The sequence below is a fragment of the Agromyces bracchium genome (genome assembly GCF_009709675.1).
Classification (GTDB): Bacteria; Actinomycetota; Actinomycetes; order Actinomycetales; family Microbacteriaceae; genus Agromyces; species Agromyces bracchium.
Genome location: NZ_WMLB01000023.1, coordinates 168,482 through 226,152 on the forward strand (window position 1 = coordinate 168,482; position 57,671 = coordinate 226,152).

Genomic DNA, 57,671 nt, shown 5'->3' on the forward strand with positions numbered 1-57,671 from the left:
CGGCCCGTTCGCGGGCGACGTGTACCACGCCCCGAGCTCCTACCCCTACCGCGACGGCCTGTCCGGCGCGGAGGCGGCGGCGCGCACGATCGGCTACCTCGACAAGGTCGTCGGCGCAGCCGATCTCGCGTGCCTCGTCGTCGAGCCCATCCAGGGCGAGGGCGGCTTCATGGTGTACGCCGACGGCTTCCTCCCGGCGCTGCAGGACTGGTGCACCGCGAACGGCGTCGTCATGATCGCCGACGAGATCCAGTCCGGGATGGCGCGCACCGGCGCGTACTACGCGTCGGAGCACTTCGGGTGGACCCCCGACCTCGTCCTGACGGCCAAGGGCATCGCCGCGGGCTTCCCGCTCGCCGCCGTCACCGGCCGTGCCGAGATCATGGACGCCTCGCACCCCGGCGGCCTGGGCGGCACCTTCGGCGGGAACCCCGTCGCGTGCGCAGCCGCCATCGCGGTGTTCGAGACCATCGAGGAGGAGGGCCTCCTCGCCGAGGCGCGCCGCATCGAGGCGACCCTCACCGCCGGCCTCGAGCGCCTGCGCGAGAAGTACGACATCATCGGCGACATCCGCGGCCGCGGCGCGATGATCGCGATCGAGCTCGTCGGGTCCGGGACCGCGGAGACCTCGAAGACGCCGAACGCGGCGGCGGTGTCGGCGATCGTCGCGTACGCCGCGCAGCAGGGCGTGCTGTTCCTGAGCGCCGGCACCTGGGGCAACGTGCTGCGGTTCCTCCCGAGCCTGCGCATGACCGACGAGCTCATCGAGGATGCGCTCGGCGTGCTCGACGACGCCTTCGCGTCCGTCGCCTGACCCGTGGGCGAGACCTTCGCGGCCTCGGCCGCCGCACAGCTGGCCGTCGCCGAACGCGGCGGATTCGTGGAGTCGCGCCACGTCGGCTCCGCCGTCGTGCTCGGGCCCGACGGCGAGGTCGTGCGCGACCTCGGCGACACGAGCGCTCCGGTGCTCCCCCGCTCCAGCATGAAACCGTTCCAGGCGCTCGCCGTGATGACCTCCGGCGTGACGCTCCGCGGTGAGGACGCGGCGATCGCGACGGCGAGCCACAGCGGGACCCCCCAGCACGTCGCACTCGTACGCGGCCTGCTCGCGCGCGTCGCGTTGCCCGCGTCGGCGCTGCGCTGCCCGGCCGAGTTCCCGACCGACCGCGCGTCCCGCGACGAGCTCGTCCGGGGCGGCTTGCGCCCCGAGCCCGTCACGATGAACTGCTCGGGCAAGCACGCGGCGATGCTCCTCGCGTGCCACGCCAACGGCTGGCCGATCGAGGACTACCTCGACCTCGACCATCCGCTGCAGAAGCGCATCCTCGACGTGTTCGAGCGCCTCACCGGCGAGCGACCGGCGGCGAGCGTCATCGACGGCTGCGGCGCACCGGTCCACGCGGTCGGTCTCACCGCACTCGCACGAGGCGTCCAGAAGATCGCGTCCTCGTCGACGTCGTCGCCCTTCGCGCTCTTCCGCGAGGGGGCCGCGCTCACCGAGGGCGTTCGCGCGAACGGCTGGGCGATCGCCGGGCCCGGACGACCCGACACCGTCGCGATCGACCGGCTCGGGGTGTTCTCGAAGTTCGGCGCCGAGGGCGTCCAGGTGATGACCGCCGCCGACGGCACGACGGTTGCGCTCAAGATGCTCGACGGCTCGCCGCGGGCGTCCGCGATCGTCGCGGCACGTCTCCTCGTCGGAGCGGGTGCGCTCGAAACATCCGCGGTGGACTCGCTCGAACCCGAGCTCGGCCTCGACGTGCTCGGCGGCGGACGTGTCGTCGGCCGCATCCGCGCCACGGTCTAGGAGGCGACCGCTGCGGGAGCGACGCCGCGGGAGCGGCGCCGCCACGACGAACGGAGCGGCCGCGACCCGCCGGGGTCGCGGCCGCTCCGCGCGCCCGTCGGTCAGCCCATCTCGGCCGCGAGCCGCTTGGCGCGGGCGGCGCGCGACACCTGGGCGATGACCACGATCGCGAGCGCGACGATGAACACCGCCGACGCGATCACGTTCGCCTCGGCCGGGATGCCGCGCGAGGCCGAGATGTAGATGTACTTCGGGAACGTCGTCACCGAACCGGAGTTGAAGTTCGTGATGATGAAGTCGTCGAAGCTCAGGGCGAACGAGAGTAGCGCGGCGGCCATGATGCCCGGCGTCAGCAACGGGAACGTGACGCGCCAGAACACCTGTCGAGGCGAACCGTAGAGGTCGCGCCCGGCCTCCTCGAGCGCCGGGTCGAGACTCGCCACGCGGGCCTTGACCGTGACCACGACGAAGCTGATGCAGAACATCGTGTGCGCCAGGATGATCGTCAGCATGTCCTTCGGGACGCCGACGGCGAGGAACTGCGCCGCGAGCCCCGCGCCGAGGACCACCTCGGGCGTCGCCATCGGCAGGAACAGCAGGAGGCTGATCGACGAGCGGGCCCGGAAGCGGTAGCGGACGAGCGCGATCGCGATCATCGTGCCGAGCGTCGTCGCGACCACCGTCGACACCAGGCCGATGACGATGCTGTTGCCGAACGCCTCGCACACCGCACCGCCCTCGACGTTGCACACGTTCAACCACTTGTCGAACGTGAACCCGCGCCAGGCGATGTTCGACTTCAGCGAGTCGTTGAACGAGAACACGAAGGTGTAGGCGATCGGGATCAGCAGGAAGATGAACGCGAGCGTGACGTAGACGGGCAGGAGCCAGTCGCCGAGCCCGATCCGTCGCCGACGCGGCCGCTGGGGTCCCCGCCGGTCCTCGAGCTCCTCGCTCTCGGTGAGGCCGCCGAGGACGGCGGCCGCCTGGACTTCGCCGCTCACAGCAGGTCCTCCGTTCCGGATCGCTTCACGTACACGCCGACGAGCACGAGGATCGCCGCCATCAGGATGATCGAGAGCGCCGCGGCCGCCGGGTAGTTCAGCAGCACGAGGAAGTTCGCCTCGATCACGTTGCCCATCATCTGCGTGTCCGGACCTCCGAGGAAGTCCCGGCTCGCGTTCACGTAGTCACCGGCCGCCGGAATGAAGGTGAGCAGCGTGCCCGCGACGATGCCGGGCATCGACAGCGGGATGGTCACCTTGCGGAACACCGTGAACGAGTTCGCGTAGAGGTCGCTGCCGGCCTCGAGGTAGCGCGTGTCGAGCCGTTCGAGCGTCGTGTAGAGCGGCAGCGTCATGAACGGGATGAAGTTGTACGTCAGGCCGAAGACCACCGCGAACGGCGTGCCCGCGAAGTACGCGTCGGGGCCGAGCAGGCCGATCGCCTTGAGCGAGGTGATGATGAGCGACTCGTCCGACAGGATCTGCTTCCAGGCCAGGGTCCGGAGCAGGAAGCTGATGAAGAACGGGGCGATCACGAGCACCAGGAGCAGGCTCTGCAGCAGCGGCCGGCGACGCGCCTTGACGCCGATGAAGTACGCGATCGGGTAGCTGAACAGGAGCGCGAACACCGTCGCGAGCAGGGCGTAGCCGAACGATCGGAGGATGTGCGGCCAGTAGTCCTGGATGACGGTGACGTAGTTCTGCCAGTTGAACGCGTAGTCGTACACGCCGATGTCGCCGAACTCGCTCGGCGCCTGCAGGGAGGTCAGGATCAGCGAGATGAGCGGGGTCAGGAAGAACAGGACGAGGTAGAGGATGCCGGGCAACAGGAGGAAGAGCGCGATGGGGCTCTTCCTCCGCGTCACCTGGGGCTGCGCCTCCGTCGTCGCGAATGCTGCGAAGGCCATGGCTCAGCTGCCCTCGAGCTCCGTGATGAGCGCTTCCCGGCGCTGCACCGCGATGGACTGCGTGTCGGCGTCGGCCGGGAAGCGCGACGACTCGTCGGGCTCGTCGGAGAGCCCGAAGCCGTGCTCGACGTCCCAGCTCAGCCAGACCTCGGAGCCCTCGTGGGCGACCGGTCCGAACGTCATGTTCTGGGCGAACACCGAGATCGTGCCGACTCCCGGGACCGCGACGATGTACTCCGTGCTCACGCCGGCGAACGAGACGTCGATGACCCGGCCGGGGCCGAGCAGGTTGCGACCGGCGACCTCCTCGGGCTGCTCCGCGTGGAGCGTGACCTTCTCGGGGCGGACGCCGACCGTGACGAGCCCCTGATGACGCTGCGAACGCGCGGTCGGGACCGTGATGCGATGACCGCCGGCGTCGACCGTCATGGCCGTATCGGTCGTGCCGACCACGTCGCCGGTGAAGAGGTTCGACTTGCCGAGGAAGTTCGCGACGAACGCCGTGCGCGGCAGCTCGTAGAGCTCCTCGGGTGCGCCCATCTGCTCGATCGCGCCCTTGTTCATCACCGCGACGGTGTCGGCCATGGTCATGGCCTCCTCCTGGTCGTGCGTGACGTGGAGGAAGGTCAGGCCGACCTCCTCCTGGATCGTCTTCAGCTCGAGCTGCATCTGGCGACGCAGCTTCAGGTCGAGCGCACCGAGCGGCTCGTCGAGCAGGAGCAGTGCGGGTCGGTTCACGATCGCGCGGGCCAGTGCGACGCGCTGCTGCTGTCCGCCCGACAGTTGCGCGGGGCGCCGCTGCGCGAGGTGGTCGAGCTCGACGAGCTTCAGCGCCTCGTGGGCCTTCGCCTCGGCGTCGCCGATGCGGCGGCGCTTCAACCCGAACGAGACGTTGTCGATGATCGACATGTGCGGGAAGAGCGCATAGCTCTGGAACACCGTGTTCACGGGGCGCTGGTGCGCCTTCGTGTCCGTGACGTCCTTGCCGCCGATCAGGATGCGCCCCGCGGTCGGCTCCTCGAGGCCGGCGACGAGCCGCAGGGTCGTCGTCTTGCCGCAGCCCGACGGGCCGAGCAGCGCGAAGAACGACCCCGCCGGGATGGTGAGGTCGAGCTCCTCGATCGCCGTGAAGCCCGGAAACCGCTTCTGGATTCCGACCAGCTCGAGGTCGGCGCCGCTCTCTGCGAACTCTCGGATCGACATCACGAACCCAGGAGGATCTGCTGGAACTGCGTCTGGTACTTCTGCTCCTCGGCACCCGAGAGGGCACGGAAGATGAACGCGTTCGAGAGCGTCTCCTCGTTGGGGAAGATGAGCTGGTTCTCAGCCAGCTCCGGGTCGATCGCGACCGCGGCCTCCTGCGCTCCGACGACGGGGGTGATGTAGTTCACCCATGCGGCGACCTCGGCTGCGACCTCGGGCTCGTAGTAGTAGTTGATCAGCGTCTCGGCGTTCGTCTTGCGCGGCGAGCCGATCGGGATCAGGAAGTTGTCGTTCCACAGGGTGCCGCCCGCGGTGGGGATCGCGAACTGCCACTTGTCGCCGGCCTCCGCGTTCAGGACCGTGATGTCGCCCGACCAGCAGATCGCCGCGAGCGTGTCCTCGCTCTTGAGGTCCTCCAGGTAGGAGTTGCCCTTGATGTTGCGGATCTGGCCGTTGGCCACCTGCTCGTCGAGGATCTCGATGGCGGCGTCGAACTCCGCGTCGCCCCAGTCGGGGCTCGAGATGTCGACACCGTTCTGGAGCATGATGAGCCCCATCGTGTCGCGCATCTCCGAGAGCACGCCCACGCGGCCCTTCAGCTCGGCGTTCCACAGGTCCTCGACCGTCTCGAGCCCGCCGGGCACCTTCTCGGTGTTCCAGCAGATGCCGGCGAAGCCGCCCTGCCACGGAAGCGAGTGCTTCCGCCCTTCGTCGAAGCTCGGGTTCGCGAGCGCCGGTGCGAGGTTGGCGATGTTCGGGATGTTGCCGTGGTCGAGCTCCTGCGTGTACCCCAGGCGGATCCAGCGCGACACCATCCAGTCGGTGAGGCACACGGTGTCGGCCCCGATGTCCTGGCCGAGCGCGAGCTGGTCCTTGACCTTGCCGTAGTAGGTGTTGTTGTCGTCGACGGCGACCTCGTAGTTGACCGAGATGCCGGTCTCCTCCTCGAAGGCGACGAGCGTGGGGTAGTTGCCGTCGTCGTCCTCGTCGATGTAGGCGGCCCAGTTGGCCCAGTTGAGCGTCTTGTCCGTGTCGGACACGTCCGCCGCCGCGGTAGGCCTGGCCTGGCCCCCGCCGGTCGAGCAGGCGGCGAGCGCGAGCGCGGAGGCGCCGGCGCCCGCGCCCGCGAGGAGCCCGCGACGCGTCACCTGCGCCTGTCGGGCCTGCGCGACGAGGGCGCGGATGATGGGGTCCTGGGGAAGGGGACGGCTGCTCACGAGGTCTCCAATCGACATGCATGCGCGTGCAGGGGTGCGAAGATACTGACACACTGCGTGGCGGAAATCAGCAGATGATGTCCGAATCGTTAATTTCTGCGAACAACACGCACGGAATCAGTGCCCGATCCGGGTTGCGACGGACGGAATCCGTCGTATTCCGGCGGCCAAACCGCGCGTTCGATCGTCCGGTCCGGACGGACGCGCCAGCACTGGTCGCGATCGGCGTCGAGCAGCGGCGGGAGGCCCGCATCGCGAGCGAGCGCGCGCAGTTCGGATCCGCCCCCGTGGACGACGATCTCCGCCCGTGCGCGTGCCGCCGCCGCGAGGCTCCAGCCGGCCGCCCAGGCATCGGCGTCGCCGACGATGATCACGCGCGCGTCGCCGACGCCGACGCCGTCGACCTCGGCCTGCGCGCACCGCGCGGCATCCGGGCCGTCGGCAAGGCGGATGACCCGGGCGCCCGGGAGGATCCGTTCGAGGGTGTCCGCGTCCGGACCCGGACGCGCGGAGACGAGGGCGACGCGCCGGCCCGCATCGAGCCGGAGGGGCACTGCGTCGTGGCGCCGTGCGATGGCATCCGGGCGATCGGCGTGCAGGAACTGGGCCGTGCGTCCGCGCCACTGGCCGGCACCCGGGGGCGCGTCGGAGCGATGCAGTCGGCCGTCTCCGCCGGCGTGCACGAGGTCGGCGCGATTCGGGTGCCGGAGCAGCGCGTGGGCCGGCGCAGCGTCGCGGAACCCCTGGCCGAGTGCGCCCGTGCGTCCGGCCGAGAGGACGATCGCCGGCCCTCCGGCGCGGCTCGCTCGCATGAGCTCGCCGAGCGCATCGAGCGCGGCGAGGCGATGCTCCTCGGGCCATCCCGTCAACCGCAGGTCGACGTCGTCGACCACCACGAGTCGTGCGGGCGGTGCGCCGGCCTCCGGCCGAGACCGCCCCGACGCCTGCTCCCGGACCGCGGCGAGCGCATCCCACACCGCGCTTCGCGGGCCCTCCAACCGCTGCACCGCCGCGGCGCCGTGGCGACGCGAGACCTGGGTCGCGAGCGCGTCGAGGAGCGCGGTCCGCCCGGAGCCCGGCGCTCCGAGCACCACGAGCGCGCCGTCGACCTCCGGGTTCCACGACGCCGCGCTCCGGCGCTGCGCCTCCGGCTCGTCGACCACGCCGAGGAGCAGTCGATCCGACTCCGCTCGCTCCCCCGGCGACGGGTCGATCGCGCCGGCGCCGAGCACCGCCTCGATCTCGTCGAGCCCGATCCGCCTCGGCAACGGGTCGAGCCACGGTCGCCGCGGCGGCGGGACGTGCGCATGCCTGGCGGCGGCGACGGCGATCGCCTCCGGCTCGGCGAGCGCGGACTGGAACTCGACCACCCGTCCGCCTCCGGGGTCGACCAGCCCGCGACCCGGTCGAGCGGCATCGAGGTGCGCCGCGCGATCCACACCGAGCACCGCGACGCTGTCCGCCCGTTCGAGCACGCGCAGCGAGACCCGGATGCCGCAGTTCGCACTCACCTGCTCCCGCACGACGCCGTTCGGGCGCTGCGCGGCGAGTACGAGGTGCACTCCCAGGGAGCGGCCGCGCGCCGCGGCATCCGCCACCACCGCCCCGAGTTCGCCGAAGCGCTCGATCATGGCCTGGAACTCGTCGACGACGACGACCAGTCGCGGGAGCGTCACGTCAGCGGGCAGCTCGGCGATGCTCCGGACGCCCGCCGCCGCGAGCACGCGCTCGCGATGACGCAGCTCCGCGCGGATGCTCTCGACCGCACGGGCCGCCTCGGACTCGTCGAGGTCGGTGACCAGCCCGGCCACGTGCGGGAGCCCGTGCACCGGCTGGAACGCCGCACCGCCCTTGAAGTCGACCAGCAGGAACGACACCCGGTCCGGGCCGTACCGTGCCGCCATCGCCGTGATCCACGCGACGAGCAGTTCGCTCTTGCCGCTGCCCGACGTCCCCGCGACGAGTGCGTGCGGGCCGTCGACGAGATCGACCGTGACCGGTCCTTCGGCGGCGAGGCCGATCGTCGCCGCGAGGCTCGAGCGGTCCGTGGTCGCATCGGCGGGCGCCAGCAGTGCGACCAGGCCCACGGATGCCGGGAGCACCGCCGGGCCCGGGACGATGCCGGCCCGCGCGGCGATCCGCGCGAGTCGCTCCGCGGCACCACTCGCCTCGGCATCGGACACCAGCTCCGGCACCATCGCACGAGGAGCGGCACCGGTGACATGGACGAGCGCATGCCGCGGGGAGGTCACCTCGACCACCGTCCGCAGTCCGGGCGGGAGGGACGCGGCCAGTGGGGCCACGGCGATCACGTCGGGATCGCGGATCGGCGTCTCGGTCGGAACGGCACGCGGGGCACGGTCGACGTCGACCGCATCGGAAGCGGCGTCGTCGCCGGGATCGGCATCGGCCTCGGCGACCCGGATCACGGCGACACCCGGGGCGGACGCGCGGTGCGGAAGCATGGCGAGCCACTCCCAGGAGGTCGAGGGGCCGACGAGGCGGCACCGCCCCGGGTCCGTCGCCTCCGCGACCTGCAGGATCGCGGCGCGAGCCGCCGCGCGCGCGAGGGCCGGCCGCCCGACGAAGCCGATGCCTCCCGCGAGCCCGACGCGCACGGGCGCATCGGCGAGCACCGCGGCATCGGCGACCAGGCGGAGCGCCTCCGGGTCGTCGGTCGACGCCCCGTCGATCGACACCCGGCTCGCGACCCGACCTGAGCCGACCACCACCGTCTCGGGCGGACGCCGCGACCAGGCCGGAACGCCGCGATCCGGCAGCGAGCGAACGGCCGGCGTCTCGCGCCACGCGGCCACCCGCTCCAGTTCGTGGCGCCGGGCGACCTCGGATCGGAGCCCGTCGAGGGCCGCGCCGCGAGCGCTGACCTGGGCACGACGCGTCCGTCGCGCGGACCTCCGTGCGTCGAGCACGGTGGCGACGGCCACGAGGGGTCCGAGCGCGGCGAACGCGAGCGAGACCACCGATCCGGTGACGGCCCAGATCGCCACGGCGCCGGCGACCGGCGCCGCGGATGCGATCCAGGGGAACGGCGCACGGCTCGGCTCCGGAGGGACCGGCGGGAGGTGGAGCGTCGGCATCGCCTCGAGGCTCGTCGCAGCGGCATCCGTCATGCCTCGAGCAGAGCAGAGCCCGTCCCGACTCCGGGACGTCCGGTGGATGCTGCGGCCTCCGGGCACGACGGGTCGCCCGTGGAGGACGGGCCGCGAGGGGCTCAGGCGACGACGAAGGCCTGCTCGCCGATCTCCACTCGACTCCCCCTCGGCACCAGCACCCGCCGGCCGGGTTCGCACCGCACGCCGCCCTCGCCCGGCCGGCGCACCACGGTGCCGTTCGCGGAGAATCGATCGGCGACCCACAGGACGCCCTCGTGCTCGCCGAACTCGAGGTGGGTCTTCGAGACGGACAGTCCCCGGTCCACGATCTGGACGAGGTGCTCGAAGGCCTCGCCGGGCTGCGCGAGCGGCTTGCGCCCGACCAGCCCGCTCCCGCCGACGGTGACGACCTCACCGGTGGTGAAGGTGAGCACGAACCGGGCGGATGCCGCTGCGGCGGGCTCGGGCGGAGGCGGCGATTCCACCGTCGCGTCCGATCCCGCCGACCGTTCGGCCGCCTCGGCCCCGACGGTGTCGACGGCGTCCGCAGGGCCGGCGCCCCCGGTCTCGCCGAGCGAGACGCTCAGCACGCCGGATTCGGACCGGTGGATGACGAACGTGTCCCCGGGCCGTGGGTCCTGCGGCCGGCGCGACTCGGGAGTCGCGGAGGTGGAGCTCCCGCACTCGCCGCAGAACATCGCCCCCTCGGGCAACGCCGCACCGCAGATCCGACAGTTCACGTCCCGGCTCCCTTCCGCGAGCCAGCGTAGCCGCCGAGCGAGCCGAGCGAGACGCGCGCCCTCGCGCGTTCGAGCCAGGACCGCGGCTCGTCCATGCGGCGCTGCAACTCCTCGACGGCCGCCCAGACGCGTTCGTCGTCGCCGTCGCCCGGTCCGTCGGGGCCGAACACGGCCCGGTCGACGACCGAGGCGAGCACCGCCGGTCCCAGGCCCCCGACGACGGCGGCCTGCTCGGCGCGGGTCGCCGTCTGCGGCATCGGGTAGCCGTAGTCGGTGGCCTGGTCCGCGAACTCCTCCCAGCCGCCCTCGATCCGCTCCTCCGGGGTCGGTGCCCCTCGCCGCAGGCGACGACGGCGGGTCTTCGCCGCGATGACCGCGAGGAAGGGGCTGGCGAGGAGGGCGAGTGCAGCGAGGACGAGGCCCGCGACGCGGAGGACGGCGAGGACCGCGTCGATCCATGCGTTCCCCCGGTCCGGATCCTCCGAACCGGAATCGGGCTCGGCGGCGAGGTCGTCGACGGGCGTCGGATCCTCGGGGGGCGGGAGCGCGGATTGCGGGCGCGAGACGACCGTCGGCTCGTCGGGCTGCCGCTCGGGGATCGGCCGGACCTCCGGATTGGGATCGATCGCGATCCACGCGCCGTCCTCGACCTGGACCTCGATCCAGGCCTGGAGGTCCGCGCTCCGGAAGACGACGTCTCCGGACGGCACGCCCTCGCGATCGTCGGCGGCGGGCAGGTAGCCGACGACGACGCGGGTCGGGAAGCCGATCGAGCGCGCGAGCATCGCCGCCGCGACGGCGTACTGCTCGCCGTCGCCGACCATCGGCTTCGCGGTCGCGAGCTCCGAGATCCGGTCGAGCGCGTGGCCGGAACGACTGGGGACCTCGTCCTCGCCGATGCCGTGGCTGACATAGCCCTCGCGGTGGAATCCCTCGATGACGGCGGCGAGTCGGACCCCCGGCTCGTCCGAGGACCGTGTCCAGCGGTCGAGCAGGCGGACGAGCGCGTCCGGCGGATCCGGGGACTCCGGCAGGACGGCACCGCCGGGCCGGAGCCCGGCGTGGTCGACCGAGTCGGTCCAGGCGATCGAGTCGGCCGTGTAGCGGTCGTCGGTGCGCAGGCCCGAGCGCACGCCCGCGGTCCCGGTCACGTCGTTGTACGCGAATTCGTCTTCCAGGTCGCTCGCTCGCGGGCCGCCGAACGCGATGCGCTCGAGCTGGCCGACGCCGGGCACCCAGACGTCGTCGTAGGCGAGCACCGCGACCTCGAGGCGAACCGCCTCGCCCGGCGTCGCCGACTGGTCGAGTCGGTAGGGAAGCCGCGAGAACTGCCCCGACGCGCCGGAGCGGTCGGTGCCGCCCACCGAGTAGACGATGCCGTCGTAGGTGTCGAGCGTCGCGATCCGCAGGCCCGCGCCGGCCGGGAGCCCATCGACCCTGAGCATCTCGACGTCGGCGATCTCGGGCGCGAAGGCAGCCCGGAAGGCCGCGAGCGGGCTGTCGTAGTCGTTCGGCTCGAACGGCGGTCGAAGCTCCGCCCTGACGACGTCCCGCGGTCCCGGCGGGAGCGCGAACGTCGCCGCCGTCGCACCGACGAGGGCGACCGCTGCGACGACGGTCGCGCCGACGATCCGTCGCACGTCGGCCAGCGCAGACTCGGCCGACCGCTCGACCACGGCCGTGCGGCGCTCCGCGATGCCGACGCGCACGAGCCACGCGAGCGCGGCGACGAGGAACGCGACGCCCGACTCGAACGCGGCATCCTCGTGCACCACCCCCAGCACGATCCCGGCCACGAGCAGCACCGCAGGCGGGAGCAGCGCCGCAGAGGGTCTCGAGGTTCGCAGGGCGATCGTGACGGCCGTCGCCGTCGCGACGATCCCGAGGAGGAACGGCGGCACGAGCAGCGACTGGTAGGAGCCGACGGGAACGGAGATCGTCACCAGCTGCTTCCACGACAGCGCCACCGCGGCGACGAGCTCGACGAGGCCCTCGGCGGTCGGGAGGACCTCCGCATAGGCGCTCGACGGCACGGCGACGGGCACGCCGAGCACGAGGTACGCGCCCGCGATGGCGGATGCGACGGCCCACGATGGCCAGGACCACACGGCGCCGGCGAACCCGATCGCCGCGCCGGTCAGGATCGCGATGCCGGAGGCGTGCACGAACGCCGGGCTCTCGTAGATCGGCCACCACGGGAGCATGGCCGTGGCCACCAGGGCGACGACCATCGACGTGCTCACGATCGCGGAGCCGAGGCTCGCCCCGGCGATCCGGAGGCGCCCCGGACGCCGCGAGGAGCGCTCGCGACGTGCACCGGCGGTCGTGCTCATGCGACCGATGCCGTCCTCGCGAGCATCGCCGTGAGGTCCTCGAGGTACCCGACCCCGTAGACCGACAGCCCGCCGACGGATCGCGCGGTCGCCTCGCCCTCGGCCGAGCAGCGCACGGCCACGGTCTCGATGCCGAGCGGGAGGCGCGACGCCGCCTGCCTCAGGTCGCCGACGGCGCGCGCGCCCCCGGTGACGACGAACGCGAGCGACACGCCCGAGATCGACTCCGCCGCCGCGCGCGCCGTGTCGGCGAGGCTCGATGCGCGGTCGTCGGCCTCGACGAGGCACAGCGCGTCGAGCAGCCGGTCGCGCGACGCGGTGGGCAGCTCCCCGATCGCCGGTTGCCGTCGTCGAGGCGCACCGCCGCCGGAGACCGGCGTCGCGGCGGCGGGGGCGCGACGCGTGACGGCCTCGCGACGGGGCCGTTCCCTCCCCGAGACCACGAACGCGAGGCTCCTGGCATCGCGGATGGCTCGTGCGCCGATGGACGCCGCGACGCTCACCGCGAGCTCGAAGTCCTCCTCGTCCTCGTACGCGTCGGCTGCGAGGTCGAGCAGCACCATCAGTCGGCTGCGCCGCGTCTCCTCGAACTGCCGCACCATGAAGGTGCCGGTCTTCGCCGAACTCCGCCAGTGGATGTACCGACGGTCATCACCGGGCTGGTACTCGCGCAGCGCGTGGAACGCGATGTCGCTCGCGGTGAGGTCGCGTGTCGGCGACCCCTCGAGGTCGCGCAGGAAGCCCGTGCTCAGCGCCGACACCGCGATCGTGCGGGGGTGCACATGCAGCATCCGCACCTCGGACCACACGATCTCGCGCCGCATCAGCCCGACCGGATCCGCGCGCACCGTGCGGGCCGGACCGACCGGGACGACGCCGCGACGCTCGGTCGGGATCGCCACTCGTTCATCGAAGGTGCCGCCTCGGGGCAGTGCGGGCACGAATCGCGAGACCACCCGCCGACCGACCGGCACCTCGATCCGCGCCCCCGAGAAGCGCCGGCGGCCGGGGTTCCGTGCGACGAGGTGCGCCTCGGCGGACTCGCCGACCGCGACGCGCGGAACGGGGAGCGAGAGTTCGATGGCACCGGCGCCGCGACCGGCCAGCCACGCCGAGGCGAGCGCGATCACGACCACCGCACCCCATCCGAGGATCGCGAGCTCGAGCCATCCGAACCCGTAGCCGAGGACCAGGGCGACGACGGATGCCGCGAGCACACCCCAGCCGAGGGGCGTCACGACGCTGCGACCCGCGCGCGTCCACCGCTCGACGACGGATGCCGCCTGCCGGACCGCGACGACCGCACGCGCGATCGTCACCGCGAGCAGGCCCTGCTTCGCGGCCTCCTCCGGGATGGACGTGCGGGTCTGGAAGGTCACCCGGCCTGCCTCGCTGAGGGTGGCGGTGTCTCGATGAGCACCTGGGCGATCAGGTTCGATGCCGTCACGCCGTCGAACTCCGCCTCGGGGTCGAGGATCAACCGATGCGCGAGGACCGGCTCGGCGAGCGCCTTCACGTCGTCGGGCACGACGTAGTGACGACCGCGCCCGGCGGCGTGGGTCTTCGCGGCGCGCACGAGGGAGAGCGCCCCGCGGACGCTCACGCCGAGGCGGACCTCGGTCGCGGTGCGGGTCGCATCGACCAGTCGCGACACGTAGTCGTTGATGGTGGGGTCCACGTACACGGTGCGCGCCAGCGCGGCCATCTCCACGATCTGGTCGGCGCCCAGGCGCGGCTGCACGCGGTGATCGTGAGCGCGCTGGTCGGTGCCCTCGAGGATCCGGATGGTCGACGCGTGGTCGGGGTACCCGATCGAGGTTCGCATGAGGAACCGGTCGAGCTGCGCCTCGGGCAGCCGATAGGTGCCGGCCTGCTCGACGGGGTTCTGCGTGGCGATCACCATGAACGGCCGGTCGACGTGATGGGTCTGGCCGTCCACCGTGACCTGGCCCTCCTCCATCACCTCGAGCAGCGCCGACTGCGTCTTGGGGCTCGCGCGGTTGATCTCGTCGGCCAGCACGATGTTCGCGAAGACCGGGCCCGGGTGGAACTCGAAGGCTCCCGAGCGCTGGTCGTAGACGGAGACGCCGGTGATGTCGCCGGGCAGCAGGTCGGGCGTGAACTGGACCCGGTTGCTCGTTCCCGCCACCGACTGCGCCATGGCGCGTGCGAGCGAGGTCTTCCCCGTGCCGGGGACGTCCTCGAGCAGGAGGTGGCCCTCGCTCAGCAGTGCGGTGAACGCGAGGCGGATGACCCGGTTCTTGCCGAGCAGGATCTCCTCGACCGCTCCGACGAGCTCGTCGAGGTTCGACGCGAATCGGGTGGCGTCCTCGGGGGTCATGGTCATGCGGTGCTCCTCGTGGGGATTCATCGGGACTCGAACCTCGCGGTGACGCCCGCGACCTCAACATCCAACCAGACGCGGTCGCCGGGCTTCGCGCCGGCGACCTGGCAGGAGGTCGCGCTCTGGGCCGTGCGTCCGACGCGGTCCCCGTCGGCGCCGCACCGGAACGCGGCAGGAAGGCCGTTGTTCGCCGGAGCGGCCGTCCACGACCAGGTCGAGGTGGCCTCGTCGTACGACCGCCCCGGCAGCGCGAAGGTGAGCGTCGGCGACTCCCCGCCCGGGAACGTCCCCGACCACGGTCCGCACGTGCCCCAGACCGTGCAGCTTCGCACCTGGAAGCGCGCCGTCTGGCCGAACGGGCGATTGAGCAGCTGCCGCAGCCAACCGGTGCCCGAGAAGTCCTTCGGCGAGCCGACGCGAGCGCCGGCAGCGTCGATCGCGATGATCTGCAGTCGCTTCGTGCCGCCGTCGACGCTGTCGATGTAGCGGTCCCAGGTCTCCGCGTTGGACCAGTCCATCGCGCTGCCGACGTCCTGGACCGCGCCCGGCGCGGGCCGGACGACGGTCGTCGCGACCTCGGTCGAGACGCACCCGGCCCGGTTCCAGCCCCAGACGACGAAGCCGTACCGGGCCGATTCGACGTTGGTTCCGCTGAACTGGACGCTGGAGGCGCCGGGGCCGACGCGCACCATCTCGGCCACCGTGCCGCCGACGGTCGGAGCGACCACCGAGCCGGGCGCAGGGGTCGTCACCGAGCAGGCCTGGGCCCCTCCGGGGACCGCCGTCTCGCCTTCGACGAGGCGCTGCACGAAGTACCCGGCGATGGCGTCGCCGTTCCCGCCGAACGGCGGCCATGAGACGACGACGGTTCCGGCGGCGGAATCGGCGTCCACCGTGATCCCTCCGGCGACGGGTGCGCCGAAGGGCGTCCCGGTCGTGCTCGCCTCCGTCCACGCGGCGAGCGCGGGCAGGGCGCCGTTGCGCGCACTGACGGTGATGCTCACCGAGCTGCCGTTGGCGAGTCCCTGCGACTCGACCGAGCAGACGGACGCCGTGCAGGCGCGACCGGCGTCGACCTCGATCGGGGAACCGGCGATCCAGACGACGTAGGTGCTGACCGGACTTCCCGCGCCCGTCGACACGGGAACCCATTCGACCCGGAGCCGCCCGTCGAGCGGGACCGCTCGGAGCCCGGATGCGGCCGGCGGGATCACGTCCGACCAGACCGGGGTCGGGAGCTGCACCGGCTCGCCGAGCCCGATCGCGTTGCGCGCCTGGATGCGCACGACGACCGCTGCGCCGGGCCCGTTGCCGAGCGTGGGCACGGTGCAGGTCGTCGCCCCGCAGTCCGACGCGGCGAGCTCGTCCCCTCCGTCGGGGTCGAGCAGGCTGATCCGGTAGGCCTCGATCGGCGAGTTGTTCGATGCGCCCGCGCCGAACGAGAGGTCCAGCTCGCCGTCGCGGAACCCGGTCAGGCGCGCGTCCGTGACGGGGTCGGGGCGATCCTGCACGGAGATGGTCACGGTGCCCCACGCGTAGCGACTCGAGTCGTTCGTGGCGTCGGCGACCTGGTACTCGAGCGTGGTGTTGACCGGTTCCGCGCCGGCGGAGACCGAGACGGAGAGGCGCGAGCGGTCGGCGTCCGGAACGACGGTCAGTCCGGCCGGCAGGTTCTCGGCTCCGAGCCCGCGGACGCGGATGACGCGTAGCGGCGTGTCGGGGAACGGGTTGCCCGCCGCGTCGTTGTCCAGGACGTCGACGGCGGTCGTGAGGCCGCGGGGTGCCACGGCGACGTCCGGCGCGGGTCGCGCCAGGGGGCGAGTGGACGGGACGACGCGCAGCTCGATCCGGCCCGGCGTCCCCTCGACGCCATCGGCGGAGACGCCGACGGTGATCGACGTGCGGGTGCCCTGGGGCGTCGACTCCGACGCGCGGACGCGCAGTTCCGTGCCGTCGAGCGTGGCGCCGAACCCCTCGGGCACGTCGCCGATGACGCGGTACTCGAGATCGGCGTCGTCCGAGCCCGGCAGGCTCGTGAGGCGTTCGAGGTCGATCGCCTTCTCCTGGCCCGGCTCGAAGTCGATCACGCCTCCGTCGAACGCGGGCGGCTGCCCCGCTCTCGGCGTGACCTCGATGGGGATCACGACGGTTCCGGTGCGGCCCTCCGGGTCGTCGGCGGAGTCGCCGTCCGTGACGGTGAAGGAGATCGACGCCGGACCGAAGTACCCGGGCTCGCTGCGGAACCGGACCGTATCGGCGTCCACCGCGAGCTCGCTCCCGTCGGAGTGGGATGCGCGCACGGTCGCGGCGTCGGTGAGCCGGACCGGACGGCCGGATGCGGCGACCACGTAGTCCTCGAGGTCGAGGACGACCTCCTCGCCGGTCGTCACCTCGACCGGCGGCGCGTCCCTGCGCAGCTGCGGCAGCGCGTCGTCGCGCCCCGGCACCCAGATGAACGCGTAGGCGCGCAGGTCCGGATCGTCGGGGTGCGCGACGGAGTAGGGCACGATGCGACGCCGGTCCTCGACCTCGATGTGCACGGTGCCACCCGATACGCGCGCGCCGTCGGAATAGCCCGGGATCAGGGCGACGTCCGCGTCGGCGGCGTCCGCATCGGCGATGAAGACCTCGTCGAGCACGTCGACGTCGACCTCCTCCTCGTCGAGCACGTCGGTCAGGCTCAGCACGATGTCGGCCGCCTCCGGCCGGGTGAGCGGTGCGTCGGGATCGGCGGTGATGCGCACGTAGCTCGAGGCGGTCGCCTGCCGTTCGTTCTCGACGGTGTAGATGGCGCCGTAGAGGCCCGGCCCGTTCGGCACGTCGACGACGACCATGTCGTCGACCCGCTCGACGACTGCACCCGGGGTGTTCGCCTCGACATCGGTGAGGCTCAGCGCCGACCCGTCGGGGTCGGTGTCGTTCTCCAGCACCCGGACGGCGACCGTGCGGCCGGGCCGCACCGTGATCTCGTCCTCGATCGCCACCGGATGCCGCGCCCCCTCGAGGCCGGGCGCGACTCCGACGCGCACGGTGCCCGTCGCCCGCGCTCCCAGGGCGTCGACCACGGTGTACGCGAACGTGTCGGTGCCGGCCGAGTAGTCCCCGGCGCGGTACTCGAGCCAGTCCGCCCCCCGGTCGACGACGGTGCCGCGCTCGGGGTTGGACTCCTGTCCGATCAGCTGGACGGAGTCGCCGTCCGGATCGATCCCCCCGAGCGGGATCGGGATCCGCACGCTCCCGCCGGCGAGGACTCGCGCCGTCGCCGTGCGCGGGACCGGCGGCGAGTTGCTCTCGGCGTCCGCGTCGCGGACGGTGATCCGGACCGAGGCCGTGCCGAACTGGCCGTCGGGCCCCTCGACGCGGTAGACCGCCTCGAACTCGCCCGGTCGGTCCGGCGCGTGATAGCGCAGGCGCGATCCCGAGGTGAACAGCAGCCCGGCCTCCGGTTCCTCCACGAGGCCGGGCGAGAGCGTCAACCGGTCGCCGTCGGGATGCTCGTCGTTGTCGAGCACGGGGATGTCGATGACATCGCCGGTGCGCGCGGATGCGGTGTCGGCGACGGCGACGGGCGGCTGGAACCGGTCCGGCCTCGGCACCTCGACGACCGTGACCGAGCCCGTCGCGTCGGCGAGGCCGTTGCTCACGTGGTAGCCGAAGGTCGTGGAGCCGGTCGCGAGGGGCTGCATGAGGGTGACCCGGAGGACGCGGTGCTCCACGACCTCGACGCGCAGCGCGGGGTCGACCGTCGCCTCGAGGCCGGTGATGATGAGGAGTCCGCCCGTGGGGTCGATGTCGGAGGCGAGGATGTCGACCTCCATCGGCTGCTCGAGCCGGAGGAACGCCGTGTGGGGCACGGTGACGGGGATCGTGTCGCGCTCGGGGGGCGCCGAGACCTCCACGCGCACGAGTCCCGTCGCGGTGCGTCCCTCGTCGGTGACCGTGTACTCGAGGTAGTGCGTGCGGACGGCGTCGGTCCGGAACCGGAAGGTCCCCGCGTCGAAGTCGGGCGTGATCACGGCCTCCGGCTTCGACGGCACGGCGGTGAGGTGCGGCATCCCGGTGCCGCCGCGGACGTGACGGAGCGGCTCGAGCTCGATCTCCTCCCCCGCGGTGGCGAGCGCCACGAACGATTCCGCGATGAGCGGCGCCTCCCCGGGGGCCCGCACGGTCACGACCATCGCACCGACGCCCTCGTCCCGCCCGTCCGAGACGGCCAGGGAGACCGTGCGCGTCGCACCCTCGCCGGCCTCGTCGAAGACCACGACCCCGTCGGCCGTGGACGAGACGCGGTCCGGCGCCTCGGCGCTCGCGCGACGGAGGAAGATCGGATCGCCGTCGGGGTCGACCCATTCGCCGAGCACCGCCGTCGTGACCCGTCCGCCCTGCTCGACGATCGCGCGGCTCTCGCGCACCTGCCGCGGCGCCTCGTTCTCCTCGGGCGGCCGCACGGTGATGCTCACGATCGCGCGCGCGGTGCCGCCGCGACCGTCGTCGATCGTGTAGCCGAACTCGAAGGCGCCCTGGGCCGATTCGCCGAGCGTCACCTGCACCTGCTGCCGATCGGCGACGAGGTCGAGACGGGCACCGTCGGGCAGTTCGCCGTCCACCGCCGAGACGACGAGGACGTCGCCGTTGGCGTCGTAGTCGTTCAGGAGCACGGGCAGCAGGGTGGTCCGCCCGGGGCGGGCGCCGAACTCGTCGTCGAGCGCGACCGGTGCCACCTGCGCCTTCTCGATCGTCGGCGTCGCATCCGGATCGTTCTGCTCGACCGTCTCGTCGTCGCGCTCGATGGCGAGGAGATCGTCCCAGTTGTCGATGAGTCCGTAGTCGCCGGAGGCCGCCCAGGTCGCGCCCGACCGCCGGTCGTTCAGCACGACGGTCTCTCCGTTGGCCAGGAAGTCCGGCGACATGGCGCCGCCGGCCCCCTCGAGGGGTCCCACCGGCGCGCCGGCGCCGCCGTCGCAGTCGCGCCACGCGGTGCCGTCGCCCCATGCCGCGTGCCGGCAGTCCCCGTCGACGAAGGGCGCGGCGGGCTCCCCGTCGTGTCCGTCGTCGCGCTCGATGGGTTCGGAGCCGTCGAACGGGATCTCGAGCAGCCGTTCCCGCGTGGCGACGAGCACCCCGTCGCCCGTCGTCGCGGGTCGCTGCAGCACGGGGTCGTCGCCGGGATCCGCGAGTCCCTCGAGCGAGATGACGGCCCCGCCCTCGAACGTCAGGACGGCCGCCTCCTCGTCGAGGATCGCCCACCTGCCCGCCACCGAGGTGAGCTGCGTCACGACGTCGTCGTCGAGCGGCTCGAGCTGCCAGGTGGCCTGGGTCCGGTCGGGGTCCTCCGCCGACACGCGCGAGACGACGCCCGTCGTCGGCGTGTACGCGAGGATGCGTCCCGACTCGTCGACGGAGATCATCGAGCCGGGCCCGAACGACAGCGCGGGGTCGTCCTCGGCGTCGAAGGCGGCGAAGTCCTGCACCGGCCAGACCCAGAGGTCTCCGCCCGCGCTGACGACGACCCGGTCGCCCGCGAGCGCGAGCTCGGCGTCTCCGGGCACCGCGACCGTGGCCGTGACCGTCGACGTCGTCGGGTCGACGATCCCGACGCTGGCGCGGTCGCGGTCCATGACGAGCACCGTGGCACCGTCCTGCACGACCTCGGAGCGCGCACCGCCGGTGTCGACCACGGCGTTCAGCTCGAGCACCGCGGTGTTGGCGCGTCCGACCGTCTGCCGTCCGTCGTTGGCGACCCACACGGAGGCATCCCCGAGGTCGATGCGCTGCGCCGTGTAGCCGCCGGATGCCACGGCGACCCCGGCCACGAGCGCGACCACCGCAGCGACCGAGGCACCGGTCACGATCGCCGATCGACGCCGCGCCCACGCGGCCCGCAGGTTCATCGCGGCACCTCGTCGACCTCGGTGCAGCGCTCGGCGCTCGGCTCGCCGGTCCTGCCGTCGCGCCAGACGGTGACCGTGGCGCACACGGTTCCCGGTTCATCGAGGTTGACGGCGTACTCCGCCGCCCGCTGCGGCGCGGAGGAGCGCCCCTGCACCGTGACGATGTAGGCGTCGCCCTGGCGCAGGCCCGGGTCGTCCCACGCGAACTCCACCGTCGCGCCGTCGGTGCTGGCCCGCACGTCGGCGACGACCGGGATGTCGCCCGCGCTCCCCGCGACGGTCAGCAGTCCGGCGACGACGAGCCCGACGAAGACCGCAGCGGCGATCGCGACCCCCAGGATGAGCCGTCCGGTCGAGGGCGGCGAGCTTCGCGCGCGCCCGGACAGCGACCCTTGGGAGTGCGGGTCGAGGCTTCGCGGCACGGGGCGGCCGGATGCGCCGGAGCGGCGCCGTCGGGATCGACCCGAGGATGCGGCGACGCTCGTGCCCGCGCCGATGCGCGTGCGCTCGTCGAGATCGACGGCGGTCGCGAGCGCCCAGTCGTCCATCGCGACCTCGAGCTGCGTCTGCGGGAGTGCGAGCTCCTCCTCGACCGCCTGCAGGTCGCGGATGAACTCGAGGGCGCTCCCCTGGCGGTCGGCCGGTCGCTTGGACATCGCCCGGGCGAGCACGGTCTCGAGGCTCCGCGGGACGTCGGGTCGACCGGTGGGAGGGACCTTGGCCTTCTCGATGCGACCGACGAGGGCGACCGTGCCGTTGTCGCCACCGGGGACCTCGAACGGGCTGCGTCCGGCGAGGAGCGAGTAGACCGTCGCGCCGAGCGACCAGACCTCGCTCGCGACGCTGCCGGCGACCTCGTCGAGCAGGACCTCCGGGGCGGACCACGGCACGGACAGCCCGACCGCATCGCTCGCCTCCGCCTGGCCGAGCGTGGCGGCGATGCCGAAGTCGGAGAGCACGGGATGCCCGTAGGCGGTCGTCAGGATGTTCGACGGCTTGATGTCGCGGTGCAGCACGCCCTGGCGGTGGGCGGTCTCGACCGCGCTCGCGATGCGGACGCCGATCGAGAGCACCTCCGCGAGCGGGAGCTGCACCGCGCGGTAGCGCTGTCCGAGTGTCGCGGAGCAGTACTCCATGACGAGGTACGGACGACCGTCTGCGGCGACGCTCGCCTGGTACACCGTGAGGATCGACGGATGGCTCGACAACTGCGCCATCAGGTTCGCCTCGGCCTGGAACATCTGGCGCACCTCGTCGTTGACGACTTCGGCGAGCAGGACCTTCACCGCGACGAGCCGTCGCGGCATGTTCTGCTCGTAGAGGAACACGTCGGCGAACCCGCCCGACCCGAGGACCCGGATGAACGAGAACCCGGGCAGGTTGGGCGGCGTGGACGGCAGTCGCCTCGACACGATCCTCCCGCCAGCCTCAGGTGCGATGCGTCCCGGGGCGCACGGGGCCTCGGGCATGGCCCAATTCTAGGGTCGGGTGCGTCCGACTGGATCAGGCCGGTTCGTCTGCTGTGGACGGCCGCTGCACCCTGAGCACGTCGACCACGACGACCGTGACGTTGTCCCGGCCGCCGTTGCCCACGGCGGCCTCGACGAGCTGTCGCACCGCCTGCTCCGGCGAACGGCCCGAGATGAGGAAGTGACGGATGCCGTAGGGCGTCAGCTCCTTCGTCAACCCGTCGGAGCACACGAGGATGCGCATGCCCTCCTCGAGCGGGATCGCCCGGTAGTCGGGGATCGGCGCCTCGTGGAACCCGACCGCGCGCGTGATCACGTTCGAGTGCGGATGGGTGTCGGCCTCCTCGCGGGTGATCTGGCCCGCGTCCACGAGCTCCTGCACGATCGAGTGGTCGACGGTGAGCTGCTCGAGCGCGCCGCCGATGAGGCGGTACACGCGCGAGTCGCCGATGTTGAAGACGATCCACGCGGGCTCGTCGCCGATGACGCCGAGGGCCACCCCGGTCACCGTCGTTCCGCTGCCCTCGTCGGTGACGCCGGCACCCCGGCCCATGTCGCGCACGGCGAGCTTCAGAGCTCCGTCGATGTCGCCCGTGCCGACCGACGCCTTGCCGCCGTGCTCGGCGAGTCGGGTGACGACGGCGGCGCTCGCGAAGTCGCCCGCGGCGTGCCCGCCCATCCCGTCGGCGACGGCGAACAGCGGCGCCTGCGCCACGAAGCTGTCCTCGTTGACGGCGCGGCGGAGTCCGGTGTCGGTCGCGGCCGCCCACGCGAGCATCACCTCGGTGCCGTCGGGCAGCACGACCGTGTGACGGCTGTTGCCGTTGCCGATCTGCGTCACCCGGTCCCCCCGTGTCCGATCGAGCTCATGCAGTGTCCGATCGAGTTCATGCGTCGACGCTCCCGAGCGCCGGGAGGATCTCGACGATCGTATCCCCTCCGAGTTGCAGGCTCGTGCCCGGAGTGACCACGAGCGATTCACCGGAGCGCAGGCGGCGCTGGCCGGAGGCCGTGCGCACGACCGTGCCGTTCGTCGACCGCAGGTCGGCCGCGACCAGTCGGCCGCCCTCCATGCGGAGCTCGAGGTGCGTCGCGGAGACCACTCCGGCCGGCGAGTCGACGCGCACGAGCATGACCTCCCCGCTCGCCACCCGCGGCGCGCTGGGGCTCCGGCCGATGAGCACGGGAACCGACACCTCGCCCGCCTCGCCGCCCACGATCCGGTAGCGCAGCGTCGAGGGCCCGCGATCGACGCCCTCCGGTGCGACGGATGCCGCGGCATCCGCCCCGGCATCGCGTGCGCGCCCCTCGGCGAGCCGGGCCCGCGCCGCGCTCGTGAGGATGGTGTCGGCGTCGGCCGCGTTCCCGCGGACGAATCGGACGGTGTCGTCGTCGACGACCCGCATCGGCGCAGTGGGGACCCCGGACGTGGGCGGGCGGCGGTCTCGGGCTCCACGCCACGGCCGGGCCAGCCTCGTGTCGATCTCCGGGTCGCCGGCAAGCGAGTCCGGACGTACCGGGACCTCGCGCCAGGACCACTCGACGGCGGAGGCCCGGAATGCCGCCCGGTCGGCGGGCACCGGCGCGCCGCGAAGGCCGGCCTGGCGCACCTCGTCGAGGGGCGACTCCGCGCCGGCGATGCGCAGCCTCGTCACGGCCGTGAACTCGGCGAGGTGCCACGGCGTGATGCCCCGCGAGTCGAGCCGCCGCGCCCCGCCCGGCGAGGCGAGGTCGATCACGGCTCCGCCGCGCACGATCGCGGTGAGCGGGTCCCCCGACGCGGGCCACCACACCAGTGCGAAGTGCTCGACCCCGCCCTGGCCCAGGGGGATGCGCGCCACGAGTTCCTCGAGTTCGAGTGACGCCTCGCCGGCCGCCTCGGCCAGTCGGGCGACGACCCGGTCCGAGGCCGGCGCCGCGACGGCGGCGATGAAGCGCGATCCCACGACGACGTCCCACTCCGGGGAACCCGGCTCCTCCCGGCGGCGCACCGCACCATCGACCATGGGGTCCAGTCTGGCACCGCGCGGCGGGTTCAGCCGATGAAGCTCATCACGTGCTTCAGTCGCGTGTAGTCCTCGAAGCCGTACTGCGAGAGGTCCTTGCCGTAGCCGGAGTGCTTGAAGCCGCCGTGCGGCATGTCCGAGACGAACGGGATGTGCGTGTTGATCCACACGCACCCGAAGTCGAGGTGCTTGGCGAAGCGCATGGCCCGGCCGTGGTCGCGGGTCCACACCGAGGCGGCGAGCGCGTAGTCGACGCCGTTCGCCATGGCGAGCGCATCGCGCTCCTCTCGGAACGACTGCACGGTGAGCACCGGGCCGAAGATCTCGCGCTGCACGGCCTCGTCCTCCTGGCGCAGGCCGGTGACGACGGTCGCCTCCCAGAAGTAGCCGCGATCACCCTGGCGCCGTCCGCCGACGGCGAGGTCGGCGTGGTCGGGCAGCCGTTCGATGAATCCCGAGACGTTCGCGAGCTGGGTCGGATTGTTGAGCGGGCCGTAGAACACGCCGTCCTCGCGCGGGCCGCCGGTACGTGCGCTCGTCCGGATGCGCTCGACGAGGGCCGCGACGAGCTCGTCGTGCACCGACTCGTGGACGAGCACGCGCGTCGCCGCCGTGCAGTCCTGGCCGGCGTTGAAGTACGCGGCCGAGACGATCCCCTCGGCGGCGCCCGCGAGGTCGACGTCGTCGAACACGATCGCAGGCGCCTTGCCGCCGAGTTCGAGGTGGACCCGCTTGAGGTCGGATGCCGCGGCGCGTGCGACCTCCATGCCCGCGCGCACCGAGCCGGTGATGGCGACCATCTCGGGCGTCGCGTGCTGGAGCAGTGCGGCGCCGGTCGCGCGATCGCCGGTCACGACGTTGAGGACGCCGGCCGGCAGGAACTCCGCGGCGACCTCCGCGAGCTTCAGCGTCGCGAGCGGGGTCGTGTCGGACGGCTTCAGCACGACCGTGTTGCCGGCGGCGATCGCCGGCGCGATCTTCCAGACCGCCATGTTCAGCGGGTAGTTCCACGGGGCGACCTGGCCGATGACGCCGATCGGCTCGCGACGGACGTACGAGGTGTGGTCCGCGAGGTACTCGCCCGCTGCGCGTCCCTCGAGGTTCCGCGCCGCTCCGGCGAAGAAGCGCAGCTGATCGACCGATTGCAGGATCTCGTCGTCGACGAGGCTCGCCCGCGGCTTGCCCGTGTCCTGCGACTCGAGGTCAGCGAACTCCTCGGCCCGCTCCTCCATCGCATCGGCGATGCGGAAGAGGGCCAGCTGCCGTTCGGCGGGCGTCGTCTCGCCCCACTGCTCGAACGCCGACGCGGCCGCGTCGTAGGCGGCGTCGATGTCGGCGCCGGTCGAGATGGGCGCGCGCGCGTAAGCCGCCTCGGTCGCGGGGTCGACGAGGTCGAGCGCCTCGTCGCCTCGGGCGTCGACGTAGTCGCCGCCGATGAAGTTGCGCAGGAGCTCGGTCACGGGGATTCCTCCGTCGGAGTCGGGTGGTCGGCCGCACGGCCGGATCGCGGGCGCGCCGGAATCGGCCGGGCGCAGGTGCGGACCATGGTCGCACACGTGCGGATCGAACGGAAGAGGTCGTGACGATGGAATCCGTGGTGAATCGATCGGTAATCGACGGAATCACTTGTCATTCGACCGACCCACTGTCATGATCGAACGCATGACGAACGGGAACCGCCCGAACAGCCACCGGCCGGTGCAGCTCGACGACGTCTCGAAGGCGATCATCGAGCAGCTCCAGGCCGACGGTCGGCGCTCCTATGCGGACATCGGCAAGGCGGTGGGCCTCAGCGAGGCCGCCGTGCGCCAGCGCGTCCAGCGCCTCACGGAGGCCGGCGTGATGCAGATCGTGGCGGTGACCGACCCGATGCAGCTCGGCTTCACGCGCCAGGCGATGATCGGCATCCGTGTCACCGGCGACACCCGCGCGCTCGCAGAGGAGCTCGCGGCCATCCCCGAGATCGACTACGTCGTGCTCACCGCGGGCAGTTTCGACCTCCTGGCCGAGGTGGTCTGCGAGGACGACGAGCAGCTCATCACCCTGCTCAACTCCCGCATCCGCAACCTCGACGGGGTCCAGACCACGGAGACGTTCGTCTACCTGAAGCTGCAGAAGCAGTTCTACAACTGGGGCACCCGCTGACGGCGGGCTCGCCCGGAAGGAGATCCCGATGAGCACCCTCGACACGGCTGCGCAGCTCGGCACCGCCGGCTTCGACGACGCTGCGCTGCAGCAGAAGGCGAAGGACCATCTCTGGATGCACTTCGCGCGCCAGTCGACGATGGAGGAGCACGGCGTGCCCATCATCACGCGAGGCGAGGGCCACCACGTCTTCGATGCCCAGGGCCGCAAGTACTTCGACGGCCTCTCGGGGCTCTTCGTCGTCAACGCCGGGCACGGGCGCCGCCGCCTCGCCGAGGTCGCAGCGAAGCAGGCGGAGGAGCTGGCCTTCTTCCCGATCTGGTCCTACGCGCACCCCGCGGCGATCGAACTCGCCGACCGGCTCGCCGGCTATGCACCCGGCGACCTCAACCGGGTCTTCTTCTCGACGGGTGGCGGCGAGGCGGTCGAGACCGCGTTCAAGCTCGCGAAGTACTACTGGAAGCTCAAGGGGCAGCCCACCAAGCACAAGGTGATCTCCCGCGCGGTCGCCTACCACGGCACGCCGCAGGGCGCCCTCGCGATCACCGGCATCCCGGCCATGAAGCAGATGTTCGAGCCGCTCACCCCCGGTGGCTTCCGCGTGCCGAACACGAACTTCTACCGCGCCGCCGACGTCGGGGCGCCGTCCGACGACCTCGAGGCGTTCGGCCTGTGGGCGGCGAACCGCATCGAGGAGATGATCCTGTTCGAGGGTCCGGAGACGGTCGCGGCCGTCTTCCTCGAGCCGGTGCAGAACTCGGGCGGCTGCTTCCCGCCGCCTCCCGGCTACTTCCAGCGCGTCCGCGAGATCTGCGACCAGTACGACGTCCTGCTCGTCTCCGACGAGGTCATCTGCGCGTTCGGTCGCATCGGGCACATGTTCGCCTGCGACGCCTACGGCTACGTGCCCGACATGATCACCTGCGCGAAGGGCATGACCTCGGGGTACTCGCCCATCGGCGCGACGATCGTGTCCGAGAAGATCTACGAGCCGTTCAAGACCGGCAACACGTCCTTCTACCACGGCTACACGTTCGGCGGGCACCCGGTCTCGGCTGCCGTCGCGCTCGAGAACCTCGACATCTTCGAGGAGGAGGGCCTGAACGAGCGGGTGCGCGAGAACTCGCCGCTCTTCCGCGCCGAGCTCGAGAAGCTGCTCGACATCCCGATCGTCGGCGACGTTCGAGGCGACGGCTACTTCTTCGGGATCGAGCTGGTCAAGGACCGCGCGACCCGGGAGACCTTCAACGACGAGGAGTCGGAGGACCTCCTTCGCGGATTCCTGTCGAAGGCGCTCTTCGATGCGGGCCTCTACTGCCGCGCCGACGACCGCGGGGACCCCGTGATCCAGCTCGCGCCCCCGCTCACGATCGGCGTGCCCGAGTTCCAGGAGATCGAGCAGATCCTGCGGGGCGTGCTCACCGAGGCGGCCGACCGCGCCGCCCGGTTCACCGGTCACCGGCACGGCGGCGAGCACCTCCTCGTTCCCGCCCGGGTCTGACGCCCGATCGCGACCCTCGAAGCGCCCGGATCCCGACGGATCCGGGCGCTTCGGCGCAGATCCGCCCTGATCGTCTGGTCCGCATCCCTACTCGGCCCGATCCGTTGCCGAGGGTGCGCCCGGAAGCGGCTCGGAGAACGCCCACTCGGGGAGCTCGCCGAGGGCGAGGAAGCGGTGCAGGAGTCCGGCCATCGTGTGCTCGGGCGTCTCGTCGAGGGCGAGGTCGATGAGCGCGCCCGCGGCGGATCCGCGCCCGAGCGCCCAGGCCAGCCATCCGGCCACGCAGAGCGCGCCCGTGCGGCGGCCGATCGGCGCGTTGCCGATGGCGGTGCCGAGCACCTCGAGGCTCGCCCGGACGCGGTCGACGTCGGGGCGGATGGTCGAACGCCCGAGCATGAGCCGCGACAGGAAGCCGTCGACGCTCTCGTGCTCGCCGGGTGCCCGAGGCGGCGCCGAGTCCGGGCTTTCGGAGGCGTCGCGTCCGCGATCGGCGTCCCGTCGAAGGCGGTCGTCCTCGGCCGAATCGAATGCGAGTTCCCCGACGACCGGGCCGAACGCCGCCTGGAGCATCATCGCGTCCCGGATCGGCGGCTGGTCGGCGAGGGCGAGGAGCCACGCGAGCTCCTCGGGGCTCCCGTCGCCACGTCCGGCAGCGATCCGCTCCACGAGGATGAGCGGATCCACCGCCTCCCCGAGCACGCGCTCGAGGAGGTCGACGACCGTCTCGTCGTCGCCTCGGCCCCGACCGTCCGGCGCGGGAAGCCCGTCGAGGATCACGCGGATCCGGCCCGCGAGCGCGTCGTCCGGTTCGGCGATGCGCACCAGGTCCGCCGCGGAGTCGGCGAGTCCCGCCGCGAGCTCCGTCACCTCGGTCGAGGCCTCGGACACGGCCGCGCTCTCCTCGATGAGTCGGAGCGGCATCCCCTCGTCCGGCAGGTCGTCGTCGAACATCGAGCCCCAGCCGTTCGGAGCCACCGTCAGCGCATCCCGGACGACGAATCCGGCCTCCTCGGCGCGACGCGCGAGGCAGTCGAGGATGTACCGATTCGGCATTCCGTCGCCCTGCCCGAACGGCCGATCGCCATAGGCGACGGGCACGATCGCGTCGACCCTCGGGATGCGGCACAGGGTGCCGAGGAGCGCCGTCGCCACGGCGTCGGCACGGTCGGCGTCGGGCAGGTCGTGTCGGAGCACCGCCGTCGTCCGGTTGCCCTCGAAGGCGACGCAGACGAGGGAGCGAGCGGGCCGATAGCCGGCCAGGACGGGGACGAGGGCGAGGAAGTCGTGCGCAGCGCCGGCGCGGATGATGGTCGTCATACGGGCAGCGTGCTCCGGTCGCCGGGCGTTCGGCCGGCGCCCGCGGATCTCGATCCGTCGACGGCGTCCGTCCGGCTCGTGGAGGACGAGTCGGTCGGAATCGCACCCGAGCCGTCCTCCACAGCGAGCGCTCCGCGTCGACGGCGCGCGGTGTCCGATTCCCGCCAGTCGATGACGGATGCCGCGCCTATCCTCGAATCATGACCTCCCCATACCTCCTCCTCCGGACCTCCAGCCCGATCGGGCGGATCGAGCTCCAGGCCGACGACGACGCGCTCACCTCTCTGACCATCGAGCGCGACGGCGCGCTCCCGCACGACGACGTCCCCGAGCGTCCCTCTCCCCTGCTCGAGTCCGCGCGCGACCAGCTTGCGGAGTACTTCGACGGGCGGCGCACGGGCTTCGACCTCCCCGTCCGACTCGACGGCACGCCGTTCCAGCGCGCGGTGTGGGCCGAACTCCGGCGTCTCGGCTGGGGAGAGGCGACCTCCTATGGTGCGCTCGCAGCGGCCGTCGGCAAGCCCGGATCCGCCCGCGCGATCGGCGGGGCCGTCGGCGCGAACCCGATGCCCATCATCGTGGGGTGCCATCGCGTGCTGGCGTCGGACGGCCGGATCACCGGCTACTCGGGCGGCGAGGGCATCCCGACCAAGCTCTGGCTGCTCGGGCACGAGCAGATCGGCTTCGCGGCGTGACGTCGCCGACCCGTCCCGACGTCGTGATCGGCGAAGACGGCCTCTCCCGATGCGCGTGGGGTGCATCCGACCCGGAGTACCGGCGCTACCACGACGAGGAGTGGGGTACGCCCCAGCACGACTCCGACGTGCTGTTCGAGAAGCTCTGCCTCGAGGGCTTCCAGGCGGGGCTGTCCTGGATCACGATCCTGCGCCGTCGGCCGGCCTTCCGTGAGGCGTTCCACGGGTTCGACCCCGCCCGAGTCGCCGAGATGGGCGACGACGACGTCGATCGGCTCTTGGGCGACGCGCGCATCATCCGCCACCGTGGCAAGATCGAGGCCACGATCTCCAATGCGAGGGCGACGCTCGCGCTCGACGGCTCGCTCGACGAACTCCTGTGGAGCTTCGCGCCCGCGCCGCGATCCGCACCGCCGGTGAGCTTCACCGAGGTTCCGGCCACGACGTCCGAGTCGACCGCGCTCAGCAAGCGACTCCGCGCCCTCGGCTTCCGCTTCGTCGGGCCGACGACCATGTACGCGCTCATGCAGGCGATGGGGATGGTCGACGACCACCTCGCCGGATGCCATCGGTCCCTCACGGGTGCGGAGTTCCGCGACGGCCCGTCGGGCACGCCGATCGCCGCTGTGCGCGGCTGATCGCACGACCCGGATTCAGGCGACGAGTTCGAGCTCCACGGGTGACGACAGGCGCTCGGCCCCGGGCTCGAGACGGAATCCCGCCGCGGCGGACCATGCGATCAGGTCCTCGCGGGTCTCGAGCTCCGGTCGAGCCTCGAGCAGCGCACGAGTGAACAGCCCCTTCGCCCGCTTGTTGAAGTGGTTCAATGCGCGCCGGCGACCGACGTCGTCGATCGTGACGATGCGGAGGAAGACCGAATCCGGCCGAACCGGGGCGGGGCCGAGTTCCACGTACCCCTCCGACCGCAGGTCGATGATCAGTCCGTCATGGGCGAGGAGTGCGTCCCGGATCGCCTCGCGCCAGAGCGGCTTCAGCCGAAGCCCGGGAAGGCGGGAGTCGTGCGAGAGCCGGTAGGCCGGGATCGGGTCCCCGGCTCCGACCAGCCCGAGGAGCGCGGAATGCACCGCCACGTGCCGCGCAGCGAACGCGCGCGCCGCCGGGTCCAGGCTCGGCGCGTCCAGGGCGTCGTAGAGCACGCCCGTGTACCGGTCGAGCGCCGGCATGGTCGCCGAGCTCAGGAGTCTCCGGTTGCGGTCGACCTCGGCGGCCTGTCGCGGACCGAGCTTCAACGCGCGCATCATCGCCTCGGCATCGGCGGCGAGCTCGGACGTCGCCCGGATCGTCTCGACGCGAGCATCACGAAGCGACGGGAACGAGAGCGCATCGAGCGAGATCGGTTCGGCTGCGCCCCCGTCGCGCTTGGTCTCGGAGGGAGGAAGCAGGATCAGCACTATGCGGCGATGAAGGCCAACGCGGCCTCGACGTTCACTCCGAGCGGTTCGACGCTGTCGATCGTCACCCGGGGCAGCGCCGAGCTCGGTCCGGTCCAGGGCGCGTACCCGTCGAGGCTCTGCTCGACCGCGCGCCACGTCGTCTCGTCGAGGTGCGGCAGGTTGCGCTCCCGCTTCTCGAGTCGCTCCTTGTGGACCGATGCATCGGAGCAGACGACCTCGATGACGCGGAGGCGCACCTCGGCGCGCTCGGCGAGGTCGCGCCACTGCAGGCGGGCCGACTCCGCCGCGTTCACGGCGTCGACGATCACGGTGCGACCCGAGTCGAGTTCCTTCTCCGCGATCTGCTCGGCCACCAGGTAGGCGGCGAGGCCGGTCGGCTGGTCGGCGTCGATCCCGGCCCGTAGGATCGCGGATTCGATGGGGTCCACCGACACGACCGTTGCGCCGAGGCGGGCGCCGACGATCTCACCGATCGTCGACTTGCCCGCGCCCGGCAGCCCGGCCATGACGATGAGCTGGGTGACGCTCAGGTCACCGAACTGACGGTCGAACGGCTGCTCCCCCTGCATCCGCGCTCCTTACGCGAGCGCGGCGCGCGACGCGACGACCTGCACCGCGTCGGACTGCACCGAGAGGAAGCCGTCCTCCGCGTTCGCGGTGATCTTCTCACCGCCGGGCAGGGTGACACGCACCTCGCCGCCGGCGAGGATCGCGAGCATCGGCTCGTGACCCGGCAGGATGCCGATCTCGCCTTCGACGGTGCGCGCCACCACCATGGCCGCCTCGCCCGACCAGACTTCCTGGTCGGCCGAGACGACGCTCACGTTGAGGGCGGCCATGCTCAGCCGTTCTCCTTCTGGATCTTCGCCCACTTCTCCTCGACGTCGGAGATCGGGCCGACGTTGAAGAACGCCTGCTCGGCCACGTGGTCGAAGTCGCCGCGGGCGATCGCGTCGAACGACTCGATGGTGTCCTTCAGCGGAACCGTCGAGCCCTCGACGCCCGTGAACTTCTTGGCCATGTAGGTGTTCTGCGAGAGGAACTGCTGGATGCGGCGCGCTCGCGACACCGTGATCTTGTCTTCCTCGGAGAGCTCGTCGACACCGAGGATCGCGATGATCTCCTGCAGCTCCTTGTTCTTCTGGAGGATCTGCTTGACGGTGGTCGCCACGCGGTAGTGGTCCTCGCCCAGGTACCGGGGGTCGAGGATGCGCGAGGTCGAGGTCAGCGGGTCGACGGCCGGGTAGAGGCCCTTCGACGCGATCTCGCGCGAGAGCTCGGTCGTGGCGTCGAGGTGCGCGAACGTCGTGGCGGGCGCCGGGTCGGTGTAGTCGTCGGCCGGAACGTAGATCGCCTGCAGCGAGGTGATCGAGTGACCGCGGGTCGAGGTGATGCGCTCCTGGAGGATGCCCATCTCGTCGGCGAGGTTCGGCTGGTAGCCCACCGCGGAGGGCATGCGGCCGAGCAGCGTCGACACCTCGGAACCGGCCTGCGTGAAGCGGAAGATGTTGTCGATGAAGAGCAGCACGTCCTGCTTCTGCACGTCGCGGAAGTATTCCGCCATCGTGAGCGCCGAGAGGGCGACGCGCAGACGCGTCCCGGGCGGCTCGTCCATCTGGCCGAAGACGAGGGCGGTCTTGTCGAAGACGCCCGCCTCCTCCATCTCGTGGATGAGGTCGTTGCCCTCACGCGTACGCTCGCCGACGCCGGCGAACACCGACACACCACCGTGGTCCTGCGCCACGCGCTGGATCATCTCCTGGATGAGGACGGTCTTGCCGACGCCCGCACCACCGAAGAGGCCGATCTTGCCACCCTGCACGTACGGCGTGAGGAGGTCGATGACCTTGATGCCGGTCTCGAACAGCTGGGTCTTGGACTCCAGCTGGTCGAAGGTCGGGGGCTTGCGGTGGATCGGCCAGCGCTCGGTGATCTCGATCGTCTCGCCGGGCTCGCCGTTCAGCACATCGCCGATGACGTTGAAGACCTTGCCCTTGGTGACGTCGCCGACGGGCACCGAGATCGGAGCGCCGGTGTCGTGCACCTCCTGGCCGCGGACGATGCCGTCGGTCGGCTTCAGCGCGATCGCGCGGACGAGGTCGTCGCCGAGGTGCTGGGCGACCTCGAGCGTCAGCTCCGACGACTCCTCGCCGATGGTGATCGTGGTCTTCAGCGCGTTGTAGATGTCGGGGATCGAGTCGTGCGGGAACTCGATGTCGACGACGGGGCCGGTGACGCGCGCGACGCGGCCGACGGTGCCCGTCGTGTCCTGGACCGGCGCGATGGCGGTGTCAGTCATGTTCTCTTCCTTCTGGATGAATCTTGGCTACTTGGAGGAGGAGAGCGCGTCCGCTCCACCCACGATTTCTGCGATCTGCTGCGTGATCTCGGACTGGCGGGCCTCGTTGGCCAGTCGCGTGTAGTCCGTGATGAGCTTGTCGGCGTTGTCGGTGGCCGACTTCATCGCCTTCTGCGTGGCCGCGTGCTTCGCGGCGGCCGACTGCAGCATGGCGTTGAAGATGCGGCTCTCGATGTACACCGGGAGCAGTCCGTCGAGGACCGTCTCGGCGTCGGGCTCGAACTCGTAGAGCGGGAAGACCTCGGCCTTGCCCGACGGCGCGGCCTCCTCCTCGGCCTCGACGACCTCGAGCGGCAGCAGTCGCGTGACGACCGGCACCTGCGTGATGCGGCTGACGAACCGGTTGTAGACGATGTGGATCTCGTCGACGCCGCCGTCGGCGCTGTCCCGGAGGAACGCCTCGAGGACGGCGTCCGCGACCTCCTTCGCGGTCTCGAACTCGGGATTGTCGGTGCCGCCGATCCAGCTGCGCTCGTAGTCGCGGCGCCGGAACGAGAAGTACCCGACCGACTTGCGGCCGATCAGGAAGTACACGACCTCCTTGCCCTGGCTGCGGAGCAGCTCGGCGAGCTCCTCCGACTCACGCAGGACCTGCGAGTTGAACGCGCCCGCGAGGCCGCGGTCGGACGTGAAGATCACGATGGCCGCACGGTCGACCCGCTCCGGCTCGGTCGTGAGCACGTGCGAGACGTTCGAGTAGCTGGCCACTGCCGAGACCGCGCGCGTGATCGCGTCGGAGTACGGCGTCGACGCGGCGACACGCGCCTGCGCCTTCTGGATCCGCGAGGCGGAGATGAGCTCCATCGCTCGCGTGATCTTCTTGGTCGTCTGCGCCGACTTGATCTTCTGGCGGTAGACCCGAAGCTGCGCTCCCATGTTTCTCCTGTGTCCTGGCTTCCTGTTCCTGAGGCTCTCGGTTCGGCCGGTGCGGCCACGCCCCCGAGAGCCTCAGGGACGGCGGAATCGACTAGCGACGACCCTTGACGATCTTCTCCTGGCCGACCTCTTCCTCGTCGATCGCCTCGAACTTCTCGCTGCCGACCGAGGCGAGCGGCTTGCCCTCGCCGGTCTGGAACTCGAGCTTGAACTTGTCGACCTCGGACTCGAGGGTCTCGGCCGTCTCGTCGGAGAGCACGTTGGTCTCGCGGAGGTCCGTGAGCACCGACGTGTTCCGGCCGAGGTAGTCGAGGAACTCGCGCTCGAAGCGCAGGATGTCCTCGACCGGGACCTCGTCGAGCTTGCCGTTGGTGCCGGCCCAGATCGAGACGACCTGCTCCTCGACGGGGTACGGCGAGTACTGCGGCTGCTTCAGCAGCTCGGTCAGGCGCGCGCCGCGCTCGAGCTGGCGACGGCTGGCCGCGTCGAGGTCGGAGGCGAACATCGCGAACGCCTCGAGCGAGCGGTACTGGGCGAGCTCGAGCTTCAGCGTCCCCGAGACCTTCTTGATCGACTTGACCTGGGCGTCGCCGCCGACTCGGGAGACCGAGATGCCGACGTCGACCGCCGGACGCTGGTTCGAGTTGAACAGGTCGGACTGGAGGAAGATCTGGCCGTCGGTGATCGAGATCACGTTGGTCGGGATGTACGCCGAGACGTCGTTGGCCTTGGTCTCGATGATCGGGAGACCGGTCATCGAACCCGCGCCGAGCTCGTCCGAGAGCTTCGCACAGCGCTCGAGCAGGCGCGAGTGCAGGTAGAAGACGTCACCGGGGTAGGCCTCGCGGCCCGGCGGGCGGCGGAGGAGCAGCGACACCGCGCGGTAGGCCTCGGCCTGCTTCGACAGGTCGTCGAAGATGATCAGGACGTGCTTGCCGTCGTACATCCAGTGCTGGCCGATGGCCGAGCCGGTGTACGGCGCGAGGTACTTGAAGCCCGCGGGGTCGGAGGCCGGAGCGGCGACGATGGTCGTGTACTCCATCGCGCCCGCGTCTTCCAGCGCGCCCTTGACCGACGCGATGGTCGAGCCCTTCTGGCCGATCGCGACGTAGATGCAGCGGACCTGCTTGGTCGGGTCGCCCGACTCCCAGTTCGCCTTCTGGTTGATGATCGTGTCGATCGCGATCGCGGTCTTGCCGGTCTGGCGGTCGCCGATGATGAGCTGGCGCTGGCCGCGGCCGACGGGGATCATCGCGTCGATCGCCTTGATGCCGGTCTGGAGCGGCTCGTGGACCGACTTGCGCTGCATGACGCCCGGCGCCTGGAGCTCGAGCGCGCGGCGACCCTCCGTGGCGACCTCGCCGAGGCCGTCGATCGGGTTGCCGAGCGGGTCGACGACGCGGCCGAGGTAGCCCTCGCCCACGGGCACCGAGAGGACCTCGCCCGTGCGGGTCACCTCCATGCCCTCCTCGATGCCGGTGAACTCGCCGAGCACGACGACACCGATCTCGTCCTCGTCGAGGTTGAGGGCGAGGCCGAGCGTGCCGTCCGCGAACCTGACGAGCTCGTTCGCCATGACCGAGGGCAGGCCCTCGACGTGGGCGATGCCGTCGGCCGCGTCGGTGACGTACCCGACCTCGGTCTTCTGCGCCGCGCCCGGCTCGTAGTCGCGGGCGAACTCCGAGAGAGCCGAACGGATCTCGTCGGGGCTGATGGAGAGTTCTGCCATTGCCATTTCCTTTTCTGAAGGGCCAGGCCCTTTTCTGTACCGCTTGTACAGCTACTGGTGTGTCGCGGCGCAGGACGCCGGTCGTTGTCGTCCGGCGTCAGCCGGCAAGCTTCTGCCTCAGGTCGTTGAGGCGGCTGGCGACGCTGCCGTCGATGACGTCGTCGCCGACCTGCACCCGCACGCCGCCGAGGACGTCGGGGTCGACGATGGCGTCGAAGCGGATGCGGCGGCCGGCCTGGGCCCCGAGCGTGCGCTCGAGACGGGCGATCTGGTCGTCGGTCAAGGGGGCGGCCGACGTCACGGTGGCGACGTCGAACCCGCGCTGGTCGGCGACGACGGATGCCGCGCCACGGAGCATCTCCCCGATGCGGCGACCACGGGGCGACTGCACGAGGTGGCGGACGATGAGCGTCGTCGCGGGCGCGGCCTTCGCGCCGAGCAGCCGCTCGACGAGCACGACCTTCGCCTCAGACGAACCGAGCTTGGACCCGAGGGCCAGCTCGAGCTCGGCGTCGGATGAGACCGTGCGCTGGAAGGCGTACAGCTCGCCGTCGACCTCCGCATCGCCCGCGGCATCCGCGGCGACCCGGAAGCCGGCCTCCTCGAGCCCGTCGAGGAAATCGGCCTGCGAGGACCACCGCTGCGACGCCGCGCTCACGAGGAGCGACGCCGCAGCGGGCGCGATCCGGCCGCCGAAGACCCGCTTCACGAGCTCGGTCTTCTGGGCGGCGTCGGCCTCGTTGTCGGTGAGGGCGGTCCGCAGCTGCGGCGTGACCGCGATCACCCGGGTCGCGGCGAGGAGGTCGCCGGCCACCGGGAGCTCGGCCCGGCCGAGCGCCGCGAGCTCGGCTCGCGTGCCGGCCAGGGCCTCTCTCGTAGCGCTGCCCATGGGTTACTTCTTCCCCCCTGCGGCGGCCTGCTCGGACGCCTCGAGGTCGGCGAGGAAGCGGTCGACCACGGCCTTGGCCTTGGCGTCGTCGGAGAGCGACTCGCCGACGACACCCGACGCGAGGTCGATGGCGATGGTGCCCACCTCGGAGCGGAGCGACACGAGCGCCGACTGGCGCTCGGCCTCGATCTGCGCCTGGGCGCTCGCGTTGATGCGGGCGGCCTCGGTCGACGCCTGGTCCTTGGCCTCGGCGACGATCTTCTTGCCGTCCTCGCGGGCGGTCTCGCGGATCTTGCCCGCCTCGGCGCGCGCGTCGGCGAGCTGGGCGGTGTACTCCTCGAGGGCGGCCTCGGCCTTGCGCTGGGCCTCGTCGGCCTTCGCGATGTTGCCCTCGATCGCCTCGGCGCGCTCGTCGAGCAGCTTCTGCATGCGCGGAAGCGCGTACAGCCAGAAGAAGACGAGGATGATGGCGAAGCAGACCGCCGACCAGACGATGTCGTAGGTCGCCGGCAGCACCGGGTTCTGATTCTCGCCCTCGGTTGCAGCTCTCAGCACTGCGTGAAGCACGTTGGCCTCCTCAGTTGGGACGGGACGATCAGACGAAGATGAAGTAGGTCGCGATACCGATGAAGGCCAGCGCCTCGGTGAAGGCGATACCGATCCACATCAGGACCTGGAGGCGGCCGGCGAGCTCGGGCTGGCGAGCCACGCCCTCGATGGTCTTGCCGACGACGATGCCCACGCCGATGGCCGGGCCGATGGCGGCGAGGCCGTAGCCGACCGTTGCGATGTTGCCGTTGATCTCAGCGAGAACGGTGGTTGCGTCCACGTTGGGGTTTCCTTTCTTGGGGTTTCTTCGGGCGGGCGCCCTGGCTCAGTGCTCCTCCGCCACCGCGAGCTGGATGTAGACCGCGGTGAGGAGCGTGAAGACGTAGGCCTGCAGGACGGCGACGAGGATCTCGAACAGCGTGAACACGAAGCCGAAGGCCAGCGTGCCGACGCCGAGCAGGGTGTACCAGCCGCCGAGGGTGAAGATGAAGAACTGCGTGGCCGCGAAGAACAGCACGAGCAGCAGGTGGCCGACGATCATGTTCATCATGAGTCGCAGCGTCAGCGTGACGGGGCGGATGACGAAGGTCGAGATGAGCTCGATCGGCGTGACGATGATGTACACCGGCCACGGCACGCCCGAGGGGAAGAGCGAGTTCTTGAAGAAGTTCTTGGGGCTCTGCTTGATGCCGGCGTAGATGAACGTGACGTACGACACGATCGCGAGCACGAGCGGGACGCCGATCACGGACGTACCCGCGATGTTCAAGCCCGGGATGATGCCGGTGATGTTCATGAACAGCACCATGAAGAAGATCGACGTGAGGATCGGCAGGAACCGCTTGCCGTCCTTCTTGCCGAGCAGGTCGTCGGCGACGCCGACGCGGATGAAGTCCAGCCCCATCTCGACGATGCTCTGGAAACGGCCGGGGACGACGCGCATGCTGCGCGTGCCGAGCCAGAAGACCAGGAGCAACGCGGCGACCGCGATGAAGCGCACCAGCATGATGCGGTTGATCTCGAAGGCGGTGCCCTCGAACAGGAGGGCGCCGGGGAAGAACTCCTCGATCGACGGCCCGTGGAATTCACCATCATCGGTTGAAATCGGAACCAGCAGGTTCACAGCGTTAGCTAGCAGCGCTATCTCCTGTTTCGGGGCGTGGAGCGGAGCTCTCGCGTCGACGAACATGGAAACGGTCCGGTGCCCATGCCGGAGCAGGGCGGAACCGTGGGGGATCGCCCCTACTGTAGCAAGACTTCGGCGCTCCGCCGAATCGCCACACGCTGTAGAACTCGCCGCCGACCGGGCAGCATGCCGCTCGGCGCATGCCACGACCGCGACACCCGCGGGTGGCGCTCCGCAGCGCCGCCCCGGCGTGCGGGCGATCGAAGCGGAGACCGGGCCCCGCCGCGTGCGCGGGACGGCCGGGAATCCTCGCCGAAGCGGGCCGGAACGCGAAGACGCCGCCCGATTCGGGCGGCGTCTCCGGTCAGTCGTCGGATGGAGGTGGCGGCAGTTGCGCGTCGCTCGCGTACGGCAGTCGGGAGCGGGCGACGACGAGCACGTCGACCACGAGCGAGCCGATCACGCCCGCGACGATCGAGAGGAACAGCACGACCGGGTCGAGCCAGTCGACGCCGCGCAGCAGCACCACGAGCACGATGAACACGATGAACTTCACGAGCCATCCGCCGAGCACGATGCCGAAGAAGGCGCCGACGAAGAGGTCGGACCCGGCGAAGCGGTTGGCGAGCAGGATGCTCGCTCCGGTGATGCCCATGAACACGACGGCGAGGAGCGTCCCGAGCAGGGCGCTCACGAGCCCTTCGGTGCCGGCGAACGCGAAGCCGAGGATGCCGCCCACCACGGCGATGCCGCCGGCGATGGCGGCCCCCCAGATCAGGGCCCGGCGCAGCACCGGATTCGAGGTCGGCGTGCGGTCGGCGGGGTCGCGTGGTGCGGTGCTCATCGGGCTCCTGTTGGATGTTCGCCCGACGTCGGGCGGTCGGGAACGGGATCGGGATTGGGATCGGTCTCGGACATCGGAGCCGCGAGTTCGTCGAGGCCGGGTGCGGAGGGCGCGCCCGCGGCATCCGCTTCGGCTGCCACGGTCTGGCGCTTGCGCCGACCGAGCGGTGCCAGCGTGAGCGCGGCGAGGACCACGAACCCGATGCCGATGAAGAGGAACGCCCAGCCGGAGTCGATGCCGAAGTAGACGGGCAGGACGAACGCGAGCAGGCAGCCGAACGAGGCGACCGCCGTCCAGCCGTAGAAGATGAGCACCGCGTGCAGGTGCGAGTGGCCCATGTCGAGCAGGCGGTGGTGCAGGTGCTTGCGGTCGGCGGCGAAGGGCGACTTGCCTGCGCGGAGGCGGCGCACGACCGCGAGCCCGAAGTCGAGCAGCGGGATGAGCAGCACCGCGAACGGGATGATGATCGGGATGAACGCCGGGAACAGCTCGTCGGTGCCGAGCTGCGACGGGTCGACCTGGCCGGTCACCGCGATCGCGGAGGTCGCCATGAGGAGGCCGACGAGCAGCGCCCCGGCGTCGCCCATGAAGAGCTTCGCGCGGTGCCAGTTGAGCGGCAGGAAGCCCGCGCAGGCGCCCACCACCACCACGGCGAGCAGCGACGCGAGGTTGAAGTAGTTCGTCGGGGAGGTCTGCTGCACGAGCAGGTAGGAGTACAGGAAGAAGACGCCGCTCGAGATGAGGGCGACGCCCGCGACGAGCCCGTCGAGCCCGTCGATGAAGTTGATCGCGTTCATCACGAGCACGATCGTGAAGACGGTCACGGTCGCGCTCATCCACGAGGAGCCCACCGTGATGCCGCCGTCGGGCCCGCCGATGGGGAGCGACACGATCGACACGCCCTGCCAGGCGATGACGCCCGCGGCGATGAACTGGCCGGCGAGCTTGGTGAGCCAGTCGAGGTCCCAGATGTCGTCGGCCACGCCGATCGCCACGATGAGCCCGGCCGCGAGCAGGATCGCGAGCACCTGGAAGGGATCCTGGAAGACGATCTGCAGGTTCGCGAAGCGCGCGATGCCGAGCGAGGAGATCCAGGCCGCCGCGGCGAAGCCGACGAGGATGCCGAGGAACATCGCGATGCCGCCGAGCCGCGGCGTCGGCCGCGTGTGCACGTCGCGCTCGCGGATCTTCGGGTAGAGCCGGTACTTCAGGCTCAGCTTCCAGACCACCAGCGAGCCGGCGAACGTCACGACCGCGGTGACGAGCGCGAGCAGGACGAACAGGGTCATGACGCGGCGGGATCCGTCCGCTCGGTCGGGGCCGGTACGGCGTCGACGGATGCCGCGGGGTCGTCTGTGTCGACGGATGCCGCGGGGTCGTCGGCGTCGACGGATGCCTCGGCAGTCGGCTCGGCATCGGCCGTGGCCGACTCGGCGTCGGCGTCGGCGCCGTCGGCGCCGTCGGCGACCTCGGCGGGCGCCGCCCCGTCGACCGGCGCGAGCAGCTCCTCCCCCACGACCTCCGCGATCCGCTCGCGCGAGACCACTCCCGCACGCACGATGCGGAGCACGCCGGTTCCGTCGGCGGCGAGCCCGGTCGCGTCCACGATCGTGGACGACGTGTCTCCGGGCCGCTCCCCGATCGCCTCGTAGCCGGTGCCCGCCGCACCGCCGTCGAGGTAGACGGAGACCCGATCGCCGAGCATGTCGGCGGCCTCGTCGGCCGTGGTGGCGGACGGCATGCCCGACAGGTTCGCCGACGACACCGCGAGCGGCCCGGTCTCGGAGAGCAGTTCGAGCGCGATGCGGTGGTCGGGCATCCGCAGCGCGACCGTGCCGCGCGTCTCGCCGAGGTCCCAGTGCAGGGACGGCTGCGCGCGCAGGATCACGGTCAGGCCACCGGGCCAGAACTCCGCGACGAGGGACCGCACGGCCTCCGGCACCTCGGCCGCGAGAGCATCGAGGGTCGGGATGCCCGGCACGAGGACGGGCGGCGGCGACGTGCGCTCGCGCCCCTTCGCATCGAGCAGGCGCTGCACCGCGGCGGCGCTGAACGCATCGGCGGCGACGCCGTAGACGGTGTCGGTGGGGATGACGACGAGCTCGCCGCTGCCGATGGCGCGACGGGCCAGGCGCATGCCGGCGAGAAGCTCGGACTCGACCGAGCAGTCGTGGATGAGTGTCATGACCGCTCGATTCTAGACGTGACGCGCCCGGCGAGTCTGGGCGTGTCGGATGCCGCGCGCCGCGCCGGGCCCGCGGCATCCGCTCTCGGCCGACCGGCCCTCAGCGCCGGCCCGCCCTCCGACGGAACAGCCACGTGCCCCACACGGCCGCGATGACGATGAACAGGACGCACCAGCCGACCGCCCACCAGGCCGCGTCGCCCATCGGCGTGCCCGTGAGGAGGCTCCGGATCGCCTCGATGATCGGCGTGATCGGCTGGTGCTCGGCGAACCACGCGAGCCAGCCCGGCAGCGTGTCGACCGGAACGAACGCGCTCGAGAGGTACGGCAGGAACAGCAGGATGAAGCCGTAGGCGTTCGCCGCGTCGGGACTCGACGCGGCGAGACCGATCGCCGCGAACAGCGAGGTGATCGCGAGGATGTAGAGGGCGATGAGCGCGACCGCGGCGAGCCATTCGGCCGGCGTCGCAGTCGGGCGGAACCCGACGAGGAGCGCGACGGCGATCACAACGCCCGTGGCGAAGAGGTTCCGCAGCACGCTCGCGACGACGTGGCCCGTCAGCACCGCACTCGCGCGCAGCGGCATGGTGCGGAACCGGTCGATGATCCCCGTGGTCATGTCGCGGGCGACGTAGAGCGCGGTCGAGCTCGCGCCGAACCCCGCGCAGAGCAGGATGATGCTGGGGACGACGTAGTCGACGTAGCCGCCCGAGGGGTCGAGCGCACCGCCGAACACGAAGGTGAACAGCAGCATGAGCAGGGTCGGCAGCAGCACGGCCATGAGCAGCGCCTCGGTGTCGCGGAGGGAATGCGTGACGCTGCGGCCGATGAAGACCGCCTCGGCGGTGAGCCCGCGCGGCCGCATTCGAAGCGCAGGAGGCGCGGGCGCGGGCGCGGTCGGCCCGGTGACGGCGTCGATCAGCGTGGACATGGTCAACCCTTCGTTCCGATGAGGTCCGCCCGGTGCGCGGGCGCGGCCGGGCGGGAGGTGATGGCGAGGAAGACGTCGTCGAGGCTGGGCCGGCGGATGGCGACGCGCGCGCCCTCGGCGGAGGATGCCGCGATCCGGTCGAGCTCGTCCACCGCGGCGCGCAGCCCGTGGACGGTGCCGTCGGTCGGGCGCTCGGCGAGCACCTCGCCGTCGGGCCCGAGGAGCTCGACGACCTCGCCGCCGACGCGCGCCTTGAGCTCGGGCGCGGTGCCCTCGGCGGCGATCCGGCCGCGGTCGAGCACGGCGATGCGGTCGGCGAGTCGATCGGCCTCCTCGAGGTACTGCGTGGTGAGGAACACGGTCGCCCCGGCGTCGGCGACCTCGCGGATGACGTGCCAGAGCTCCTGGCGGCTGCGGGTGTCGAGCCCGGTCGTCGGCTCGTCGAGGAAGATGACGTGCGCCGGAACGACGAGGCTCAGGGCGAGGTCGAGCCGGCGCCGCATGCCGCCGGAGTAGGCCGCGACCCGCCGCGCCGCCGCCTCGGCCAGGTCGAACCGCTCCAGGAGCTCCTCGGCCCGCGCGCGGGCCGCGCGGCGCCCGAGCCCGGAGAGCCGCGCGAGCATGACGAGGTTCTCGCGGCCGGTGAGCACCTCGTCGACGGCGGCGGACTGGCCGGTCAGGCTGATCCGCGACCGGACGCCGTCGGGATCGCGTCGCACGTCGGCGCCGGCGACGGTCGCCGTTCCGGCGTCGGGTCGCAGGAGCGTGGTGAGGATGTCGATGGTGGTGGTCTTGCCGGCGCCGTTCGGCCCGAGGAGGCCGAACACGCTGCCGGCTTCGACCGCGAGGTGGAGGTCCTGCAGGACCTCCACCCCACGGAACCGCTTGGCGATCCCGCGGGCCTCGATCGCGATGGTCATGGCTGCACCTTCCGATGTACGGGATAAACTGTGTATGTCATCCACATTTGTTTAAGTAATACACAGTTCTATGCTGGTCGCAAGCACCTCGCGTCGATTGGAGACGGATGGCTCCCGAGAACGCCGCCGAGCCGGAACTGCCGCGCGGCGTCGCCCTCGCGTGGGGCGTCGCGACCAACCCCCAGCGCGGGCCGAAGCGCGAGATGAGCATCGAGCGCATCGTCGACGCGGCCGTCGAGATCGCCGACGCGGAGGGCCTCGGCGCCGTCTCGATGAGCCGGGTCGCCCAATCGCTCGGATACACGACGATGTCGCTCTACCGGTACGTCACGGCGAAGGACGACCTGCTCGTGCTCATGCAGGAGCAGGGCATCGGGCTCCCGCCCGAGCCCGAGGCCGGGCTCGACGACGCCGACTGGCGCGAGCGGCTCCGCGGGCTCGGCCGCGCCCAGGTCGACGTCCACCGGGCGCACCCGTGGCTCCTCGACATCCCCATCCAGGGCACGCCGATCACCCCGAACAACCTCGCCTGGATGGACGCGATGCTCGACGCGCTCTCGGCCGCACCGCTCGACGAGGACGAGCGCGTGGCGATCATCCTGCTCGTCACCGGTCAGCTCCGCTGGCAGTCGACCATCGAGCGCTCCTACGAGGTCGCTGCGGGCGCCGCCGGCATCGACCCGCAGACGATCGACGACGGCCGGTCCGCGGTGCTGGACGCCTTCGTCACCGCCGAGGAGTTCCCGGCGCTTCGTCGCGCCGTGGACGCCGGCGTGTTCCGCGAGGGCGAGGACCCGTTCGCGTTCGGCCTCGAGCGGGTGCTCGACGGCGTCGCCGAGTACATCGCGCGACGCGCTGGCGGCGACCGACCGGCTCCCCCGCCCGTGTCGCGCGAGACGCCCGAGGTCGCCGCCGACAAGAAGGTCCGCGAGGCGAGGAAGTCGGTGCGCGAGGCCGAGAAGCGCATGCGGGACGCCCGCAGGCTCGAGCGCCAGGCCGTCCGCGAGGCGCGCGCGCGGCACCAGGTCGACTGACGGGGCGGATGTCTCCGCCACCCGTTCGCGGTCGACCGGCGGGCGGATGCCGCGGGCTCAGCGGCGCGCGGTCGTCACCCGGTCGCGCCCGGTGAGGTCCCGATGGTGCGCGACGGCGTGCCATCCGTCGGCCTTCAGGAGCGCCGCGATGTCTGCGGACTGCGTCTCGCCGTGCTCGATCAGGAGCGCCCCGCCCGGGTGCAGCAGCGCGAGCGCGCGGCGCGACAGGACGCGCACGACGTCGAGCCCGTCGGGTCCGCCGTAGAGCGCGTGCTCCGGGTCGTGCAGGCGCACCTCGGGGTCGCGCGGGATCGCGTCGTCGGGGATGTACGGCGGGTTCGACGCGACGACGGCCACGCGGCCGTCGAGCTGGGGAAGCGCGTCGGCGAGGTCCGCGAACACGAGCTCGAGGTTGGGCGCCGCGACCTCGTCGACGTTGCGCCTGGTCCACGGGAACGCCTCGGGCGAGTTCTCGACGGCCCACACGCGCGCGTGCGGCACCTCGGTCGCCATCGAGAGGGCGATCGCGCCGCTGCCCGAACCGAGGTCGAGCCCGATGGGCTCGGGCTCGGCGGCGGCGCGGAGCGCATCGATGGCGAGCTGGGCGAGCAGCTCGGTCTCCGGGCGCGGGACGAAGACCCCCGGCCCCACCGCGAGCTCGAGGGATCGGAACGCGGCGCGCCCGGTCAGGTGCTGCAGCGGCTCGCGACGGGCGCGGCGCGCGACGAGCACGGCGAGCGCCGCGGCATCCGTCGCCGACAGCCGGTCGCCGATCACGAGCCGCGCGTGCACGCCGCCGCGGGAGAGTCCGAGCACGTGCCCGAGCAGCAGGTCGGCGTCGACCTCGGCGTCGGCGATGCCGGCGGCCTGGAGGGTGCGCACGGTCTCGTCGCGCACCTCGCGGAGAGGGCGGGATTCCGGCTCGTCGGGCGTCGCATTCACGCAATGGAATGTAACCCACTCCCGCCGCGCAGCCGCCCTCCGTATGCTGGTGCGCGGCATCACGCCGCCGTCACGAGAGGGAACGAGATCATGGCCCAGGTCTACGAGAACATCACCGACGTCTTCGGGCGCACCCCGCTCGTGAAGCTGAACCGCGTGACGGATGGCGCCGGCGCGACCGTGCTCGCCAAGCTCGAGTTCTACAACCCGTCGGCCAGCGTCAAGGACCGCCTCGGCATCGGCATCGTCGACGCCGCCGAGGCCGACGGCTCGCTGAAGCCCGGCGGGACCATCGTCGAGGGCACGAGCGGCAACACCGGCATCGCGCTGGCGATGATCGGCGCCGCGCGCGGCTACCGCGTCGTCATCGCCATGCCCGAGACCATGTCGAAGGAGCGCCGCGCGCTGCTGCGCGCCTATGGCGCCGAGCTCGTGCTCACGCCCGGCTCCGAGGGTATGAAGGGCGCTGTCGCGCGTGCCGAGCAGATCGCCGCCGAGACCCCCGGCGCGGTGCTCGCGCGCCAGTTCGAGAACCAGGCGAACGTCGACATCCACCGCCGCACCACGGCCGAAGAGGTGTGGAACGACACCGACGGCGGCATCGACATCTTCGTCTCGGGCATCGGCACGGGCGGCACGCTCTCGGGCGTCGGCCAGGTCCTCAAGGAGCGCAAGCCCGAGGTGCAGATCGTCGGCGTCGAGCCGCTCGAGTCGCCGATCCTGAACGGCGGCCAGCCCGGCCCGCACAAGATCCAGGGCATCGGCGCGAACTTCGTGCCCGCGATCCTCGACCGCGACGTCTACGACGAGATCATCGACGTGAACATCGACCAGGCCGTCGCGACCGCGCGCCGCCTCGGCGTCGAGGAGGGCATCCTGGGCGGCATCTCCTCCGGTGCGACGGTGTACGCGGCGACCCAGCTCGCCCAGCGGCCCGAGAACGCGGGCAAGACCATCGTCGTGATCGCCGCGAGCTACGGCGAGCGGTACCTCTCGACGGTGCTCTACGAGGGCCTGCTGGACTGATCCCCTCCGAGCGATCTGGTTGACTGGACGAGTGGGAATCCTCGGCCGCCTCAGGGAAGACATCGCGACGGCCCGATCCCACGACCCCGCCGCACGCAGCCGCGTCGAGATCGTCCTCGCATACTCGGGGCTGCACGCGATCTGGGCGCACCGGCTCGCGCATCGGATGTGGCGGGTGCCGGTGCTCAGGCTGCCGGCGCGCGTGGTGTCGCAGCTCGTGCGCTTCCTGACGGGCATCGAGATCCACCCCGGCGCGACGATCGGCCGCCGGTTCTTCATCGACCACGGCATGGGCGTCGTGATCGGCGAGACCGCGGTCGTCGGCGACGACGTGATGCTCTACCACGGCGTCACGCTCGGCGGGAAGGCGCCGCGCGGCGCGCCTCGCGGCGCGAAGCGCCACCCCACGCTCGGCGACGGCGTGACGGTCGGGGCGGGCGCGAAGGTGCTCGGCGACATCGAGATCGGCGCCGGCAGTGCGATCGGCGCGAACGCCGTGGTCACGCGCGGCGCTCCCCCGCACTCGCTGCTCGTCGGCATCCCGGCGGTCGCGAAGCCGCTCTCGCCGGCGACGGCGGATGCGGCGCGCGGCATGCACGACTGGCACGTCGACTTCCACATCTGAGGTCGACGAGAGACGGATGCCGCGGCATCCGCCCCCCGTCGTCGCCCGTCAGAGCGGGAGGAACATCACGTGCAGCCCGACGCGACCGTGTCGCGCGGAACGGAACGCCCCCGGGACCGTGCCGACGATCTCGAACCCGACCGAGCGCCACAGCCGGACCGCGGGCTCGTTCGACGCGACGACCGCGTTGAACTGGATGCCCGCGAAGCCCTCGCGCCGATGCCAGTCGACGACCCAGTCGGCCAGGCGGCGCCCGACGCCCGCGCCGCGCGCGTCGCCCGCGACCATGAAGGACGCCGTCCCGATGTGATCGCCCGGCCCCGGTCGGTTCGGCCTCATCTTCGCGGTGCCGACGATGCGACCGTCGAGCTCGGCGACCACCGTGAGGCCGGGCGGGCGCTCGATCCAGAGCGCACGAGCCTCGGCGGCCGAGAGCGGCGTCGGATAGGCGTAGGTCTCGCCCTCGCGCACGACCTCGTCGATGATCGCGAACACCGCCGGCCAGTCGCCGTCGGCGAATGCGCGGACCGCGATGTCGGTCACTGGTCGCCGAGATCGGCGAGCCGGGCCTCCTCGTCGGCGTGGATCGCCGACTCGATGATCGGCTCGAGTGAGCCGTTCATGACCTGGTCGAGGTTGTACGCCTTGTAGCCCGTGCGGTGGTCGGCGATGCGGTTCTCGGGGAAGTTGTAGGTGCGGATGCGCTCGGAGCGGTCCATCGAGCGGATCTGCGACTTGCGCGCGTCGGACGCGGCCGCCGCGAGCTCCTCCTGCTGGCGCGCGAGCAGGCGCGCCCGGAGGACGCGCATCGCGGCCTCGCGGTTCTGCAGCTGCGACTTCTCGTTCTGCATGGCCACGACGATGCCGGTCGGCACGTGCGTGATGCGCACGGCCGAGTCGGTGGTGTTCACCGACTGGCCGCCCGGGCCCGACGAGCGGTACACGTCGATCTTGAGGTCGTTCTGGTTGATCTCGACCTCCTCGGGCTCGTCCACCTCGGGGAAGACGAGCACGCCCGTGGTCGACGTGTGGATGCGGCCCTGCGTCTCGGTGACGGGAACGCGCTGCACGCGGTGCACGCCGCCCTCGTACTTCAGGTGCGCCCACACGCCCTGCGACGGATCGGAGGCGTTCGACTTGATCGCGACCTGCACGTTCTTGTAGCCGCCGAGGTCGGACTCGTCGCGCTCGAGGAGCTCGGTCTTCCAGCCCTTCGACTGCGCGTACTGGATGTACATGCGCAGCAGGTCGGCCGCGAAGAGGGCGCTCTCGGCGCCGCCCTCGCCGCCCTTGATCTCCATGATCACGTCGCGGCCGTCGTCGGGGTCGCGTGGGATCAGGAGCCGCCGCAGCTTCTCCTGGGACTCTGCGAGGTGCTCCTCGAGCCCGGGCACCTCCTCGGCGAACGCCTCGTCCTCCTTGGCGAGCTCACGCGCCGCCTCGAGGTCCTCCTGGGCCTGCCGCCATCCGTCGTGCGCGGCGACGATGCGGCTGAGCTCGGCGTAGCGCCGGTTCACCCGCTTCGCGCGCGCGGCATCGGCGTGCAGCGCCGGATCGGCCAGTTCCTCCTGGAGTGCGGCGTGCTCGGCGATCAGTGCCTGGACGGACTCGAACATCGATCAGCGGTGGTCGGACTCGTGCCCGTGCCCGTGCCCGTTCCCGTTGCCGCCCACCGGAGCCGACTTCTGCATCAGCAGGAGGAACTCGGTGTTCGACTGCGTCTCGCGCAGGCGGCCGAGCACGGCCTCGAGGGCCTGCTGCGGCTCGAGGCCGGCGAGGGCACGACGCAGCTTCCAGGTGATCTTCACCTCGTCGGGCGAGAGCAGCATCTCCTCGCGACGCGTCGACGACGCGTTCACGTCGACCGCGGGGAAGATCCGCTTGTCGGCGAGGTGGCGCGACAGGCGCAGCTCGGAATTGCCGGTGCCCTTGAACTCCTCGAAGATCACCTCGTCCATCTTCGAGCCGGTCTCGACGAGCGCGGTGGCGAGGATCGTCAGCGAGCCGCCGTTCTCGATGTTGCGCGCCGCACCGAAGAACCGCTTCGGCGGGTAGAGCGCCGACGCGTCGACGCCGCCCGAGAGCACGCGGCCCGAGGCCGGCGCCGCGAGGTTGTAGGCGCGGCCGAGACGGGTGATCGAGTCGAGCAGCACGACCACGTCGTGACCGAGCTCGACGAGGCGCTTCGCGCGCTCGATGGCGAGCTCGGCGACCGTGGTGTGGTCTTCGGCCGGGCGGTCGAAGGTCGAGGCGATGACCTCGCCCTTCACCGTGCGCTGCATGTCGGTGACCTCTTCGGGGCGCTCGTCGACGAGCACGACCATGAGGTGGACCTCGGGGTTGTTGATCGCGATCGCGTTCGCGATCTGCTGCAGCACGATCGTCTTGCCGGCCTTGGGCGGCGCGACGATGAGGCCGCGCTGGCCCTTGCCGATCGGCGCCACGAGGTCGATGATGCGCTGGGTCAGCTTCGTCGGCTCGGTCTCGAGGCGCAGGCGGTCCTGCGGGTAGAGCGGCGTGAGCTTCTGGAAGTCGACGCGCGCGGCGGCCTCGTCGGCGGTCTGGCCGTTGACCGAGTCGATCTTGACGAGCGCGTTGTACTTCTGGCGGCTGCTGCCCTCGCCCTCGCGCGGCTGCTTGATCGAGCCGACGACGGCGTCGCCCTTGCGCAGGTGGTACTTCTTCACCTGGCCGAGCGAGACGTACACGTCGCTCGGGCCGGGCAGGTAGCCCGTCGTGCGCACGAACGCGTAGTTGTCGAGCACGTCGAGGATGCCGGCGATCGGGATGAGCACGTCGTCGTCGAGGATCTCGGGCTCGACCTCGTCGCCCTGGCCCTGGCCGCGACGCTTGCGGTCGCGGTAGCGGTTGCGGCGACCGCCGCCCTCGCCGTCGGCCGACTGCTGGTCGCCGCGGCCCTGCTGGCCCCGACCGCCCTGCTGCTGGTCCTGCTTGGCCTTCTCGGCATCGCCGCCCTGGCGGCCCTTCTCGGACTCGGCCGGGCGGCCCTTGTCGCCTTCGGCCTGCTCGTCGGGACGGCGCCCGCCCTGCGGCTGCTCGACCTTCTGGCCCTCGCCGCGGTCGGCACCGCCGCGGCGACCGCGGTTGCGGCTGCGGCCCTGGCGCTGCTCCTGCGAGGGAGCCTCGGCCTTGCCGTCGCCCTCCTCCTGACCCTCGGCGGCGTCGCCCTGGCGACCTGCGGCGGTCGCCGCGGCGAGCTGCTCGCGCACGGCGGCGCGGGCGGCCTCGCGGGCGTCGTCGTCGGAGGAGCCGGTGCCCGCTCCGGCCTCGTCGGCGGTCGCGGCGTCCGGAACGAGCTCGACGCCCGTCGCACCGGCGTTCGCGTGGGCCGCGGCGGCGGTGGCGGTCGTCGCGCGACGCGGCTGTCGGCCGCGACGGGCCGGCTCGGCCGGCGCTTCGGCGGCCTGTGCCTCCGCGGCGGGAGCCTCGGCGGCGGGCTCGTCGGCAGCGGGGGCGGGCGCCTCGGCGGGAGCCTCCGCTTCCGCGGGCTGCGCGTCGGTCGGCGCGACGACGTCGTCGGCCGGGGCGGCCGCGATGCCGTCGGTGTGGGCGGAGATCAACTCCACGAGTTCTCCTTTTCGGCGCTTCGACGCGCCGGCGATGCCGAGCGAGGACGCGAGCTCCTGGAGCTCGGCGACCTTCATGGTCGACAGGCGAGCGGCGTCCACGCGCTCCGCGTGGTCGGTTCCGTTGGTCACTGGGATTTTCCTTTCCCCTGGCCAGGCATTGGGGGTTGGCCGAGGAGAGCTGATCGCGGCACGTCGCAGACGTGCGCACGAGGCGCAGATCTGCGCGATGGCGAAAGCATGAGATGCCGGGAATCGCACCGAACGGCGAGGACGCGAGTGGTGCAGCGCCTGCCGGGTGCGGGCTTCAGTCTAGCACCCGGCGGTCGGCCGTCGGACCACGCGCCACGCCGTCGAGGGCGCGTCCCGACGGCGATCCCGCCGCGGCGCCGGTCAGGCGTCGTCGGCCGGCGTCACGGTCGCACCGAGGAAGTCGACCGCGAGCGGGAGGGCCTGCCAGGCCGTGTCGGCCGTCTCCTCGACGACCCGCGCGGCATCCGCTCGCTCGCTCGGGTCGCTCGCGAGCACGAGGATCGACGGCCCGGCCCCCGAGATGACGGCGGGATGCCCCGCCTCGCGCAGGCGCCGGATGAGCCGATCGGTCTCGGGCATCGCCTCGGCGCGGTAGCTCTGGTGGAGCTTGTCCTCGGTGGCGGCGAGCAGCAGCTCGGGGCTCTGGATCAGGGCCGCCACGAGCAGGGCCGAGCGCGAGACGTTGAACACCGCGTCTTCGTGGGGCACCGACTGCGGCTGGAGGCTCCTCGCGAGTGCGGTCGACATCTCATGCTCGGGGACGAGCACGAGCGGCGAGACGCCGCGGTGCACCATGAGCTTCTTGTGCCGAGGCCCGTCGGGCGTGACCCACGCGATCGTCAGCCCGCCGAAGAGCGCCGGCGCGACGTTGTCGGGGTGGCCCTCGAGCTCGGTCGCGAGCTCGAGCAGCTCGTCGGGCGAGATCTCGACCTCGGGCTCGAGCAGTCCCTTGGCCGCCATGACGCCCGCGACGATCGCCGCGCCCGAGGAGCCGAGGCCGCGACCGTGCGGGATCGAGTTGTGCGCGACGAGCCTGATCGGCGGAAGCTCGCGACCGTACCGCGCGAACGTGTGCGCCATCGCGCGCACGACGAGGTGCGTCTCGTCGAGCGGCACCTCGCCCTCGCCGACCCCGTGCACCTCGATCTCGAGCCCGGAGTCGACGACCTCGACCTCGAGCTCGTCGTAGCGCGCGAGCGCGAGGCCGAGCGTGTCGAACCCCGGGCCGAGGTTCGCCGAGGTCGCGGGCACCTTGACGTGGACCTTCCGCCCGAGGAGGCTGCCGGCCGACGCGGGCGTCGCCTCCGCCGAGGCGGCCGCGCTCATGCGCGGAGCCCCAGCACCTCGGCGACGTGCGCCACGTCTGCGGGGACGACCGTCGGCGCGACCTCGGAGCCGTCGGGACGGCGGAGCGCCCACTGCGGGTCCTTCAGTCCGTGACCGGTGACCGTCAGCACGACCTTCGCGCCGGCCGGAACCTGGCCGGCCTCGGCACGTTCGAGCAGGCCCGCGACGCTGATCGCGGAGGCCGGCTCGACGAAGACGCCGACCTCGGCGGAGAGGATGCGCTGGGCTTCGAGGATCTTGTCGTCTTCGATCGCGCCGAAGTAGCCGTCGGTGAGATCGCGCGCCTCGAGCGCGAGGTGCCACGACGCGGGGTTGCCGATGCGGATCGCACTCGCGATGGTCTCCGGGTTGCGCACCGGCTCGCCGAGCACGAGCGGCGCCGACCCGGCCGCCTGGAACCCGAACATCCGCGGCAGCTTCGTGGCGTTGCCCGCCTCGATGTCCTCGCGGTAGCCGCGCGTGTACGCCGTGTAGTTGCCCGCGTTGCCGACCGGGATGAAGTGCAGGTCGGGCGCGTCGCCGAGCACCTCGACGACCTCGAACGCGGCCGTCTTCTGGCCCTCGATGCGGTCGTTGTTCACCGAGTTGACGAGGTGCACCGGGTAGTTCTCGGCGAGGTCGCGCGCGATGTCGAGGCAGTCGTCGAAGTTGCCCTGGATCTGGATGAGCTGCGCGTCGTGCGCGATCGCCTGGCTGAGCTTGCCCATCGCGATCTTGCCCTCGGGCACGAGCACGGCCGCCTTGATGCCCGCGTGCGTGGCGTAGGCCGCGGCCGACGCCGACGTGTTGCCGGTCGAGGCGCAGATCACGACCTCGGCGCCGCGCTCGACGGCCTTCGTCACGGCCATCGTCATGCCGCGGTCCTTGAACGATCCGGTCGGGTTCATGCCCTCGAACTTGACCCACACGTCGGCGCCGGTGCGGCGCGAGAGCGCGGGCGCGGGCAGGAGCGGCGTGCCGCCCTCGCCGAGGGTCACGATCGGGGTGGCGTCGGTGACGTCGAGGCGGTCGGCGTACTCCCGGATGACGCCGCGCCACTGGCGCGACGGCGCGTTCGTTGCCTGGTGGTTCACTCTGCTCCTTCGACTCGGATGACGGATGCGACCGAGGTCACGACGGGGCTGTCGGCGAGTGCGCGCACCGTCTCGGCGAGCGCGGACTCACGCGCCTCGTGGGTGCCGATCACCAGCGTAGCCCGGCCGTTCTCGTCGTTGATGGTCTGCTCGAGCTCGCCGACCGAGACGCCGTGGTCGGCGAACACGTGCGCGATCGTCGCGAGCACGCCCGGCTGGTCGGCCGCCTCGAGCGTGATGGCGTAGCGGGTCGTGATGCGGCCGATCTCGAGTACGGGCAGCTCGGCGTGGGTCGACTCCGCCGTGCCCGGGCCGCCGAGCACGTGACGCCGTGCGATCGCGACGAGGTCGCCGAGCACGGCCGAGGCGGTCTGCACGCCGCCCGCGCCGGCACCGTAGAACATGAGGGGGCCGGCTGCGGCGGCCTCGACGAAGACGGCGTTGTTGGCGCCGTGCACGGCGGCGAGCGGATGGCTCCGATGCACCATCGCCGGGTAGACCCGGGCGGACACGCCCTCCTCCCCCGTCTCGGGGTCGGCGAGGCGCTCGCAGATCGCGAGGAGCTTCACGACGTAGCCGGCGCGCTTGGCCGACTCGACCTGCGCGGCGGTGACGCCCGTGATCCCCTCGCGGTGCACCCGGTCGACGGGCACGCTCGTGTGGAACGCGAGGCTCGCGAGGATCGCGGCCTTCTGCGCCGCGTCGTAGCCGCCGATGTCGGCGGTCGGGTCGGCCTCGGCGTAGCCGAGCTCGGTCGCGGTCGCGAGGGCGTCCTCGAGCGAGGCGCCCGTGGTGTCCATGCGGTCGAGGATGAAGTTCGTCGTGCCGTTCACGATCCCGAGGATCCGGTCGATGCGGTCGCCCGCGAGGCTGTCGCGCAGCGGCCGGATGATCGGGATGGCGCCGCCGACGGCGGCTTCGTACGACAGCTGCGCGCCGACCTGCTCGGCGGCGGCGAAGAGCTCGGGGCCGTGCGTGGCCAGCAGCGCCTTGTTGCCCGAGACGACGTCGGCGCCCGAGGAGATCGCCTTGAGGATGAGCGTCCGCGCGGGCTCGAGCCCGCCCATGAGCTCGATCACGATGTCGGCGCCGAGGATCAGCGACTCGGCGTCGGTCGTGAGGAGCTCGCGCGGCAGCGCGGCGTCGCGCGGCGCGTCGACGTCGCGGACGGCGATGCCGACGAGCTCGATCCTCGCGCCGATGCGGTTGGCGAGCTCGTCGCCCTGCTCGAGCAGCAGCCGGGCGACCTGGGAGCCGACCGAGCCGGCGCCGAGCAGCGCCACGCGGATGGAACGGTATTCGATCATGCGGTGACTCCGTGTGCGTCATCGTCGTGGTCGGAGAGTCCGGCGTCGCGGGCGAGGAGGTCCTCCTCGGTCTCGCCGTGCACGATCACGCGTGCGACGCCGCCGGAGACGGCCACGACCGGCGGTCGGGGCACGTGGTTGTAGTTCGACGCGAGCGACCAGCAGTACGCCCCGGTCGCGGCGACCGCCAGGAGGTCGCCGGGGGCGACATCGTGGGGAATCCAGTCGTGGTCGACGACGACGTCGCCGGACTCGCAGTGCTTGCCGACGACGCGGACGAGCGACGCCGGCTCGTCGGAGACGCGCGAGGCCAGTCGCGCCGTGTACGCGGCACCGTACATCGCGGTGCGGATGTTGTCGCTCATGCCCCCGTCGACCGAGACGTAGTGGCGCCAACCCTCGTCGGTGGGCACGGGCTTGACGGTGCCGACGGTGTAGAGCGTGACGCCCGCGGGGCCGATGATCGACCGACCGGGCTCGAACGCCAGTCGCGGGACGGGCACGCCCAGTCGCTCGCACGCCCGGGCGACCGCGCGCGCGATGCCGTCGGCGATCTCCTCGATCGGCGCGGGCTCGTCGGCCTCGGTGTAGGCGATGCCGAACCCGCCGCCGAGGTTGAGCTCGGGCACCGGCGCGACCGCCGACAGCTCGGCGTGCACCGAGAGCAGCCGCTCGGCCGATTCGGCGAAACCCGCCGCGTCGAAGATCTGCGACCCGATGTGGCAGTGCAGTCCGACGAAGTCGAGCGAGTCGTGGGAGCGGATGTCGGCGACCACGCGCGCCGCGTCGGGCAGCGCGATGCCGAACTTCTGGTCTTCGTGCGCGGTCGCGAGGAACTCGTGCGTCGACGCGTGCACGCCCGAGTTGACGCGGAGGCGCACGCGCTGCACGCGACCGGCGCGGGACGCGGCATCCGCCACCCGACGCACCTCGACCTCGCTGTCGATGATGATCGTGCCGACGCCCGCAGCCACGGCACGTTCGATCTCGCTCAGCGACTTGTTGTTGCCGTGGAAGCCGATGCGCGCGGGCTCGGCGCCCGCGGCGAGGGCGACGGCGAACTCGCCGCCGGTCGCGACGTCGATCGCGAGGCCCTCGTCGGTCATCCAGCGCACGACCGCGCCCGAGAGGAACGCCTTGCCGGCGTAGTAGACCGTGACCGAGGTGCCGACGGATGCCGCGGCCCGTTCGAAGGCGGCGCGCGTGCGTGCGGCGCGCGATCGCGCGACCTGCTCGTCGACCACGTAGAGCGGGGTGCCGAAGCGTGCGGCGAGGGCCGCGGCGTCGACACCGCCGACGACGAGGCGCCCGGCCTCGTCGCGGTGCGCACCCTCGGGCCAGACCTTCGGATCGAGCGCGTTCGGGTCGGCGGGCGCGCCGCGCAGCGCGGGGACGGATGCGCTGGAAGACACGGGGAAACCTCACGGACGATGGAACGACGGATCGCTCGGACGGCGAGCGAACCCGGATCGGTTCCTGAAGCCTCGGTGCGGACCGCCCTTGTGGGGCGGCGTACGGGCGAGTCTACCGACGCCCGGCGCGGTGGCCGAATCGGCGACGACACCCGGCGACGCGCGCGCGGCCCGGCGCAGCCGACTCCGCGAGCGCCGTGGTCAGCCGCACGTGCCCGTGGTCGCGAGGGTCTCCTCGGCGAGCGGCAGCCCGCTCGCCTCGAGGCGCACGGTCACGAGGTCGGGCTCGACGTCGATGCCGGACACCTCGACGCCCTCGGGCAGGCGATCGGCCACGCAGACCGGGACCGGGTCGCCGCCGAGGATCCGGTCGACGAGGCCCGACGCGTCGAAGCTTCCGCCGCCGGCGCTGATGTCGGCCGCGACGGGCCGGAGGAGCACGCGATCGCCCGCCGCCTCGGGCTCCGCGGTGATCGAGAATCCGATGGGGATGCCGAGGAACGTGGTCTCGTCCTCGTACGCGACGGTGCCCTCGCCGAGCGTCAGCCCGCCGGTGATGCCCTGCGACGCGGCGATCTCGTCGACGGCGTCGCCGTCGATCGAGGCCTCGACCTCGCCGCGCTCGAGCGTGCCGCCCTCCGCGAGCGGGACGCCGTACGCGGTGACGGTGACGTCGACCGGAACGCCGTTCACGACGAGTTCGGGCGCGGTGGCGACCATCTCGTCTATGCTCCCGGTCATCGCCTGCCAGAGCGCCGAGAACCCGCGGATGTCGACGCTCACCTCGCCCTCCACGCCCTCGGGCAGCGACTGCTCGATGGAGTCGGCGACGTTCCGCTCCGCGATGGCGCGGCCGACGGTCTCGACGAGGACGAGCAACGCCGCGATCACGGCGACCAGCACGAGCACGACGACCACGGCGCACCCGCCGCGGCGTGACCGGCGCGGCGCGCCATCCGCCCCGCCCATCGGCTCGACGGGAACGGTCTCGGCGTCGCGCGAGGTCATGCGGGCGAGGCTACATGCGCTCGGGCGCCGACACGCCGAGCAGGTCGAGGCCGTTGCGGATGACCTGGCCGGTCGCGTCGTTCAGCCAGAGGCGGGTGCGGTGCAGGTCGCCGATCGGCTCGTCGCCGAGCGGCAGCACCCGGCAGTTGTCGTACCAGCGGTGGTAGAGGCCTGCGAGCTCCTCGATGTACCGCGCGATGCGGTGCGGCTCGCGGAGCTCGGCGGCCTGCGCGACGATGCGGGGGAACTCCTGCAGCGCGCCGAGCAGCGCCGACTCGGTCTCGTGCTCGAGCAGCTCGGGTGCGAACGCCGAGCGGTCGACGCCGGAGGCGAGGGCGTTGCGGGCCACGGCCGACGTGCGGGCGTGCGCGTACTGCACGTAGAAGACGGGGTTGTCGTTCGTGCGGCGGCGCAGCTGCTCGGGGTCGATCGCGAGCGGCGAGTCGGCCGGATAGCGCGCGAGCGTGTAGCGCAACGCGTCGGTGCCGAGCCACGCCTGGAGGTCGTCGAGCTCGATGATGTTGCCCGCGCGCTTGGAGAGCTTCGCGCCGTTGATCGACACGAGCTGGCCGATGAGCACCTCGATGTCTCTCTCGGGGTCGTCGCCGGCCGCCCCCGCGAGCGCCTTCAGCCGGTGCACGTAGCCGTGGTGGTCGGCGCCGAGGAGGTAGATCTTGTGCTCGAACCCGCGGTCGCCCTTGTCGAGGTAGTACGCCGCGTCGGCCGCGAAGTAGGTGTAGACGCCGTTGGCGCGGCGGATC

49 protein-coding genes (2 of these 49 running past the window's edge) are annotated in these 57,671 nt (G+C 71.8%); 9 read left to right on the forward strand and 40 right to left on the reverse strand.

All coding sequences use genetic code 11. From position 1 onward, the window contains the following. Both gabT and GJ743_RS10315 read left to right on the forward strand, forming a co-directional pair. Positions 1-814: the 3' portion of a 4-aminobutyrate--2-oxoglutarate transaminase gene (gene gabT, locus GJ743_RS10310; protein WP_155051839.1), read on the forward strand. Its footprint begins 572 nt before the window's first position; 814 of the gene's 1,386 nt are visible here — the last part of the coding sequence; the start codon falls outside the window, past its left edge; the stop codon is at positions 812-814. 3 nt (positions 815-817) lie between these two features. After that, complete coding sequence (locus tag GJ743_RS10315) at positions 818-1,807, forward strand: asparaginase (RefSeq protein ID WP_328289046.1); 990 nt, start codon at positions 818-820, stop codon at positions 1,805-1,807. 101 nt (positions 1,808-1,908) lie between these two features. Here the strand turns inward: GJ743_RS10315 and GJ743_RS10320 are convergent, their stop codons facing one another. The 14 genes from GJ743_RS10320 to GJ743_RS10385 all read right to left on the reverse strand — a co-directional run bounded on the left by GJ743_RS10320 (position 1,909) and on the right by GJ743_RS10385 (position 25,501). Then, positions 1,909-2,712 (reverse strand): ABC transporter permease, encoded by an 804-nt coding sequence (locus tag GJ743_RS10320; RefSeq protein WP_328289083.1) that lies wholly within the window; start codon positions 2,710-2,712, stop codon positions 1,909-1,911. A gap of 95 nt (positions 2,713-2,807) precedes the next feature. Next, positions 2,808-3,719, reverse strand: a complete 912-nt coding sequence (locus GJ743_RS10325; protein ID WP_155051840.1) for an ABC transporter permease — start codon at positions 3,717-3,719, stop codon at positions 2,808-2,810. 3 nt (positions 3,720-3,722) lie between these two features. Continuing rightward, complete coding sequence (locus tag GJ743_RS10330) at positions 3,723-4,922, reverse strand: ABC transporter ATP-binding protein (protein ID WP_155052019.1); 1,200 nt, start codon at positions 4,920-4,922, stop codon at positions 3,723-3,725. Further along, positions 4,922-6,139: an ABC transporter substrate-binding protein gene (locus tag GJ743_RS10335; protein WP_328289047.1), complete on the reverse strand. Its 1,218-nt coding sequence runs from the start codon at positions 6,137-6,139 to the stop codon at positions 4,922-4,924. Before GJ743_RS10335 ends, GJ743_RS10330 begins: the two co-directional genes overlap by 1 nt. An 89-nt stretch (positions 6,140-6,228) precedes the next feature. Continuing rightward, positions 6,229-9,270, reverse strand: a complete 3,042-nt coding sequence (locus GJ743_RS10340; RefSeq protein ID WP_155051842.1) for an FtsK/SpoIIIE domain-containing protein — start codon at positions 9,268-9,270, stop codon at positions 6,229-6,231. A 101-nt stretch (positions 9,271-9,371) separates the two neighbouring features. After that, entirely contained in the window at positions 9,372-9,842 is a 471-nt protein-coding gene (locus tag GJ743_RS10345; RefSeq protein WP_155051843.1) for an FHA domain-containing protein, read from the reverse strand. Positions 9,843-9,988: 146 nt separating this feature from the next. After that, entirely contained in the window at positions 9,989-12,325 is a 2,337-nt protein-coding gene (locus GJ743_RS10350) for a transglutaminase family protein (protein ID WP_155051844.1), read from the reverse strand. After that, entirely contained in the window at positions 12,322-13,704 is a 1,383-nt protein-coding gene (locus GJ743_RS20180) for a DUF58 domain-containing protein (RefSeq protein WP_155051845.1), read from the reverse strand. Before GJ743_RS20180 ends, GJ743_RS10350 begins: the two co-directional genes overlap by 4 nt. Next, positions 13,701-14,672 (reverse strand): AAA family ATPase, encoded by a 972-nt coding sequence (locus tag GJ743_RS10360; RefSeq protein WP_155051846.1) that lies wholly within the window; start codon positions 14,670-14,672, stop codon positions 13,701-13,703. The genes GJ743_RS20180 and GJ743_RS10360 overlap by 4 nt, the downstream gene beginning before the upstream one ends. A gap of 20 nt (positions 14,673-14,692) precedes the next feature. Continuing rightward, a complete protein-coding gene (locus GJ743_RS10365; protein WP_155051847.1) occupies positions 14,693-20,560 on the reverse strand; it encodes an Ig-like domain-containing protein in 5,868 nt (1,955 codons plus the stop codon). Further along, positions 20,557-22,029 (reverse strand): serine/threonine-protein kinase, encoded by a 1,473-nt coding sequence (locus GJ743_RS10370; protein WP_155051848.1) that lies wholly within the window; start codon positions 22,027-22,029, stop codon positions 20,557-20,559. The genes GJ743_RS10365 and GJ743_RS10370 overlap by 4 nt, the downstream gene beginning before the upstream one ends. Before the next feature lie 34 nt (positions 22,030-22,063). Next, positions 22,064-22,870 (reverse strand): PP2C family protein-serine/threonine phosphatase, encoded by an 807-nt coding sequence (locus tag GJ743_RS10375; protein ID WP_328289048.1) that lies wholly within the window; start codon positions 22,868-22,870, stop codon positions 22,064-22,066. Positions 22,871-22,916: 46 nt separating this feature from the next. Next, a complete protein-coding gene (locus GJ743_RS10380; protein WP_155051849.1) occupies positions 22,917-24,035 on the reverse strand; it encodes an FHA domain-containing protein in 1,119 nt (372 codons plus the stop codon). 29 nt (positions 24,036-24,064) lie between these two features. Beyond that, complete coding sequence (locus GJ743_RS10385; protein ID WP_376861934.1) at positions 24,065-25,501, reverse strand: aminobutyraldehyde dehydrogenase; 1,437 nt, start codon at positions 25,499-25,501, stop codon at positions 24,065-24,067. Positions 25,502-25,697: 196 nt separating this feature from the next. On the opposite strand from GJ743_RS10385, the gene GJ743_RS10390 reads away from it, so the two are divergent. Next, the gene (locus GJ743_RS10390; protein WP_155051850.1) at positions 25,698-26,180 is read left to right on the forward strand and encodes an Lrp/AsnC family transcriptional regulator; all 483 of its coding nucleotides are present in this window, start codon (positions 25,698-25,700) and stop codon (positions 26,178-26,180) included. Between the two features lie 28 nt (positions 26,181-26,208). Further along, positions 26,209-27,681, forward strand: a complete 1,473-nt coding sequence (locus GJ743_RS10395; RefSeq protein WP_155051851.1) for an aspartate aminotransferase family protein — start codon at positions 26,209-26,211, stop codon at positions 27,679-27,681. Positions 27,682-27,768: 87 nt separating this feature from the next. On the opposite strand, the gene GJ743_RS10400 is transcribed toward GJ743_RS10395, so the two are convergent. Further along, entirely contained in the window at positions 27,769-28,998 is a 1,230-nt protein-coding gene (locus tag GJ743_RS10400) for a DUF4192 family protein (RefSeq protein ID WP_155051852.1), read from the reverse strand. Positions 28,999-29,198: 200 nt separating this feature from the next. On the opposite strand from GJ743_RS10400, the gene GJ743_RS10405 reads away from it, so the two are divergent. Further along, entirely contained in the window at positions 29,199-29,693 is a 495-nt protein-coding gene (locus GJ743_RS10405) for a methylated-DNA--[protein]-cysteine S-methyltransferase (protein ID WP_155051853.1), read from the forward strand. Then, positions 29,690-30,331, forward strand: coding sequence for a DNA-3-methyladenine glycosylase I (locus GJ743_RS10410; RefSeq protein ID WP_328289050.1), 642 nt, complete (start codon positions 29,690-29,692; stop codon positions 30,329-30,331). Before GJ743_RS10405 ends, GJ743_RS10410 begins: the two co-directional genes overlap by 4 nt. A 15-nt stretch (positions 30,332-30,346) precedes the next feature. Here GJ743_RS10410 and GJ743_RS10415 read toward each other — a convergent pair whose 3' ends face one another. The 15 genes from GJ743_RS10415 to GJ743_RS10485 all read right to left on the reverse strand — a co-directional run bounded on the left by GJ743_RS10415 (position 30,347) and on the right by GJ743_RS10485 (position 43,516). After that, positions 30,347-31,105, reverse strand: coding sequence for a YaaA family protein (locus GJ743_RS10415; RefSeq protein WP_328289051.1), 759 nt, complete (start codon positions 31,103-31,105; stop codon positions 30,347-30,349). Then, a complete protein-coding gene (locus GJ743_RS10420) occupies positions 31,105-31,677 on the reverse strand; it encodes an AAA family ATPase (protein ID WP_155051854.1) in 573 nt (190 codons plus the stop codon). The genes GJ743_RS10415 and GJ743_RS10420 overlap by 1 nt, the downstream gene beginning before the upstream one ends. A 9-nt stretch (positions 31,678-31,686) precedes the next feature. Beyond that, complete coding sequence (locus GJ743_RS10425) at positions 31,687-31,947, reverse strand: F0F1 ATP synthase subunit epsilon (protein ID WP_067947101.1); 261 nt, start codon at positions 31,945-31,947, stop codon at positions 31,687-31,689. Between the two features lie 2 nt (positions 31,948-31,949). Beyond that, positions 31,950-33,407 carry a F0F1 ATP synthase subunit beta gene (atpD, locus tag GJ743_RS10430; RefSeq protein WP_155051855.1) on the reverse strand — a complete coding sequence of 486 codons (1,458 nt, stop codon included), beginning with the start codon at positions 33,405-33,407 and terminating at the stop codon, positions 31,950-31,952. A 27-nt stretch (positions 33,408-33,434) separates the two neighbouring features. Then, positions 33,435-34,343 (reverse strand): F0F1 ATP synthase subunit gamma, encoded by a 909-nt coding sequence (locus tag GJ743_RS10435; protein WP_155051856.1) that lies wholly within the window; start codon positions 34,341-34,343, stop codon positions 33,435-33,437. A 91-nt stretch (positions 34,344-34,434) separates the two neighbouring features. Next, positions 34,435-36,072 (reverse strand): F0F1 ATP synthase subunit alpha, encoded by a 1,638-nt coding sequence (atpA, locus tag GJ743_RS10440; protein ID WP_155051857.1) that lies wholly within the window; start codon positions 36,070-36,072, stop codon positions 34,435-34,437. A 97-nt stretch (positions 36,073-36,169) separates the two neighbouring features. Continuing rightward, the gene (locus GJ743_RS10445; RefSeq protein WP_155051858.1) at positions 36,170-36,961 is read right to left on the reverse strand and encodes a F0F1 ATP synthase subunit delta; all 792 of its coding nucleotides are present in this window, start codon (positions 36,959-36,961) and stop codon (positions 36,170-36,172) included. A 3-nt stretch (positions 36,962-36,964) separates the two neighbouring features. Next, positions 36,965-37,528, reverse strand: a complete 564-nt coding sequence (locus GJ743_RS10450; RefSeq protein WP_328289052.1) for a F0F1 ATP synthase subunit B — start codon at positions 37,526-37,528, stop codon at positions 36,965-36,967. A gap of 28 nt (positions 37,529-37,556) precedes the next feature. Beyond that, the gene (atpE, locus tag GJ743_RS10455) at positions 37,557-37,790 is read right to left on the reverse strand and encodes an ATP synthase F0 subunit C (RefSeq protein WP_022888426.1); all 234 of its coding nucleotides are present in this window, start codon (positions 37,788-37,790) and stop codon (positions 37,557-37,559) included. Between the two features lie 45 nt (positions 37,791-37,835). After that, positions 37,836-38,633 (reverse strand): F0F1 ATP synthase subunit A, encoded by a 798-nt coding sequence (atpB, locus tag GJ743_RS10460; protein WP_328289053.1) that lies wholly within the window; start codon positions 38,631-38,633, stop codon positions 37,836-37,838. Between the two features lie 367 nt (positions 38,634-39,000). Next, the gene (locus GJ743_RS10465; RefSeq protein WP_155051860.1) at positions 39,001-39,480 is read right to left on the reverse strand and encodes a hypothetical protein; all 480 of its coding nucleotides are present in this window, start codon (positions 39,478-39,480) and stop codon (positions 39,001-39,003) included. Next, positions 39,477-40,769, reverse strand: coding sequence for an MraY family glycosyltransferase (locus GJ743_RS10470; protein ID WP_155051861.1), 1,293 nt, complete (start codon positions 40,767-40,769; stop codon positions 39,477-39,479). The genes GJ743_RS10465 and GJ743_RS10470 overlap by 4 nt, the downstream gene beginning before the upstream one ends. After that, positions 40,766-41,665: an L-threonylcarbamoyladenylate synthase gene (locus GJ743_RS10475; RefSeq protein ID WP_155051862.1), complete on the reverse strand. Its 900-nt coding sequence runs from the start codon at positions 41,663-41,665 to the stop codon at positions 40,766-40,768. The genes GJ743_RS10470 and GJ743_RS10475 overlap by 4 nt, the downstream gene beginning before the upstream one ends. Before the next feature lie 100 nt (positions 41,666-41,765). After that, positions 41,766-42,596: an ABC transporter permease gene (locus tag GJ743_RS10480; protein WP_155051863.1), complete on the reverse strand. Its 831-nt coding sequence runs from the start codon at positions 42,594-42,596 to the stop codon at positions 41,766-41,768. A 2-nt stretch (positions 42,597-42,598) separates the two neighbouring features. Next, complete coding sequence (locus GJ743_RS10485; RefSeq protein WP_155051864.1) at positions 42,599-43,516, reverse strand: ATP-binding cassette domain-containing protein; 918 nt, start codon at positions 43,514-43,516, stop codon at positions 42,599-42,601. A 107-nt stretch (positions 43,517-43,623) separates the two neighbouring features. On the opposite strand from GJ743_RS10485, the gene GJ743_RS10490 reads away from it, so the two are divergent. After that, the gene (locus GJ743_RS10490; protein WP_155051865.1) at positions 43,624-44,550 is read left to right on the forward strand and encodes a TetR/AcrR family transcriptional regulator; all 927 of its coding nucleotides are present in this window, start codon (positions 43,624-43,626) and stop codon (positions 44,548-44,550) included. A gap of 57 nt (positions 44,551-44,607) precedes the next feature. On the opposite strand, the gene prmC is transcribed toward GJ743_RS10490, so the two are convergent. Further along, a complete protein-coding gene (prmC, locus tag GJ743_RS10495; RefSeq protein ID WP_376861878.1) occupies positions 44,608-45,492 on the reverse strand; it encodes a peptide chain release factor N(5)-glutamine methyltransferase in 885 nt (294 codons plus the stop codon). A gap of 90 nt (positions 45,493-45,582) precedes the next feature. Between prmC and cysK the strand changes: the two genes are divergently transcribed. Together cysK and epsC are read left to right on the forward strand one after the other, a co-directional pair. Beyond that, the gene (gene cysK / locus GJ743_RS10500; RefSeq protein WP_155051867.1) at positions 45,583-46,518 is read left to right on the forward strand and encodes a cysteine synthase A; all 936 of its coding nucleotides are present in this window, start codon (positions 45,583-45,585) and stop codon (positions 46,516-46,518) included. 31 nt (positions 46,519-46,549) lie between these two features. Then, the gene (gene epsC / locus GJ743_RS10505) at positions 46,550-47,143 is read left to right on the forward strand and encodes a serine O-acetyltransferase EpsC (RefSeq protein ID WP_328289054.1); all 594 of its coding nucleotides are present in this window, start codon (positions 46,550-46,552) and stop codon (positions 47,141-47,143) included. Positions 47,144-47,191: 48 nt separating this feature from the next. On the opposite strand, the gene GJ743_RS10510 is transcribed toward epsC, so the two are convergent. The 9 genes from GJ743_RS10510 to GJ743_RS10550 form a co-directional block, all read right to left on the reverse strand. After that, the gene (locus GJ743_RS10510; RefSeq protein WP_328289055.1) at positions 47,192-47,686 is read right to left on the reverse strand and encodes a GNAT family N-acetyltransferase; all 495 of its coding nucleotides are present in this window, start codon (positions 47,684-47,686) and stop codon (positions 47,192-47,194) included. Then, complete coding sequence (gene prfA / locus GJ743_RS10515; RefSeq protein ID WP_155051869.1) at positions 47,683-48,759, reverse strand: peptide chain release factor 1; 1,077 nt, start codon at positions 48,757-48,759, stop codon at positions 47,683-47,685. The genes GJ743_RS10510 and prfA overlap by 4 nt, the downstream gene beginning before the upstream one ends. A 3-nt stretch (positions 48,760-48,762) precedes the next feature. Beyond that, positions 48,763-50,862 carry a transcription termination factor Rho gene (rho, locus tag GJ743_RS10520; protein WP_328289056.1) on the reverse strand — a complete coding sequence of 700 codons (2,100 nt, stop codon included), beginning with the start codon at positions 50,860-50,862 and terminating at the stop codon, positions 48,763-48,765. A 261-nt stretch (positions 50,863-51,123) separates the two neighbouring features. Continuing rightward, positions 51,124-52,089 carry a homoserine kinase gene (thrB, locus tag GJ743_RS10525; protein ID WP_155051870.1) on the reverse strand — a complete coding sequence of 322 codons (966 nt, stop codon included), beginning with the start codon at positions 52,087-52,089 and terminating at the stop codon, positions 51,124-51,126. Next, positions 52,086-53,183 carry a threonine synthase gene (gene thrC, locus GJ743_RS10530; RefSeq protein ID WP_328289057.1) on the reverse strand — a complete coding sequence of 366 codons (1,098 nt, stop codon included), beginning with the start codon at positions 53,181-53,183 and terminating at the stop codon, positions 52,086-52,088. Before thrC ends, thrB begins: the two co-directional genes overlap by 4 nt. After that, positions 53,180-54,490, reverse strand: coding sequence for a homoserine dehydrogenase (locus tag GJ743_RS10535; protein ID WP_155051871.1), 1,311 nt, complete (start codon positions 54,488-54,490; stop codon positions 53,180-53,182). The genes thrC and GJ743_RS10535 overlap by 4 nt, the downstream gene beginning before the upstream one ends. Then, positions 54,487-55,902, reverse strand: coding sequence for a diaminopimelate decarboxylase (lysA, locus tag GJ743_RS10540; RefSeq protein WP_328289058.1), 1,416 nt, complete (start codon positions 55,900-55,902; stop codon positions 54,487-54,489). The genes GJ743_RS10535 and lysA overlap by 4 nt, the downstream gene beginning before the upstream one ends. Before the next feature lie 201 nt (positions 55,903-56,103). Continuing rightward, positions 56,104-56,910, reverse strand: a complete 807-nt coding sequence (locus GJ743_RS10545) for an LmeA family phospholipid-binding protein (RefSeq protein WP_155051872.1) — start codon at positions 56,908-56,910, stop codon at positions 56,104-56,106. 10 nt (positions 56,911-56,920) lie between these two features. Next, positions 56,921-57,671, reverse strand: the final stretch of a protein-coding gene (locus GJ743_RS10550; protein WP_328289059.1) for an arginine--tRNA ligase. It continues 923 nt past the right edge of the window; only the last 751 of its 1,674 coding nucleotides appear in the window; its start codon lies beyond the right edge, outside the window; its stop codon occupies positions 56,921-56,923.

Coding starts and splice junctions, on each gene's coding strand:
- GJ743_RS10545 (WP_155051872.1), bottom strand. CDS start 56,910: ATGACCTCGCGCGACGCCGAGACCGTTCCCGTCGAGCCGATGGGCGGG.
- GJ743_RS10360 (WP_155051846.1), bottom strand. CDS start 14,672: ATGACCATGACCCCCGAGGACGCCACCCGATTCGCGTCGAACCTCGAC.
- GJ743_RS10535 (WP_155051871.1), bottom strand. CDS start 54,490: ATGATCGAATACCGTTCCATCCGCGTGGCGCTGCTCGGCGCCGGCTCG.
- GJ743_RS10425 (WP_067947101.1), bottom strand. CDS start 31,947: ATGGCCGCCCTCAACGTGAGCGTCGTCTCGGCCGACCAGGAAGTCTGG.
- GJ743_RS10350 (WP_155051844.1), bottom strand. CDS start 12,325: ATGAGCACGACCGCCGGTGCACGTCGCGAGCGCTCCTCGCGGCGTCCG.
- GJ743_RS10435 (WP_155051856.1), bottom strand. CDS start 34,343: ATGGGAGCGCAGCTTCGGGTCTACCGCCAGAAGATCAAGTCGGCGCAG.
- GJ743_RS10390 (WP_155051850.1), top strand. CDS start 25,698: ATGACGAACGGGAACCGCCCGAACAGCCACCGGCCGGTGCAGCTCGAC.
- GJ743_RS10365 (WP_155051847.1), bottom strand. CDS start 20,560: ATGAACCTGCGGGCCGCGTGGGCGCGGCGTCGATCGGCGATCGTGACC.
- GJ743_RS10380 (WP_155051849.1), bottom strand. CDS start 24,035: ATGGTCGATGGTGCGGTGCGCCGCCGGGAGGAGCCGGGTTCCCCGGAG.
- thrB (WP_155051870.1), bottom strand. CDS start 52,089: ATGAGCGCGGCCGCCTCGGCGGAGGCGACGCCCGCGTCGGCCGGCAGC.
- GJ743_RS10405 (WP_155051853.1), top strand. CDS start 29,199: ATGACCTCCCCATACCTCCTCCTCCGGACCTCCAGCCCGATCGGGCGG.
- atpA (WP_155051857.1), bottom strand. CDS start 36,072: ATGGCAGAACTCTCCATCAGCCCCGACGAGATCCGTTCGGCTCTCTCG.
- GJ743_RS10470 (WP_155051861.1), bottom strand. CDS start 40,769: ATGACCCTGTTCGTCCTGCTCGCGCTCGTCACCGCGGTCGTGACGTTC.
- GJ743_RS10420 (WP_155051854.1), bottom strand. CDS start 31,677: ATGCAGGGGGAGCAGCCGTTCGACCGTCAGTTCGGTGACCTGAGCGTC.
- GJ743_RS10485 (WP_155051864.1), bottom strand. CDS start 43,516: ATGACCATCGCGATCGAGGCCCGCGGGATCGCCAAGCGGTTCCGTGGG.
- GJ743_RS10480 (WP_155051863.1), bottom strand. CDS start 42,596: ATGTCCACGCTGATCGACGCCGTCACCGGGCCGACCGCGCCCGCGCCC.
- GJ743_RS10490 (WP_155051865.1), top strand. CDS start 43,624: ATGGCTCCCGAGAACGCCGCCGAGCCGGAACTGCCGCGCGGCGTCGCC.
- prfA (WP_155051869.1), bottom strand. CDS start 48,759: ATGTTCGAGTCCGTCCAGGCACTGATCGCCGAGCACGCCGCACTCCAG.
- GJ743_RS10475 (WP_155051862.1), bottom strand. CDS start 41,665: ATGACACTCATCCACGACTGCTCGGTCGAGTCCGAGCTTCTCGCCGGC.
- GJ743_RS10445 (WP_155051858.1), bottom strand. CDS start 36,961: ATGGGCAGCGCTACGAGAGAGGCCCTGGCCGGCACGCGAGCCGAGCTC.
- GJ743_RS10370 (WP_155051848.1), bottom strand. CDS start 22,029: ATGCCCGAGGCCCCGTGCGCCCCGGGACGCATCGCACCTGAGGCTGGC.
- cysK (WP_155051867.1), top strand. CDS start 45,583: ATGGCCCAGGTCTACGAGAACATCACCGACGTCTTCGGGCGCACCCCG.
- atpD (WP_155051855.1), bottom strand. CDS start 33,407: ATGACTGACACCGCCATCGCGCCGGTCCAGGACACGACGGGCACCGTC.
- GJ743_RS10465 (WP_155051860.1), bottom strand. CDS start 39,480: ATGAGCACCGCACCACGCGACCCCGCCGACCGCACGCCGACCTCGAAT.
- GJ743_RS10400 (WP_155051852.1), bottom strand. CDS start 28,998: ATGACGACCATCATCCGCGCCGGCGCTGCGCACGACTTCCTCGCCCTC.
- GJ743_RS10395 (WP_155051851.1), top strand. CDS start 26,209: ATGAGCACCCTCGACACGGCTGCGCAGCTCGGCACCGCCGGCTTCGAC.
- GJ743_RS10325 (WP_155051840.1), bottom strand. CDS start 3,719: ATGGCCTTCGCAGCATTCGCGACGACGGAGGCGCAGCCCCAGGTGACG.
- GJ743_RS10340 (WP_155051842.1), bottom strand. CDS start 9,270: ATGACGGATGCCGCTGCGACGAGCCTCGAGGCGATGCCGACGCTCCAC.
- GJ743_RS10330 (WP_155052019.1), bottom strand. CDS start 4,922: ATGTCGATCCGAGAGTTCGCAGAGAGCGGCGCCGACCTCGAGCTGGTC.